The organism is Micrococcus sp. R8502A1 (assembly GCF_006704135.1).
Classification (GTDB): Bacteria; Actinomycetota; Actinomycetes; order Actinomycetales; family Micrococcaceae; genus Micrococcus; species Micrococcus luteus.
Genome location: NZ_VIGS01000010.1, coordinates 1 through 56523, shown reverse-complemented (window position 1 = coordinate 56523; position 56523 = coordinate 1). Strand labels below are relative to the sequence as shown.

55 protein-coding genes, 1 tRNA gene and 1 other RNA gene (1 of these 57 only partly in view) are annotated in these 56523 nt (G+C 72.4%); 15 read left to right on the top strand and 42 right to left on the bottom strand.

Annotation, left to right across the window (positions count from 1 at the left end; all coding sequences use genetic code 11):
* Positions 1-1007 carry the 5' portion of a glyceraldehyde-3-phosphate dehydrogenase gene (locus FLM69_RS03685; RefSeq protein ID WP_044659108.1) on the bottom strand. 439 nt of this gene lie to the left of the window's left edge, so the window shows 1007 of its 1446 coding nt (coding positions 1-1007); it begins with the start codon at positions 1005-1007; its stop codon lies beyond the left edge, outside the window.
* A gap of 144 nt (positions 1008-1151) precedes the next feature.
* Here FLM69_RS03685 and rnpB point away from each other — a divergent pair.
* Positions 1152-1530, top strand: an RNA gene (gene rnpB, locus FLM69_RS03680) — RNase P RNA component class A.
* Between the two features lie 21 nt (positions 1531-1551).
* On the opposite strand, the gene FLM69_RS03675 is transcribed toward rnpB, so the two are convergent.
* Entirely contained in the window at positions 1552-1866 is a 315-nt protein-coding gene (locus FLM69_RS03675; RefSeq protein WP_141843084.1) for a hypothetical protein, read from the bottom strand.
* A 119-nt stretch (positions 1867-1985) separates the two neighbouring features.
* Here FLM69_RS03675 and FLM69_RS03670 point away from each other — a divergent pair, with 119 nt between their 5' ends.
* On the top strand, positions 1986-2783 hold the full coding sequence (locus tag FLM69_RS03670; protein WP_049147969.1) for a YaaA family protein: 798 nt from the start codon (positions 1986-1988) through the stop codon (positions 2781-2783).
* A 34-nt stretch (positions 2784-2817) separates the two neighbouring features.
* Here FLM69_RS03670 and FLM69_RS03665 read toward each other — a convergent pair whose 3' ends face one another.
* The 3 genes from FLM69_RS03665 to FLM69_RS03655 form a co-directional block, all read right to left on the bottom strand.
* Complete coding sequence (locus tag FLM69_RS03665; RefSeq protein WP_141843082.1) at positions 2818-3828, bottom strand: reverse transcriptase-like protein; 1011 nt, start codon at positions 3826-3828, stop codon at positions 2818-2820.
* A gap of 81 nt (positions 3829-3909) precedes the next feature.
* Positions 3910-4644, bottom strand: a complete 735-nt coding sequence (locus FLM69_RS03660; protein ID WP_036381299.1) for a zinc ribbon domain-containing protein — start codon at positions 4642-4644, stop codon at positions 3910-3912.
* Entirely contained in the window at positions 4641-5570 is a 930-nt protein-coding gene (locus FLM69_RS03655) for a Nif3-like dinuclear metal center hexameric protein (protein WP_036381326.1), read from the bottom strand. Before FLM69_RS03655 ends, FLM69_RS03660 begins: the two co-directional genes overlap by 4 nt.
* Before the next feature lie 113 nt (positions 5571-5683).
* On the opposite strand from FLM69_RS03655, the gene msrA reads away from it, so the two are divergent.
* The 3 genes from msrA (at position 5684) to epsC (ending at position 7921) form a co-directional block, all read left to right on the top strand.
* Entirely contained in the window at positions 5684-6265 is a 582-nt protein-coding gene (msrA, locus tag FLM69_RS03650) for a peptide-methionine (S)-S-oxide reductase MsrA (protein WP_036312770.1), read from the top strand.
* An 89-nt stretch (positions 6266-6354) separates the two neighbouring features.
* Complete coding sequence (cysK, locus tag FLM69_RS03645) at positions 6355-7290, top strand: cysteine synthase A (RefSeq protein WP_010078892.1); 936 nt, start codon at positions 6355-6357, stop codon at positions 7288-7290.
* A gap of 43 nt (positions 7291-7333) precedes the next feature.
* Positions 7334-7921 carry a serine O-acetyltransferase EpsC gene (epsC, locus tag FLM69_RS03640; RefSeq protein WP_020624780.1) on the top strand — a complete coding sequence of 196 codons (588 nt, stop codon included), beginning with the start codon at positions 7334-7336 and terminating at the stop codon, positions 7919-7921.
* Positions 7922-7939: 18 nt separating this feature from the next.
* On the opposite strand, the gene gndA is transcribed toward epsC, so the two are convergent.
* From gndA to FLM69_RS03625, 3 genes are all read right to left on the bottom strand, one after another.
* A complete protein-coding gene (gene gndA, locus FLM69_RS03635) occupies positions 7940-9502 on the bottom strand; it encodes an NADP-dependent phosphogluconate dehydrogenase (RefSeq protein WP_036340176.1) in 1563 nt (520 codons plus the stop codon).
* Between the two features lie 79 nt (positions 9503-9581).
* A complete protein-coding gene (gene ppk2, locus FLM69_RS03630) occupies positions 9582-10496 on the bottom strand; it encodes a polyphosphate kinase 2 (RefSeq protein ID WP_010078895.1) in 915 nt (304 codons plus the stop codon).
* Positions 10497-10701: 205 nt separating this feature from the next.
* Positions 10702-11202, bottom strand: a complete 501-nt coding sequence (locus FLM69_RS03625) for a hypothetical protein (protein WP_041103632.1) — start codon at positions 11200-11202, stop codon at positions 10702-10704.
* Between the two features lie 138 nt (positions 11203-11340).
* On the opposite strand from FLM69_RS03625, the gene FLM69_RS03620 reads away from it, so the two are divergent.
* Positions 11341-11925 (top strand): hypothetical protein, encoded by a 585-nt coding sequence (locus FLM69_RS03620; protein ID WP_141843080.1) that lies wholly within the window; start codon positions 11341-11343, stop codon positions 11923-11925.
* On the opposite strand, the gene FLM69_RS03615 is transcribed toward FLM69_RS03620, so the two are convergent.
* From FLM69_RS03615 to FLM69_RS03595, 5 genes are all read right to left on the bottom strand, one after another.
* Complete coding sequence (locus FLM69_RS03615) at positions 11912-12256, bottom strand: AzlD domain-containing protein (protein ID WP_010078898.1); 345 nt, start codon at positions 12254-12256, stop codon at positions 11912-11914. The two genes, FLM69_RS03620 and FLM69_RS03615, sit on opposite strands and share 14 nt — an antisense overlap.
* Positions 12253-13092, bottom strand: coding sequence for an AzlC family ABC transporter permease (locus FLM69_RS03610; protein ID WP_141843079.1), 840 nt, complete (start codon positions 13090-13092; stop codon positions 12253-12255). Before FLM69_RS03610 ends, FLM69_RS03615 begins: the two co-directional genes overlap by 4 nt.
* 75 nt (positions 13093-13167) lie before the next feature.
* Positions 13168-13241, bottom strand: a tRNA-Val gene (locus FLM69_RS03605).
* A 15-nt stretch (positions 13242-13256) separates the two neighbouring features.
* Positions 13257-13763 carry a redoxin domain-containing protein gene (locus FLM69_RS03600; protein ID WP_036381277.1) on the bottom strand — a complete coding sequence of 169 codons (507 nt, stop codon included), beginning with the start codon at positions 13761-13763 and terminating at the stop codon, positions 13257-13259.
* Positions 13756-14187 carry a DUF3052 domain-containing protein gene (locus FLM69_RS03595; RefSeq protein WP_044659132.1) on the bottom strand — a complete coding sequence of 144 codons (432 nt, stop codon included), beginning with the start codon at positions 14185-14187 and terminating at the stop codon, positions 13756-13758. The genes FLM69_RS03600 and FLM69_RS03595 overlap by 8 nt, the downstream gene beginning before the upstream one ends.
* Positions 14188-14441: 254 nt before the next feature.
* Here FLM69_RS03595 and aceE point away from each other — a divergent pair, with 254 nt between their 5' ends.
* The 6 genes from aceE to fabF all read left to right on the top strand — a co-directional run bounded on the left by aceE (position 14442) and on the right by fabF (position 22363).
* On the top strand, positions 14442-17192 hold the full coding sequence (aceE, locus tag FLM69_RS03590; RefSeq protein WP_141843077.1) for a pyruvate dehydrogenase (acetyl-transferring), homodimeric type: 2751 nt from the start codon (positions 14442-14444) through the stop codon (positions 17190-17192).
* Between the two features lie 124 nt (positions 17193-17316).
* The gene (locus FLM69_RS03585; RefSeq protein ID WP_141843075.1) at positions 17317-18519 is read left to right on the top strand and encodes a CdaR family transcriptional regulator; all 1203 of its coding nucleotides are present in this window, start codon (positions 17317-17319) and stop codon (positions 18517-18519) included.
* 107 nt (positions 18520-18626) lie between these two features.
* A complete protein-coding gene (locus FLM69_RS03580) occupies positions 18627-19550 on the top strand; it encodes an ACP S-malonyltransferase (RefSeq protein WP_141843073.1) in 924 nt (307 codons plus the stop codon).
* Between the two features lie 32 nt (positions 19551-19582).
* On the top strand, positions 19583-20635 hold the full coding sequence (locus FLM69_RS03575; protein ID WP_036381269.1) for a beta-ketoacyl-ACP synthase III: 1053 nt from the start codon (positions 19583-19585) through the stop codon (positions 20633-20635).
* A gap of 61 nt (positions 20636-20696) precedes the next feature.
* On the top strand, positions 20697-20942 hold the full coding sequence (locus FLM69_RS03570; protein ID WP_010078906.1) for an acyl carrier protein: 246 nt from the start codon (positions 20697-20699) through the stop codon (positions 20940-20942).
* 176 nt (positions 20943-21118) lie between these two features.
* Positions 21119-22363, top strand: a complete 1245-nt coding sequence (gene fabF, locus FLM69_RS03565; protein ID WP_036340148.1) for a beta-ketoacyl-ACP synthase II — start codon at positions 21119-21121, stop codon at positions 22361-22363.
* A 34-nt stretch (positions 22364-22397) separates the two neighbouring features.
* Here the strand turns inward: fabF and FLM69_RS03560 are convergent, their stop codons facing one another.
* The 17 genes from FLM69_RS03560 to ftsY all read right to left on the bottom strand — a co-directional run bounded on the left by FLM69_RS03560 (position 22398) and on the right by ftsY (position 37488).
* On the bottom strand, positions 22398-22901 hold the full coding sequence (locus FLM69_RS03560; protein WP_020624513.1) for a DUF3145 domain-containing protein: 504 nt from the start codon (positions 22899-22901) through the stop codon (positions 22398-22400).
* A 170-nt stretch (positions 22902-23071) separates the two neighbouring features.
* Positions 23072-24112, bottom strand: a complete 1041-nt coding sequence (locus FLM69_RS03555) for a tyrosine-type recombinase/integrase (RefSeq protein WP_141843071.1) — start codon at positions 24110-24112, stop codon at positions 23072-23074.
* A gap of 66 nt (positions 24113-24178) precedes the next feature.
* Positions 24179-25447 (bottom strand): DNA-processing protein DprA, encoded by a 1269-nt coding sequence (locus tag FLM69_RS03550; RefSeq protein ID WP_255502690.1) that lies wholly within the window; start codon positions 25445-25447, stop codon positions 24179-24181.
* Complete coding sequence (locus tag FLM69_RS03545; protein WP_141843069.1) at positions 25444-27048, bottom strand: YifB family Mg chelatase-like AAA ATPase; 1605 nt, start codon at positions 27046-27048, stop codon at positions 25444-25446. The genes FLM69_RS03550 and FLM69_RS03545 overlap by 4 nt, the downstream gene beginning before the upstream one ends.
* Positions 27045-27464 carry a YraN family protein gene (locus FLM69_RS03540; RefSeq protein WP_036312824.1) on the bottom strand — a complete coding sequence of 140 codons (420 nt, stop codon included), beginning with the start codon at positions 27462-27464 and terminating at the stop codon, positions 27045-27047. The genes FLM69_RS03545 and FLM69_RS03540 overlap by 4 nt, the downstream gene beginning before the upstream one ends.
* Before the next feature lie 134 nt (positions 27465-27598).
* On the bottom strand, positions 27599-27922 hold the full coding sequence (locus FLM69_RS03535) for a DUF2469 domain-containing protein (RefSeq protein ID WP_002853817.1): 324 nt from the start codon (positions 27920-27922) through the stop codon (positions 27599-27601).
* Between the two features lie 116 nt (positions 27923-28038).
* On the bottom strand, positions 28039-28791 hold the full coding sequence (locus FLM69_RS03530) for a ribonuclease HII (RefSeq protein WP_141843067.1): 753 nt from the start codon (positions 28789-28791) through the stop codon (positions 28039-28041).
* Positions 28788-29387, bottom strand: coding sequence for a signal peptidase I (lepB, locus tag FLM69_RS03525; protein WP_141843064.1), 600 nt, complete (start codon positions 29385-29387; stop codon positions 28788-28790). The genes FLM69_RS03530 and lepB (FLM69_RS03525) overlap by 4 nt, the downstream gene beginning before the upstream one ends.
* On the bottom strand, positions 29384-30127 hold the full coding sequence (gene lepB, locus FLM69_RS03520; RefSeq protein WP_141843063.1) for a signal peptidase I: 744 nt from the start codon (positions 30125-30127) through the stop codon (positions 29384-29386). Before lepB (FLM69_RS03520) ends, lepB (FLM69_RS03525) begins: the two co-directional genes overlap by 4 nt.
* 36 nt (positions 30128-30163) lie before the next feature.
* Positions 30164-30517, bottom strand: coding sequence for a 50S ribosomal protein L19 (gene rplS / locus FLM69_RS03515; protein WP_002853821.1), 354 nt, complete (start codon positions 30515-30517; stop codon positions 30164-30166).
* Positions 30518-30765: 248 nt separating this feature from the next.
* A complete protein-coding gene (gene trmD / locus FLM69_RS03510; protein ID WP_141843061.1) occupies positions 30766-31512 on the bottom strand; it encodes a tRNA (guanosine(37)-N1)-methyltransferase TrmD in 747 nt (248 codons plus the stop codon).
* 3 nt (positions 31513-31515) lie between these two features.
* Positions 31516-32118: a ribosome maturation factor RimM gene (rimM, locus tag FLM69_RS03505; RefSeq protein WP_141843059.1), complete on the bottom strand. Its 603-nt coding sequence runs from the start codon at positions 32116-32118 to the stop codon at positions 31516-31518.
* A gap of 105 nt (positions 32119-32223) precedes the next feature.
* Entirely contained in the window at positions 32224-32463 is a 240-nt protein-coding gene (locus tag FLM69_RS03500) for an RNA-binding protein (RefSeq protein WP_029248213.1), read from the bottom strand.
* 2 nt (positions 32464-32465) lie between these two features.
* Positions 32466-32912, bottom strand: coding sequence for a 30S ribosomal protein S16 (rpsP, locus tag FLM69_RS03495; RefSeq protein WP_141843057.1), 447 nt, complete (start codon positions 32910-32912; stop codon positions 32466-32468).
* 199 nt (positions 32913-33111) lie between these two features.
* The gene (gene ffh / locus FLM69_RS03490) at positions 33112-34698 is read right to left on the bottom strand and encodes a signal recognition particle protein (RefSeq protein ID WP_036381237.1); all 1587 of its coding nucleotides are present in this window, start codon (positions 34696-34698) and stop codon (positions 33112-33114) included.
* 123 nt (positions 34699-34821) lie between these two features.
* Entirely contained in the window at positions 34822-36084 is a 1263-nt protein-coding gene (locus FLM69_RS03485) for an ammonium transporter (RefSeq protein ID WP_141843055.1), read from the bottom strand.
* Positions 36085-36279: 195 nt separating this feature from the next.
* Positions 36280-37488, bottom strand: coding sequence for a signal recognition particle-docking protein FtsY (ftsY, locus tag FLM69_RS03480; RefSeq protein ID WP_181743476.1), 1209 nt, complete (start codon positions 37486-37488; stop codon positions 36280-36282).
* A gap of 71 nt (positions 37489-37559) precedes the next feature.
* Here ftsY and FLM69_RS03475 point away from each other — a divergent pair, with 71 nt between their 5' ends.
* Positions 37560-38864: an MFS transporter gene (locus FLM69_RS03475; RefSeq protein ID WP_141843053.1), complete on the top strand. Its 1305-nt coding sequence runs from the start codon at positions 37560-37562 to the stop codon at positions 38862-38864.
* Between the two features lie 90 nt (positions 38865-38954).
* Here the strand turns inward: FLM69_RS03475 and wecB are convergent, their stop codons facing one another.
* The gene (gene wecB / locus FLM69_RS03470; RefSeq protein WP_044659146.1) at positions 38955-40100 is read right to left on the bottom strand and encodes a non-hydrolyzing UDP-N-acetylglucosamine 2-epimerase; all 1146 of its coding nucleotides are present in this window, start codon (positions 40098-40100) and stop codon (positions 38955-38957) included.
* Between the two features lie 269 nt (positions 40101-40369).
* On the opposite strand from wecB, the gene FLM69_RS03465 reads away from it, so the two are divergent.
* Together FLM69_RS03465 and FLM69_RS03460 are read left to right on the top strand one after the other, a co-directional pair.
* A complete protein-coding gene (locus FLM69_RS03465; RefSeq protein ID WP_044659147.1) occupies positions 40370-41290 on the top strand; it encodes an ABC transporter permease in 921 nt (306 codons plus the stop codon).
* Positions 41274-42167 carry an ABC transporter ATP-binding protein gene (locus tag FLM69_RS03460; RefSeq protein ID WP_255502684.1) on the top strand — a complete coding sequence of 298 codons (894 nt, stop codon included), beginning with the start codon at positions 41274-41276 and terminating at the stop codon, positions 42165-42167. Before FLM69_RS03465 ends, FLM69_RS03460 begins: the two co-directional genes overlap by 17 nt.
* A 54-nt stretch (positions 42168-42221) precedes the next feature.
* Here the strand turns inward: FLM69_RS03460 and FLM69_RS03455 are convergent, their stop codons facing one another.
* From FLM69_RS03455 to FLM69_RS03405, 11 genes are all read right to left on the bottom strand, one after another.
* On the bottom strand, positions 42222-46613 hold the full coding sequence (locus FLM69_RS03455) for a glycosyltransferase (RefSeq protein WP_181743475.1): 4392 nt from the start codon (positions 46611-46613) through the stop codon (positions 42222-42224).
* A gap of 61 nt (positions 46614-46674) precedes the next feature.
* Positions 46675-47655: a UDP-glucose 4-epimerase GalE gene (galE, locus tag FLM69_RS03450; RefSeq protein WP_141843045.1), complete on the bottom strand. Its 981-nt coding sequence runs from the start codon at positions 47653-47655 to the stop codon at positions 46675-46677.
* 91 nt (positions 47656-47746) lie between these two features.
* Positions 47747-48991 (bottom strand): UDP-N-acetyl-D-mannosamine dehydrogenase, encoded by a 1245-nt coding sequence (gene wecC / locus FLM69_RS03445; protein WP_141843043.1) that lies wholly within the window; start codon positions 48989-48991, stop codon positions 47747-47749.
* A gap of 91 nt (positions 48992-49082) precedes the next feature.
* On the bottom strand, positions 49083-50864 hold the full coding sequence (locus tag FLM69_RS03440; protein WP_141843041.1) for a glycosyltransferase: 1782 nt from the start codon (positions 50862-50864) through the stop codon (positions 49083-49085).
* Complete coding sequence (locus tag FLM69_RS03435; RefSeq protein WP_141843040.1) at positions 50861-52048, bottom strand: glycosyltransferase family 4 protein; 1188 nt, start codon at positions 52046-52048, stop codon at positions 50861-50863. Before FLM69_RS03435 ends, FLM69_RS03440 begins: the two co-directional genes overlap by 4 nt.
* Entirely contained in the window at positions 52038-53183 is a 1146-nt protein-coding gene (locus tag FLM69_RS03430) for an LCP family protein (protein ID WP_065573644.1), read from the bottom strand. Before FLM69_RS03430 ends, FLM69_RS03435 begins: the two co-directional genes overlap by 11 nt.
* Positions 53184-53233: 50 nt before the next feature.
* Positions 53234-54151: a bifunctional DNA-formamidopyrimidine glycosylase/DNA-(apurinic or apyrimidinic site) lyase gene (gene mutM, locus FLM69_RS03425; RefSeq protein ID WP_141843038.1), complete on the bottom strand. Its 918-nt coding sequence runs from the start codon at positions 54149-54151 to the stop codon at positions 53234-53236.
* Positions 54152-54155: 4 nt separating this feature from the next.
* The gene (gene rnc / locus FLM69_RS03420) at positions 54156-54818 is read right to left on the bottom strand and encodes a ribonuclease III (RefSeq protein WP_012750822.1); all 663 of its coding nucleotides are present in this window, start codon (positions 54816-54818) and stop codon (positions 54156-54158) included.
* Between the two features lie 73 nt (positions 54819-54891).
* Complete coding sequence (gene rpmF / locus FLM69_RS03415; RefSeq protein WP_002856390.1) at positions 54892-55095, bottom strand: 50S ribosomal protein L32; 204 nt, start codon at positions 55093-55095, stop codon at positions 54892-54894.
* A gap of 2 nt (positions 55096-55097) precedes the next feature.
* Positions 55098-55670, bottom strand: a complete 573-nt coding sequence (locus tag FLM69_RS03410) for a DUF177 domain-containing protein (RefSeq protein ID WP_087114060.1) — start codon at positions 55668-55670, stop codon at positions 55098-55100.
* 174 nt (positions 55671-55844) lie between these two features.
* The coding region (locus tag FLM69_RS03405) for a UTP--glucose-1-phosphate uridylyltransferase (RefSeq protein ID WP_141843036.1) at positions 55845-56523 on the bottom strand (679 nt) is incomplete at its 5' end.

Sequence of the window (56523 nt, the reverse complement as noted above, 5' to 3'; positions counted from 1 at the left end):
CGGCCACGACGGGCGCCCTTGTGGAAGTTGTCCACGAGGTTCTGGTCATTGGTGTAGGCGTGCACGGTCTCCACGTGGCCGTGGTCGATGCCGTAGTCGTCCTGGATGACCTTGAGCACCGGGGTGATGCCGTTGGTGGTGCAGGAGGCCGCCGAGACGATCGTGTCCTGGGGCGTGATGTCGTCCGAGTTCACGCCGAACACGATGTTCTTCATCTCGCCCTTGCCCGGGGCGGTCAGCAGGACCTTCGCGGCGCCCTTGGCCTGCAGGTGCTGGGACAGGCCCTCGTCGTCGCGCCAGCGACCGGTGTTGTCGACGACCAGCGCGTCCTTGATGCCGTAGGAGGTGTAGTCCACCGTGGTCGGATCGTTTGAGTAGATGACCTGGATCTCGGTGCCGTTGGCGGTGATCACGTCGCGGTCCTCGTCCACCACGATCGTCCCGTCGAACGGGCCGTGGATCGAGTCGCGGCGCAGCAGGGAGGCGCGCTTGATCAGGTCGTCCTCCGAGTTCTTGCGCACGACGACGGCACGCAGGCGCAGCTTGGAGCCACCGCCGGCGTGGTCGAGGAGGATGCGGGCCAGCAGGCGGCCGATGCGACCGAAGCCGTAGAGCACGACGTCCTGGGTCTCGCCCAGGCCCTCACCGGCCTTGCCCTTGACCTCGGCGAGCTCGGCGTCCAGGAAGGCCTGGACGTCCTGCCCCGAGGCCTTCTGCTTGGCGGCCAGCTCGGCCAGGTCGATGGTGGCGGCGCCCAGGTCCATCGCAGCCATGGCCTCGACCAGGGGGTAGGTGGACTCGACGCTCAGCGGGGCCTCCTGCACGCGGCGGGCGTAGCGGTGGGCCTTGATGATGTCGATCACGCCGCGGTTCACGAGGGAGCGCCCGTAGATCGAGGTGACCACGTTGTGCTCGCGGTACAGGGTGCCCAGCAGGGGGACCATCTTCTCCGCGAGCTTCTGCTGCGTGTTCCACTCAGGGGTCTGGGTCGAGGCGGTGTCTGCCACGGGAGTCCTTCCTTGAAACCTGGCGGGGCCGTCCTGGGCAGGCCCCATCCCCCGACCTCGTTGTCGGCGGGCGCCTCCATTCTAGGTGAGGACACGTCCGGAGCGGCCCCGCGGTCTCGGCGGGGCGTAGACTGGTCGGTCGGGACGGATCGGCGGACGGCCGCGTGCCCCTGCGGGGGTGCGAGGAAAGTCCGGGCACCGCAGAGCAGGATGGTGGACAACATCCACCCGGGGCGACCCGCGGGCCAGTGCCACAGAGAGAAGACCGCCTCCGCGCCGTGTGCGCGGCGGTAAGGGTGAAAGGGTGGTGTAAGAGACCACCAGCGGCCCCGGTGACGGGGCCGGCTCGGTAAACCCCATCCGGTGCAAGGCCGAACAGGACGCGTCACGAGGGCTGCTCGCCCCAGCGTCCGGGTTGGCCGCTCGAGCCCGTCAGCGATGGCGGGCCCAGATGGATGGCCGTCACCTCGCGCGGGGCAACGCGCGCGAGGCACAGAACCCGGCTTACAGCCGGTCCGTCCCACCTCACGGCCCCCGGCTGGGGTCAGAACCCCTCGTCGTCGAGGATCCGTTCGAACTCGAGCTCCACCACGTGCTCGCGCTCCCGCTTGTCCAGCAGGCGGTACCCGTACGACTCGCCGATCGAGACGACCTTCGCCAGGCTCGGGCGTCGCCGGTCTCGCGGCCATTCCAGCGTCACGCGGTCCTGCCCCGTGAAGGTGTGCTCCCGCAGGCGCTGCTCCAGAGCGGAGGCGTGCGTGCGCTCCCGCCCGCTGGAGCGGATCCCGAGCCACACGGCGGCCGCGATCACGAGCAGGACGAACGGAAACACCACGCCGAACACGTTCATGGCGGTCATCGGGCGACTCCTGGGATGCGGGGCGGCTGTGCGGACCCCACCACTGTGCCAGGTCCGGACGACGACGTCGGCCGAGTCCGTCCGCGCGTCGGCCCGGGGCGCCTGGCTAGGCTGGCCCGGTGCTGATCCTGCTGCCGCCCTCCGAGGGCAAGACCGCGCCCCGCTCCGGGGCCCCGCTCGACCTCGATGCCCTCGCGTTGGCCGATGACGCCGCGGTGACGGGCGCCCGCGCGGACCTGCTCACGCGGCTCGCCGCGGTCTCGGCCGCCCCGGATGCCCTGGCGGCTCTCGGCGTCGGGGCGTCGCTCACCGGCGAGGTCGAGGCGAACACGCGCCTGGCCTCGGCCCCTGCCGCGCCCGGTCACCGGGTGTTCACGGGCGTGCTCTTCGATGCGCTCGACCACGTCTCCCTGTCCGCGGCGGCGAAGCGCCGCGCCCGCGCGTCCGTGCTGGTCTTCTCCGCGCTGTTCGGCGCCACCGCGCTGGCGGACCGGATCCCCGCCTTCCGGCTGCCCGTCGGCGCGAAGCTGCCGGGGCTGCCCGGGCTGGCCGCGCACTGGCGCCCCGTCCTGACCCCCGCCCTCGACGCGCTCGCCGCACGGGACGGCGGGCCCGTCGTCGACTGCCGCTCCGGCGGCTACGCGGCCCAGTGGCGGGCACCGGCGGAGCGGACCCTCGCGGTCGACGTGTTCCAGCTGCGCGACGGCGAGCGGACCGTCGTCTCGCACTTCGCCAAGCACACCCGCGGCCTCGTGGCCCGCGCGCTGCTGGAGGCGGGGGCGCGGGAGACCTCGACGCTGGAGCGCGTCGCGGACGTGGTCGCGCGGGCCGGGGACGGCCACGGCTGGGAGGTCGAGCTGGCCCGGCCGTCCGGCGCGAAGCCCGGCGCGCTGCGGGTGATCCTGCCCGAGGGGTGACCCCGGGCGAGGCGCGGTCTGCCCGGACGCGGCCTCAGTCCTCGACGGCCACCAGCTCCACCTCGAAGCCGTCCGCGGTCTCGAGGTAGGCGGCGTAGTGGTCCGGTCCCCCGGCGTGCGGGTGGCGGTCCTCGAAGAGCAGGCGGAACCCCCGGTCGCGCGCGGCGGCGGTGAGCTCGTCCACGCGGGCGCGCGATCCGGCCCGGAAGGCCAGGTGGTTCAGGCCCGGGCGGGTGCGCTCGTGGGCGCCCGCGGCGACGTCGGGCCCGGCCTCGAGCACGAGGTACTCCCCCGCCCCCTGGTACGTCCGGCCCTCGGCCCACCCCTCGCCCGGCACGTAGCCGAGCTCGCCGAACAGCCAGCCGAGGCTCGCCTCGGCCGCCGCGAGGTCGGCGACCCAGATCTCCACGTGGTGCAGCCGGCCCGTGGGCGCGGGCGCCGGGGTCGCATCCTCCGGCGAGGCGACGGCGTCGGGCCCGTCCGCCTCCACGGCCCGGACGTCCGCGTCCGCGTCGAGGCCGGACCCGGCCACCGCCGGTGCGGAGGTCGTGGACGCCTCCGCGGCGGTCGACCCCGCGGCCGTGGGGGCCGCAACGGGCACCTCTGAGGCGCCGGCGTCCCACTGCCCGCCCCGCGCGCCGGCGTCCATGGCCTCGTTGGAGAGGCGGTCGGCGTCCTTGTTCCGGTTGCGTGGGATCCATTCGTAGCTGACGCGCTCGGGGGGCAGCACGGCACGGGCCTCGGCCGCGAGGCGCCGCATGTCGTCGTGCTTGATCTTCCACCGCCCGGACATCTGCTCCACCACGAGCTTGGAGTCCATCAGCACGTGCACCCGGGCCTCCGGGTCGAGGTCCCGGGCCATCCGCAGCCCGGCCACGAGCCCGGAGTACTCGGCCACGTTGTTGGACGCCTTCCCCAGCGGAGCGGCGTCGGTCCGGAGGATCTCGCCTGTGGCCGGGTCGCGCACCAGGGCGCCGTAGCCGGCGACGCCGGGGTTGCCCCGCGACCCGCCGTCGGCCTCCACCTGCAGGACTCGTCCGCTCACCGTGCGCCTCCTCGTGTCCGTGGTCGCGCCGTCCGACGCGGCCCCCCACTCTACTGACCGCGCCGGGGGCGGGGCCCGGGGTCAGTCCCGGATGAGGATGGCGCCGGACTCGGGGCAGCGGGCGACGGCGGCCGGCGGGAGGGCCCGGATGCGCGCGACCTCCGCCGGTGACAGCTCCGTGCCCGCGGCCGCGGACCGGTTCCCGACGAGCCGGGCCGCGCCGATGCCGCCGTTGCGCTCCCGCGCCTGCTCGTACAGGGCCAGCAACGACGCGGGGAACTCCGCGGCCAACGCCGCCCGGCGCTGGGTGAGGTCCCGGCCACGCTGGGTCACGGCCTGCCCCTCGCGGCGCACCTCCGCCGCGCGGGCCTCGACCTCGGCCCGTGCCTGCTCCAGAGCGGCGTGGCCCTTCGCGAGCCGGGACTCGGCGGCGTCGGCGGCCTCCATGGCCTCGAGCGCCGCGGCCTCGTGGTCATCGAGCAGTGCGGTGAGCGTGTCGTCCTCGTGCTGCATGGCCTGCAGCTCCTTGGACCCGCCCTGGCCCGCTTCGAGCCGCTCCCGGGTCCGGTCCCGACGGGCGCGGGTGGCGGCGGCCTTCTCGGTGGCCTCGGCCCCCGCCCGGTCGGCGGTGCGGGCGGCATCCTCGAGGCCGGGCAACGCCTCCTCGAGTTCCAGCGCGCGGGCGCGCAGCCGGGCGTGCTCCGGGTCTGCCTTGAGCCGACGGACGGCGGCGCGGGCCTGGTCCAGGGCCGTGTCGAGCTCCTGCAGCTCCAGCAGCCGGGCCTGGACGGCCGGCGGTGCGGTGACCTCACTCATGCGTGACTCCCCTCGTCGGCCCGCTCTCCCCCGACCAGGAAGTCCCAGGGGTCGCTGCGGTGATCTGAGAACAGGGTGGTGACGCCCAGTCCCCGCTCCGCCAGGGCGGCCTCCAGGGCGCGGGCGCCGTGCTCGAGCCATAGGGACTCGCTCGCCCAGTGCGAGACGTCCACGAGCGCGGGACGTCCCTCCCCCGGCGCGGCCGTCTCCCGGGCCTCCGAGGCCGGGTGGTGGCGCAGATCGGCGGTGACGTAGACGTCCGCGCCGGACGCGCGGACCGCGTCGAAGAGGCTGTCTCCGGCACCGCCGCACACGGCGACGCGGCGGATGCGCTGGGCGGGATCGCCCGCCACGCGCACGCCGCCGGCCGTGGCGGGCAACGCCGCGTGCACGGCCCGGGCGAAGGCGGCCAGGTCGGTCTCCTCGGGCAGGTCGCCCACCCGGCCGATGCCTTCGGCCCCGGTGCCGGCGGCAGAGGTCGTCAGGGGCGAGAGCGCCCCGGTGACGCCGACGGCACGGGCCAGCACGTCCGAGACGCCGTCCACGACGGCGTCGGCGTTGGTGTGCGCGGCGAGCAGGGCGATGCGGTGCTCGATCAGGGTGTGCAGCAGGCGGCCCTTCGCGGCGGCGGCGTGTCCGACGGCGGCGACGGACGAGGTCCCGCGCAGCAGGAGCGGGTGGTGGGTGACCACGAGGTCGGCCCCGCGGGCGACGGCCTCGTCGGCCACGGCCTGCACGGGATCCAGCGCCCACAGGACGGTCCGCACCGGCGACTCCGGGCGCCCGGCCACCGGCCCGACGGCGTCCCACGGCTCCGCCAGCTCCCGCGGCCACAGCCCCTGGACGACCTCGAGGACCTGCCCGAGCGTCGGCGGGGCCAGGGCATGCACCGGCGAGGCGGGGACGGCGGGGCGGGACACGGTCATACCGGCCATGATGGCCCACCCGGCCCGGGCGCGCACGCCCCGGCGGCCCTGGGTGAGGCCACGGGGCGGCGTCGTCGGGAATGAAAAGCGCGGGCCGCGTTGCTGTGCCTGCCATGACCGACTCCCCCCGTACCGAGCCCCTCGGCGCCTCCGACGCGCCCGCCGACGTCCGCGAGCTGACGCTCGCCGGCGGCTGCTTCTGGTGCCTCGACGCCGTCTACCGTCGCGTGCGGGGCGTGCTCGCCGTCGAGTCCGGCTACACCGGAGGCGACGACCCCGCCCCGAGCTACGAGTCCGTGTGCACCGGGACCACCGGCCATGCCGAAGCGGTCCGCGTGCGCTTCGACGCCGCCGTCGTGCCGCCCGAGGTGATCATGGACCTGTTCTTCACCGGCCACGACCCCACGTCGTTGAACCGCCAGGGGGCCGACGTCGGCACCCAGTACCGCTCGGCCGTCTTCGCCCACGACGAGGCCGAGGCCCGGTTCTTCGCGGACGAGATCGCCCGGGCGCAGGCGAACTATGACAGCCCCATCGTCACACGCGTCGAGCCGGCGTCCGCGTGGCACCCGGCCGAGGACATTCACCAGGACTTCTATGCGCGGCGCCGTTCCAATGGATACTGCCGTGTGGTCATCGATCCGAAGCTCGCGAAGGTGCGCCGGAACTACTCCGCGTGGCTCGTGGACGCCTGAGCGGCGCCGCGGCTCGATAGCCTGACGCAGGAACACCCACTAGATCGCCCGCGCCCCGAGGCGCACCACCACCCCCCGGAGGTACCACCATGGCCCGCATCCTTGACGACATCACCCAGGCGGTCGGCGGCACGCCCCTGGTCCGGCTGAACCGCCTCGCGAAGGACCTGCCCGGCGACGTCGCCGTGAAGGTCGAGTTCTACAACCCGGCCAACTCGGTGAAGGACCGCATCGGCACCGCCATCGTCGACGCCGCGGAGGCGGCCGGCGAGCTGACCCCCGGCGGCACCATCGTGGAGGGCACCTCGGGCAACACCGGCATCGCCCTGGCCATGGTCGGCGCGGCGCGCGGCTACCGCGTGATCCTGACCATGCCCGAGACCATGTCCACCGAACGCCGCGTGATGCTCAAGGCGTTCGGCGCCGAGATCGTGCTGACCCCCGGTGCAGACGGCATGCGCGGGGCCCTCGAGCGCGCCCAGGAGATCGTCCGCAGCACCCCGAACTCCATCTGGGCCCAGCAGTTCGCGAACCAGGCCAACATCCAGGCCCACTACACGGGCACCGGCCCGGAGATCTGGGACGCGTCCGAGGGTGCCGTGGACGTGTTCATCGCCGGCGTCGGCACCGGCGGCACCATCACGGGCGCGGGCCGGTACCTGCGCGAGCAGAAGCCGGACGTGAAGCTCATCGCCGTCGAGCCGGCCGACTCCCCCATCCTCTCCGGCGGCCAGGCCGGCCCGCACAAGATCCAGGGCATCGGCGCGAACTTCGTGCCGGAGATCCTGGACACCGACCTCTACGACGAGGTCTACCCGGCCACCTTCGAGGAGTCCATCGAGACCGCCCGTCGGCTCGGGACCGAGGAGGGCATCCTGGGCGGCATCTCCACCGGCGCGATCATCTCGGCCGCCCTCAAGGAGGCCGCCAAGCCCGAGTCCGAGGGCAAGCTGATCGTCGCCATCGTGTGTGACTTCGGCGAGCGCTACATCTCCACCGCCCTCTTCGAGGACATCCGCGGCTGACCGCCGCCCGCTCACCGACCGCACCGACCCGAAGGGGCCGCCCGTGGGACTGTTCTCCCGCATCAAGGAAGACATCGCGACCGTCCGCAGCCATGACCCGGCGGCACGCGGTGACCTCGAGGTGGCCCTCGTCTACTCGGGTCTGCACGCAGTGTGGGCGCACCGCGTCGCGCACCGGATGTGGCGGCATGACCGGCTGAAGATGCCCGCCCGCGTGCTCTCGCAGGTCACGCGGGCGGCCACGGGCATCGAGATCCACCCCGGCGCGTCGATCGGTCGTCGGTTCTTCATCGACCACGGCATGGGTGTCGTGATCGGCGAGACCGCGGAGATCGGCGACGACGTGATGCTGTACCACGGGGTCACCCTCGGCGGCCGCTCCCTGGCCAAGGTGAAGCGGCACCCCACGCTGCGCGACGGCGTCGTGGTGGGGGCCGGCGCCAAGATCCTCGGACCCGTCGAGATCGGGGAGGGAACGGCGGTGGGCGCCAACGCCGTCGTCGTGAAGGACACACCCGCCGACGCGATCGCCACCGGCGTGCCGGCCACCGTCCGCCCGCGCAAGGGCCCGGCCGAGGGCAAGCCGCTCGTGGACCCCGCGGAGTACGTGGACCCGGCCCTCTGGATCTGAGGGCCGGGTCCCGCCGGGTCAGTCCTGCGTGGGGTCGCCCTCGGTCGGCTGCGGCATGACCACGGGCACGCCCTCGCCGTCGACCTCGGTGCGGTCGCCGGACCACAGCGTGTGGAACGAGCCCTCGCGGTCCACGCGCAGGTAGGTGTGGGCGCCGAAGTAGTCGCGCTGGCCCTGCACGAGGGCGGCCGGCAAGCGGTCGGCCCGCAGGCCGTCGTAGTACGCCAGGGCCGAGGAGAACACCGGGACCGGCACGCCCGCGGCGACGGCGGTGCCGACGACGCGGCGCCAGGCCGGCAGGGCCTCGGCGATCGCCTGGGCGAACTCGGGGGCGAAGAGCAGGTTGAGCGGCTGGCCGGGGGCGCGGGTGCCCGGCGCCGGATGGCGGGAGGTGTCGCGGCCGCCGAAGGCCTGCATGATCACGTCGAGCAGGTCGGCGCGGATGATGCAGCCGTCCCGCCACAGCGAGGCGATGGTGCCCAGGTCCAGCGACCAGCCGTACTCCTCGGCGGCGGCCGCGAGCATGTCCATGCCCTGCGCGTAGGCCACGAGCTTGGAGGCGAACAGCGCCTGGCGCACGTCCTCCACGAACGCGTCCGTGTCCTGCGGGGCGCGCTGCGCCTCCTCGTCGACGCCGGCCGCGAGGGTCTCACGGGCGACCTCGCGCACCGCGCGCTGAGAGGACAGCGAGCGGGCGAAGACGGACTCGGCGATCGCGGCCACCGGGGAGCCGACGTCGAGACCCGAGATCGCGGTCCAGCGGCCGGTGCCCTTCTGCCCGGCCTCGTCCACGATCACGTCCACGAGCGGGCGGCCCGTGGCCGCGTCCACCTGCGCGAGCACCTCGGCCGTGATCTCGATGAGGTAGGAGGCCAGGTCGGTCTGGTTCCACGCCGTGAACACCTCGGCCTGCTCGGCGGGCTCGAGGCCGCCCACACGGCGCAGCAGGTCGTAGGCCTCGCCGATGACCTGCATGTCCGCGTACTCGATGCCGTTGTGGACCATCTTCACGTAGTGGCCGGCGCCGTCCGTGCCGACCCAGGCGCAGCACGGCTCCCCCTCAAACTGCGCGGCGATCTTCTCGAGCATCGGGCCGAGGGCCTCGTAGGACTTCTCCGGACCGCCGGGCATGATCGCCGGACCGTGCAGGGCACCCTCCTCGCCGCCGGAGACACCGACGCCCACGAAGTGCAGGCCCTTCTCGGCGAGGGCCGCCTCGCGGCGGCGGGTGTCCTCGAAATGGGAGTTGCCGGCGTCGATGACGATGTCGCCCTCGTCCAGCAGGGGGACGAGTTGGTCGATGACGGCGTCCACGGGGGCGCCCGCCTTGACCATGATGAGCACCCGGCGCGGCACGGCGAGGGACTGCACGAGCTCGGCGAGCGTCTCCGTCGCCACGAACGCGCCCTCGTCACCGTGCTCGGCCACGAGCTGGTCCGTGCGGGCCCGGCTGCGGTTGTGCAGGGCCACCGTGTAGCCGTGGCGGGCGAAGTTGCGCGCGAGGTTCGCGCCCATCACCGCCAGGCCCGTGACGCCGATGTCGGCGGCGCCGACGGGGACGGTGGTGGTCTGCTCGGTCATCGCGGGGGCCTCCTGTGGCTCGGACGGTGGGACGGGCCGTGCCGGACACGGACCCGCCCCCAGCCTACGTCGACCGCGGTCAGTCCCCCACGGCGTCGCGGCCGCGGCGCACGATCAGCGGGTCCGGGGTGCCGACGACCTCGTGGTCCTTGCCCTCGTACTCGAACTGGGACAGGAAGTAGCGCATCGCGTTGAGGCGGGCCCGCTTCTTGTCGTTGGAGCGGATGGAGATCCACGGGGCGTGGTCCGTGTCCGTGTGGAGGAACATGGCCTCCTTGGCCTCCGTGTACGCCTCCCAACGGTCCAGGGACTCGAGGTCCATGGGCGAGAGCTTCCACTGGCGGACCGGGTCGATCTGGCGGATCGCGAAGCGCGTGCGCTGCTCGGTCTGTGTCACGGAGAACCAGAACTTGGTGAGGTGGATGCCGTCGTCCACGAGCATCTTCTCGAACAGCGGCACCTGGTTCATGAAGCGGCGGTACTGCTCGTCCGTGGCGAAGCCCATCACGCGCTCGACGCCGGCGCGGTTGTACCACGATCGGTCGAACAGCACGATCTCGCCCGCCGTGGGGAAGTGCTGGATGTAGCGCTGGAAGTACCACTGGCCGAGCTCGCGGTCCGAGGGCTTGTTGAGGGCCACGACGCGGGCGGTGCGGGGGTTCAGGTGCTCGGTGAAGCGCTTGATGGTGCCGCCCTTGCCGGCGGCGTCGCGGCCCTCGAAGACGATGATGTGGCGCTGGCCGGTGTCCTCGCCCCAGTACTGCAGCTTGAGCAGTTCGATCTGCAGGCGGTACTTCTCCAGCTCGTACTCCTCGCGCGTCATGCGCGTCTCGTACGGGTAGTCCTCCCTCCACGTCTCCACGGCACGGCCCTGCGGATCGATCAGGTCGGGATCGTTGGTGTGGCCGTCCGAGACGGTGTAGCCGCCGTCGCGCAGCTTGTCGATGAACTCGCGGAGGTTCTCGCGGGGGGCGTCGGGCTGCAGCAGCTCCATGGACCGTCTCCTTCACTGGGTGCGTCACCGTGCCCGTCCGTCCCCCTCCTCGGTACGACGGCGGCGGGCCGCGGCCTGTGCTCTGTCCACCATTATGGGCGGGCGGCGGACGAGGAAGCCGGGCCCGGCAGCGCAGCCGCGTGAACAGCAGGTGAACCCTGGGAGGCGAACGGTCGCGGCCCCGGGCCGACGAGTGTCGGCCTGCTCAGCCGCGCGGGCCGACGCCCAGGAGCTCGTCGATCGCCGCGACGGCGGCACGCGCCGCGTCGACGTCGGCGAACTGGGCGACGGCGTCGTCGTACCGGCGGTGCCCGGGAAGCTTGAGGCCGACGGAGGCGCCGTCCGTGGCCGGGAGGATCCAGATCCGGCCGCGCGGCTCGACGTCGCGCTGCTCGGCCACGTCGGCCTCCTCGAACTCGCGGTCGTAGCCGGCCCACTCGACACCGGGCCTCGGGGTGTCGGCGCCGTCGAGGACGTCGCGGCCGCCCATGCGCAGACAGGTGACGGACTGCAGGAGCGCGTCCAGGGTGCGGGCGGCGGCCTTGCCGGCCAGCTCGTCCTGGAAGAGGGCGAGGATGGACCACTGCCCGTCCTGGAGGAAGAGCATGGTCTGCTGCGCCTCGCCCCCGGTGATGACGGCGAGGTGACGGGCGGCGCCGTCGGGACGGGCGGGCAGCTTCCAGAAGCCGAGGGGGGTCGCGGACATGCGCTCCACCCTAGTGCGCCCCGGACGCCGACGACGCGCCGCCGCCCGGCCCCTGCCCCGCATCCCGGGTTGAGTTGTCGCGGGTGCGTGGGCCCGTCACCCGCGACAACTCAACCCGCGTTGCGGGAGGGTGGACCGATGGGCCTGCTCCGCGACCTCCTCACCCGCCGCTCCGCCCGCGACCGCTCGTCCGACCCGACGGCGACGCTCGGCCGACACCTGGACAACGCCGCGGCGATCGTGGCCGCCGCACGCCGGGCGGACGTTCCCCTCGCGGTGGCGGCGGCCCTGGCCGAGCTCGAGTCCGGCGGCCGGAACGTCTTCGGGCACGACGCCGGCGGTGTGCACAGCGCCCCGCGCGGGACGGACGTCCCCGTGACCCGGGAACGCTACGAGGAGCTCGTGGCCCGGGTGGCGCAGGGTGAGAAGTCCAACGGCGTGGGGCCCGCGCAGATCACGTGGCCGCCGTACTTCGCGCAGGCGGCGGAGCACGGCCTCCACCTGTGGGAGCCGGAGGACAACCTGGCCTTCGGGCTGGAGATCCTGCGCGGTCACCTGCGCGGCGACCTCTCCGCGGAGGGGATCGCCCGGGCGGGGACGCTCTACAACGCCGGGACGCTCGCCCACGGCGTCACCGCCTACGGCCGGCGCCTCGCCGCGGCGACCCGCGCATGGGCCGAACGCCTGGGCGAACCCGCCCCGCCGCCGGTCAGGCCAGGTTGACCAACAGCACGTACGCCAGCGTGCCGGCGGCGATCGAGACCAGGGTCCGCCGCCCGGCCAGCAGATGCACGACGACTGTCACCGCCGCCGCGATCAGCGCGTGGGCCACCCGCGTCCCGTCCACGGGCTCTCCAGGGGCCAGCGCCGCGGCGTCGAGCAGCATCACGAGGGCCAGGATGGTCAGCACGCCGGCAGGCATCCACACCGCCAGCCGCGCGGCGAGCACGGACTCCCGCAGCGGCTGCAGCAGGGCGAACGGCAACGCACGCAGGCAGAAGGTCACGAGGCCCGCGACGACGGCCGCGGCCACCAGGTACGCGGCGCCGGTCATCGGGGGTCCTCCTCGGCGCCGGGCTTCGCATCCGTGACGGCCCGCTCCCCCGCCGCGGCGACGACGGGCACCGGTCCGGTGACGGGCACGGGCTCGGGCAGCGGCAGGGCGGTCCCGCGCGCGGCGAGCACGTGGAACGCGATCAGCGCCGCGGCGTAGAGGGCGAAGGCGACGACGAGCACCTGTGCCGGTGCCAGCAGCAGGGCCACCCCGACGGCGACCGCGGCCGCCAGCACGAGGGGCAGCTGGGCCCGCGTGCGGGCGGCGTCCATGGCGAGCACGATGAAGAGGGCGACGAGCGCGAACTCCAGGCCCTCCACCGGCCCGGGCAGCAGCCAGGCCATTGCCACCCCGGCGAGGCCCCCGAGCACCCAGTACGCCTGCAGCGCGATCTGCATGGCCACCAGTCGGGGGCCGGTCCAGCCGCGAGGCCGGGCGGCGGCGATGGCGTAGGCCTCGTCGATCAGGGCGCCCATCGAGTAGATCCGCGCGAGGCGCCCCCGGACCACGCGCAGCGGGAAGCTGAACGCATAGAACACGTGGCGGAAGTTCACGAGGAACACCGTCACGGCGATCGTGAGCAGCGGCGTGCCCGCCACCACCAGCGAGACGAGCAGCAGCTCGACGGACCCGGCGAACACGACCACGGAGAACAGGGGTGCGACCCACGCGGGCAGCCCGGCCTGGACCACGAGCATCCCGAAGGCCACGCCCAGCGGGAACAGGCCGAGGCCGGCGCCCAGCGTCACGGCGACGCCGGAGCGCACCTCGGCCCACCGCGAGGGCGGAGCGGAGGCGCGCGAGGACGCTGACGAGGAGCCCATGATGGTGAGCATGCTCTCATAGGCGCCTGACGGGCGGTCGGCATGACGGAGCCGCGGCGTCACGCCGTGTCATGGCCCCGCGATCGGTGCACCCGGAGGGACTCGAACCCCCGACCCTCTCGGTGTAAACGAGATGCTCTGACCAACTGAGCTACAGGTGCCGGTGTCCGTCCAGGCTACCGGTCCGCGAGCAGGTCGCGCGTCGCCGCCTCGTGCTCGCTCCGGGTGCGTGCCTGTCCCGGGGCGGCGACCACGCGCGCGGCCTCGACCCCGTCCGCGTCGAGCAGCACGGAGACGCGGCGGGGCCGCCCGGTCTCCGCGTCGAAGACGTCGAAGGCACGGCAGGCCGCGCCGTGGGGCCAGAAATCGGAGAGCAGGGTGAGCGGCTCCGGCAGTGCCAGCTCCTCGCGGACGCGGCGCAGCACGGGGGCGGCGTCACAGGAGACCACGCGAACAGTCACCTCGTGGACCGCCACGTCCTCGGCGAGCGCCCCGATCCAGCCGAGCTCGTCCGTGCACACCGGCGTGAACGCCCCGGGCAGGAAGACGAGCCACGTGCCCCGCGGCCCGGCGGCGTCCTCGGGCCCGCGCGTCGGCGGCCACGGCCACGTCTGGCCGTGGTCGTCGCGCAGCGCGGGGACGTCGTCGGCGCCCCGCGTCCCGCCGGACGGAGCCTCAGCCACCGCGCTTCTGGACGAGCTTCTGAGCGGCCCAGTCCTCGGAGGCGCCGGCCCCGGTGGTGGCGTGCAGGCCCGCGGTGGAGGCGGCCTCGGCGACGTCCGCCGGGCTGACGTGGCCGGCGCGACCCTTGCGGGGGGTCATGATCCAGACGGGGCCGGCATCGAGGGAGCGCTGGGCGTCCACGAGGGCGTCCGCGAGATCCATGACGTCGCCGTCGTCCGCGCGCCACCAGAAGAGGACGGCGTCCGCCGGCTCCTGATCCTCCTCGGTCAGCAGCTCCTCGCCGAGCGCGTCCTCGAGCGCGTCACGGAAGGTGACGTCGACGTCGTCGTCGTACCCCCACTCCTGCACCAGGTCGCCCCTCGAGAGGGCGAGCTCCGCCAGCAGGGCGCTGTCCGTCGAGGTCGGCGTCGACCCAGCCTGCATAGTGTCCGGTCCTCCTTGATGGTGGCGGGCACTGCGGCCCGCGCCGTCGAGCGGGTGATGATGACCACCATACGCCGTGGACGCCGCCGTTCCGGGGCCTCCGGCCGGGCGGACGCGGCGGCTCCGGTCTACTCTGGGGAGGAACAGACGCACTCTCCGGGCGACGCGCCCGGCTCGGCGTCGCGGGCCCGGACCGGATCGTCTGCCCGCAGCCCACCGCGGAGCACCCCTCCGCACGAGAACCAGGAGGCACCGTGAGCGCAGCCGAAGAGAGCTCGCAGATCCGCAGCGGTCTGACCGACCAGCTCCCGGACAAGGATCCCCAGGAGACGTCGGAGTGGATCGAGTCCCTCGACGGACTCATCGAGGAGCGCGGCACGGAGCGGGCGCAGTACATCATGCGCTCCCTCATGCAGCGCGCGAGCGCCCAGTCCGTCGCCCTGCCCTACGTGACCACCACGGACTACGTGAACACGATCCCGGCGGACCAGGAGCCGGAGTACCCGGGCGACGAGGAGCTCGAGCGCCGCTACCGCAACTACCTGCGGTGGAACGCCATGGCCCTCGTGCAGCGCGCCCAGCGCGACGGCGTCGGCGTCGGCGGTCACATCTCCTCCTACGCGGGCCAGGCGACCCTCTACGAGGTGGGCCTGAACCACTTCTTCCGCGGTCAGGACCACCCGGGCGGCGGCGACCACATCTTCTTCCAGGGACACTCCTCGCCCGGCAACTACGCCCGCGCGTTCCTCGAGGGCCGCCTGACCGAGGAGGACCTCGACGGCTTCCGCCAGGAGAAGTCCCGCCAGGGCCACGCCCTGCCCTCCTACCCGCACCCGCGGATGATGCCGCACTTCTGGCAGTACCCCACCGTGTCCATGGGTCTGGGGCCGATGAACGCCATCTTCCAGGCGCAGACCAACCGGTACCTGCACAACAACGGCATCAAGGACACCTCCGACCAGCACGTGTGGGCCTTCCTCGGCGACGGCGAGATGGACGAGCCCGAGTCGCGCGGCCAGCTGCACATCGCGGCCAACGACAAGCTCGACAACCTCACCTTCGTCATCAACTGCAACCTGCAGCGTCTCGACGGGCCGGTGCGCGGCAACGGCAAGATCGTCCAGGAGTTGGAGTCCTACTTCCGGGGCGCCGGCTGGAACGTCATCAAGGTCCTGTGGGGCCGCGAGTGGGATCCGCTGCTCGAGGCCGACGACGAGGGCGAGCTCGTGCGCATCATGAACGAGACGCTCGACGGCGACTACCAGACCTACAAGGCCGAGTCCGGCGGCTTCGTGCGCGACCACTTCTTCGGCCGGTCCTCCGTCACCAAGGAGATGGTGGCGGACATGACCGACGACGAGATCTGGGGCCTCAAGCGCGGCGGCCACGACTACAAGAAGGTCTACGCCGCCTACAAGGCCGCCATGGAGCACAAGGGCCAGCCCACCGTGATCCTGGCCCACACCATCAAGGGCTACGGCCTGGGCAAGTCCTTCGAGGGCCGCAACGCCACGCACCAGATGAAGAAGCTGACGGTGGACGACCTCAAGGTGTTCCGGGACCGCCACCGCATCCCGATCTCGGACGAGCAGATCGAGAAGGACCCGTACAACATCCCGTACTACCACCCGGGCGCCGACGCCCCGGAGATCACGTACATGATGGAGCGGCGCAAGGAGCTGGGCGGCTTCGTGCCGGAGCGGCGCAGCGACTACCACGCGATCCCGCTGCCCCCGGAGTCCGCGTACAAGCAGGCCCGCAAGGGATCGGGCAAGCAGCAGGCCGCCACGACCATGGCGTTCGTGCGCCTGCTCAAGGACCTGATGCGGGACAAGAACATGGGACCGCGCTTCGTGCCGATCATCCCGGACGAGGCCCGCACCTTCGGCATGGACTCGTTCTTCCCGACCGCGAAGATCTACAACCCCAAGGGCCAGAACTACCTGTCCGTGGACCGGGACCTGTTCCTGTCCTACAAGGAGTCCCCGCAGGGGAAGATCTACCACGTCGGCATCAACGAGGACGGCGCCACCGCGGCGTTCAACGCGATCGGCACGGCGTACTCCACGCACGGCGAGCCGATGATCCCGGTGTACATCTTCTACTCGATGTTCGGCTTCCAGCGGACCGCGGACAACATCTGGGCCGCAGGCGACCAGCTCGCGCGCGGCTTCATGATCGGCGCCACCGCCGGGCGCACCACCCTCGCCGGCGAGGGCACCCAGCACATGGACGGTCACTCCCCCGTCCTGGCGTCCACGAATCCGGCCGTGAAGCACTACGACCCGGCGTACTCGTACGAGATCGCCCACATCGTGCGCCAGGGCCTGGAGGACATGTACGGCGACCACGACCGCGGGGACGACGTCCGCAACGTCATCTACTACCTCACGGTGTACAACGAGCCGATCACCCACATCGAGGAGCCCGAGGGCCTCGACGTGGAGGGCCTACTCAAGGGCATCTACCGTCTCTCCGAGGGCCAGGGCGACGGCCCGAAGGTCCAGCTCCTGGGCTCCGGCATCTCCGTGCCGTGGGCGCTCGACGCCCAGCGGATCCTCTCCGAAGAGTGGGGCGTGAACGCCTCCGTGTGGTCGGTGACCTCGTACAACGAGCTGTACCGCGACGCCGTCGCGGCGGAGAAGGACGCCCTGAAGGACCCGTCCGCCACCCCGCGCGTGCCCTACGTGACGCAGGCGCTGCAGGGGGCCGAGGGCCCGATCGTGGCCACCTCGGACTACTCCACCTCGTGGACGAACCAGATCCGCCCGTTCGTGTCGAACCGCTTCTCGGCGCTCGGTGCCGACGAGTTCGGCTTCGCGGACACCCGCGCCGCCGCCCGTCGGTACTTCCTCATCGACACCCACTCGATGGTGGTCCGCGCGCTGCAGCTCCTCGAGGAGGAGGGCGAGGTCGAGCGGGGCACGGCCGCGAAGGCGCACGAGAAGTACCGCCTGGACGACGTCAACGCCGGCACCACCGGCATCGCGGGCGGCGACGCCTGACCCGCACGCCGCGGGGAGGCCGACGCCCTCCCGTCCCGACGCCGGCCGCCCGCCTCCGCCACGGAGGCGGGCGGCCGGCGTCGTCGCTGTAGGAATCCCACAACACGCGCCTAGGATGAAGCGCATGCCCGAGCCCCGCCCCGCCGCCCCTCGCCCCGTGAGCACCGACGGGCTGGCCCGACTCAGGAGCCACCTGGGCGCCCTGAACACGGCGGTGCTGCAGCGGTTGGACGCCACCCTGCCCTGGTACCGCCGACTCACCCCGGACGAGCGCAGCGCCCTCGGGCTCGTGGCCCAGCGCGCCCTGCAGGGCTTCCTCACGTGGTTCGAGCGGCCCACCTCCACGGGCCACGTCCTGCAGGACGTCTTCGGGCCCGCGCCCACCGATCTCACCCGGGCGATCTCGCTGCAGCGGGCCCTCCAGCTCATCCGGACGATGGTGGACGTCGTCGAGACGCGGGTGCCGGAGCTGCTGGCCGAGCGCGACCAGGCGCCCGTCCGCGAGCACATCCTCCACTACTCGCGCGAGGTCGCGTTCGCGCTCGCGGACGTGTACGCCCGGGCCGCGGAGATGCGCGGTGCGATGGACTCGCGGCTCGAGTCGGTCCTGCTGGACGCGGTGCTGCGCGGGCAGGACCCGGACGAGATCCGGCATCGGGCCACGGCGCTGGGCTGGCGTGGGGACCACGACGTGATGGTCATGGCCGGTCTCGCCCCGGGGCAGGACAAGCCCGCGTTCATCCCGGACCTGCGGCGGGCCGCGGCGCGGCTCGACTGCGACCTGCTCGTGGGCGTGCAGTCCGAACGGCTCGTCCTCGTGGTCGGCTCGGTGCGGGACGCGCGGGCGGTGGGCGAGGCGCTCGCGCGCTGGTTCGCGCCGGGACCGGTGATCGTGGGACCCGTCGTGGACTCGCTGATCTCGGCGCACGTCTCGGCCCGGCACACCCTCGCCGGGCTCAGCGCGGCGGCCGCCCATCCCCGGGCGTGCCGGCCCACCCCGGCGGAGGACCTGCTGCCCGAGCGGGCGCTGCTGGGCGACCCCACGGCCCGGGAGGCCCTCGTGGACGGGGTGTTCACGCCCCTGGCCGACGCCGGCACCTCCCTGCTGGAGACCGTGGACGCGTACGGCGCGCTGGGGCACTCGCTCGAGGGCACGGCCCGCGAGCTGTTCGTCCACGCGAACACCGTGCGGTACCGCCTCAAGCGGGTGGCCGAGGTGACCGGCTGGGACCCGCTGGTCCCTCGCGACGCGTACGTCCTGCAGACCGCGATCACCCTGGGCCGGCTCGCGGGGGCGCGACCGACGAACGGGGCCGGGTCGGACTGAGCCGGCGCGGCACACACCCCCCACTTGTAGAAACCCTCCAAACCCACTCGCCGTGCTTCGTGGCGCGATCTGCCCGGGATGGCGGCCGATCCTGACACGATGGAGGAATGCTTGCCATCGTGTGCCCCGGACAGGGGTCCCAGACGCCCGGCTTCCTCGCCCCCTGGCTCGAGCTGGACGGGACCCGCGACCTGCTCGCATCCCTCTCCGACGCCGCGGGCGTGGACCTGATCCGCCACGGCACCGAGTCGGACGAGGAGACCATCAAGGACACCGCCGTCGCCCAGCCGCTGATCGTGGCGGCCGGCCTGGTGGCCGCCGCGGCCCTCGAGGCGGACGCCGCCGCACCGGAGTCGACCGTCGTGGCGGGCCACTCCGTGGGCGAGATCACCGCGGCCGCCGTCACCGGCGTGCTGTCCCCCGCCGAGGCCCTCTCCCTGGTGCGCGTGCGCGCCACCGGCATGGCCCGGGCCGCCGCGGCCACGCCCACGGGCATGGCCGCCGTCGTGGGCGGGGACCAGGACGAGGTCCTCGCGGCCATCGAGGCGGCGGGCCTGACGCCCGCCAATGTCAACGGCGCCGGCCAGATCGTCGCCGCCGGCACCGCGGAGGCCCTCGGCGCGCTCGCCGAGTCCGCCCCCGCCCGCGCCCGCGTGATCCCACTCAAGGTGGCCGGCGCGTTCCACACGGAGCACATGCGCCCCGCCGTGGACGACCTCGCGGCCCACGTCGCCGGCCTCTCCCCCTCGGACCCGCGCCTGCCCCTGCTGTCCAACCGGGACGGCGAGGCCGTCGAGTCCGGCACGGACGTGCTCGCCCGGATCGTGGACCAGGTCACCCGCCCGGTCCGCTGGGACCTGTGCATGGCGACCATGGCCACGGGGCAGGTCACGGGCGTCCTGGAGCTGCTGCCCGGTGGCACACTGACCGGACTGGCCAAGCGCGGTCTCAAGGGCACCGCGCAGCTCGCCGTGAAGACCCCCGAGGACCTGGACGCCGCCCGGGCGTTCCTGGCCGAGCACTCGGCCTGAACCCCGCGCACCGCCCGGCAGAGAGAAGCACCATGACCGTCACCCTGAAGCAGCACGAGCGCCCCGCGGCCAGCCGCATCGTGGCCGTGGGCGCCTACCGCCCGGCGAACCTGGTCCCTAACGAGGACCTCGTCGGCCCCATCGACTCGTCGGACGAGTGGATCCGCCAGCGCACCGGCATCGTCACGCGCCAGCGCGCCACGGCGGAGGAGACCGTGCCCGTCATGGCCGTGGGCGCCGCCCGGGAGGCCCTCGAGCGGGCCGGCCTGCAGGGCTCGGACCTGGACGCCGTGATCGTCTCGACCGTCACCTTCCCGCACGCCACCCCCTCGGCCGCGGCCCTCGTGGCGCACGAGATCGGGGCCGCCCCGGCGCCCGCTTACGACGTCTCCGCCGCGTGCGCCGGCTACTGCTACGGCGTCGCCCAGGCCGACGCGCTCGTGCGCTCCGGCACCGCGCGGCACGTGCTCGTGGTCGGCGTCGAGCGCCTCTCCGACGTCGTGGATCCCACGGACCGTTCCATCTCCTTCCTGCTGGGCGACGGCGCGGGCGCCGTGATCGTCTCGGCCTCGGACGAGCCGGGCATCTCCCCCTCGGTGTGGGGTTCGGACGGGGAGCGCTGGTCCACGATCTCCATGACGCACTCGCAGCTGGAGCTGCGCGATGCCGTGGAGCACGCCCGCACCACGGGCGACGCCTCGGCGATCACCGGCGCGGAGGGGATGCTCTGGCCCACGCTGCGCCAGGACGGGCCCTCCGTCTTCCGCTGGGCCGTGTGGTCGATGGCGAAGGTGGCCCGCGAGGCCCTCGACGCCGCGGGCGTGGAGCCCGAGGACCTCGCCGCGTTCATCCCGCACCAGGCCAACATGCGGATCATCGACGAGTTCGCCAAGCAGCTGAAGCTGCCGGAGTCCGTCGTCGTGGCCCGGGACATCGCGGACGCCGGCAACACGTCGGCCGCGTCCATCCCGCTGGCCATGCACCGTCTGCTGGAGGAGAACCCCGAGCTCTCCGGCGGCCTGGCCCTGCAGATCGGCTTCGGCGCCGGGCTGGTCTACGGCGCCCAGGTGGTCCGCCTCCCCTGAGGCGGCGCCGTCTGATTCACTGTCCACGTACACCCCACACCCCTACCGAAGGAGACGCCCCATGGCTTCCAAGGAAGAGATCCTCGCCGGCCTCGCCGAGATCGTGAACGAGGAGACCGGCCTCGACACCGCCGAGGTGCAGCCGGAGAAGTCCTTCACGGACGATCTGGACATCGACTCGATCTCGATGATGACCATCGTGGTCAACGCCGAGGACAAGTTCGGCGTGAAGATCCCGGACGAGGAGGTCAAGAACCTCAAGACCGTCCAGGACGCCGTCGACTTCATCGACGGCGCCCAGGCCTGATCGGCCCACGACGGCGGCGGGCCCGGCCCGCCCCGTCCCCTCGGTGAGCGCCGGGGGCGCGTGAGCGCCCCCGGCCCCCGACACCCTCGACTTCCGGCACCCCGGCGAGCGCCGCGCGTCGTGCCGACGACACCCCTCCGCCCGATCCCCACTCGAGACCCAGAGGCAGCAGACCCATGACCCGCACCGCAGTGATCACCGGCCTCGGCGCCACCACGCCCATCGGCGGCGACGTGCCCACCTTCTGGTCCCACGCCCTGCAGGGCGTCTCCGGTGCGCGCACCATGGAGCACGACTGGGTGGAGAAGTACGAGCTGCCGGTCACCTTCGCGGCCGAGCTGGCCGTGCCCACCTCCGAGGTCCTGTCCAAGGTGGAGCAGAAGCGCCAGGACCCGGCCACCCAGATGGCGACCGTCGCCGCGCGCGAGGCCTGGAAGGACGCCGGCCTCGAGGGCGCGGAGGTCGACGGCGACCGGCTCGCCGTGGCCTTCGGCACCGGCATCGGCGGCGTGTGGACCCTCCTGGACGGCTGGGACACCCTGCGCGAGCGCGGCCCGCGCCGCGTGCTGCCCATGACCGTCCCGATGCTCATGCCCAACGGCGCCGCCGGCGCGCTCTCCCTCGAGTTCGGCGCCCGCGCCGGCGCCCGCACCGTGGTGTCCGCGTGCGCCGCCGGCACCGAGGCGCTCGAGACCGCGCTGCTGCTCATCCGCTCCGGCCAGGCCGACGTCGTGATCTGCGGCGCCGCCGAGGCCGCCGTGCACCCGCTGCCGATGGCCGCGTTCGCCGCGATGCAGGCGCTGTCCAAGCGCAACGACGACCCACAGGCCGCGTCCCGCCCCTACGACGTGGACCGCGACGGCTTCGTCCTCGGTGAGGGCGCCGGCGTCATGGTGATCGAGTCGGAGGAGCACGCGAAGGCCCGCGGCGCGCGCGTGTACGCCGAGCTGGCCGGCGCGGGCGTCAGCTCCGACTCCCACCACATCACCGCGCCCGAGCCCGAGGGCCTGGGCGCGACCCGTGCGATGCGCGCCGCCCTGAGGTCGGCCGACATCACCCCCGAGGACGTGTGCCACGTGAACGCCCACGCGACCTCCACGCCCAAGGGCGACGCCCCGGAGTACCTGGCCATGCGGGCCGTGTTCGGCGACCACCTGGACCAGGTGCAGGTCTCGGCCACGAAGTCCCAGACCGGTCACCTGCTGGGCGCCTCGGGCGCGATCGAGTCGATCCTGTCCGTGCTCGCCGTCCACCACGGCCAGGCGCCCGTGACCATCAACCTGGACCACCAGGACCCGGAGATCCCGCTGAACGTGGTCACCGGCTCCCCCGCCCGCCTGCCCGAGGGGCCGCGCGTGGCCGTGAAGAACTCGTTCGGGTTCGGCGGCCACAACGCGGTGGCCGTGTTCCGCAGCGTCTGAGCCGGAGCGCCGCCCGCGCCAGCCGAGCGAGGGGTCAGACGGCGCGGTGCAGCCAGCGCACGTTGGCGTGGGCGGCGGCCAGCCGGAACGGCTCGAGCTCATCGTCCCAGGCCTCGCCGAGCGCGAGGGAAAGTTCGTGCATCAGCACGCTGGGGTCGCCCGCGCCGGCCTCGTAGGCGTACCGGATGCGGTCCTCGGAGACCATGATGTTGCCGGAGACGTCCGTGGTGGCGTGGAAGATGCCGAGGTCCGGAGTGTGGGACCAGCGCGAGCCGTCGACCCCGGCGGACGGCTCCTCCGTGATCTCGAAGCGCAGGTGCGGCCAGCCACGCAGGGCGGAGGCCAGACGCGCGCCGGTGCCGGCGGGCGCCGTCCAGTGCACCTCGGCGCGGTGCTGGCCGGGCGCGACCGGCTGACCCTCCCACTCCACCGAGGTCGCGGGGCCGAGCACGGAGCTCAGCGCCCACTCCACGTGGGGGCAGAGGGCGGTGGGGGCGGAGAGGATGTGGACCACGCCGCGGGTCTGGGTGCTGGTCATGGATGCCTCCGAGGGTGCGATGCGGTGCGTCTTCCCCTACGACCACGTCGCGGCTCCGGTGGATCCTGGGGCCATTGTGCACCAGGGATGCTGGGCCGGCAACGAGGCGGCGCGGCGCCCTGCGTGTCGTGGCGGCGCAGGGGACGGGCCGGGGGTGCTCCGGGGAGGCGTCAGGCGCGTGGGTGGGCCTGCCGGTAGCCCTCGCGGAGGCGATCGATCGAGACGTGTGTGTAGACCTGCGTGGTGCGCAGGGACGCATGCCCCAGCAGCTCCTGCACGCTGCGCAGGTCGGCGCCGCCGTCGAGGAGGTGGGTCGCGGCCGTGTGGCGCAGCGCGTGCGGCCCGCGCGCCGCAGTGTCCCCCAGGCCCTCGAGTGCCCGGTCGACGACGGTGCGCGCCTGGCGCACCCCCAGCCGGCCGCCGCGCGCGCCGAAGAAGAGGGCGGGACCGGAGTCCGGACGGGCCAGGCGGGGACGACCGAGCCGCTGCCACGCTTGGAGGGCGCGGCCCGCGGGTGTGCCGTAGGGGACGGTGCGCTGCCGGTCGCCCTTGCCGGTCAGCCGGACGACGCCGCGGCCGGCCTCGAGGTCATCCACGTCCAGGGCGCAGAGTTCGGCCACCCGGGCGCCGGTGGCGTAGAGCAGCTCGAGCAGGGCGGCGTCCCGCAGGGCCAGCGCGTGGACGGCGGGGTCGTCGCCCGCGGCGGCGGCGTCCACCCTCTCCTGGGCGGCCACGAGGAGCCGGGTCGCCTGCTGCTCCTGGAGCACGTGGGGCAGCGTCCCCTCGGGTCGGGGCGAGCGCAGCCGCAGGGCGGGGTCGTCCGAGCGCAGGCCCTCGCGGCGCAGCCAGGCCGTGAAGGTGCGGACGGCGGCCACCCGGCGGGCCAGGGTCGCGCGGGCGAGGCCGGCCCCGCTCATGGCTGCCAGCCAGCCGCGCAGGTCCTCGATGTCCAGCTCGGCCAGGACGTCCGGTGCGCTGCGCGTGCGGCGGGCGGGGGCGTCGTCGTCCAGGGCGGGCGTCCCCGCGGTGTCGGTTGTGCCGGCGACGTGGTCGATGAGGGCGCGCAGATCGGCGAGGTACGCGCGCGCGGTCTGGGGACTGCGGTTCCGCTCGTGACGCAGGTGCTCCTCGAACGCCTCGAGCCAGGCCGTGTCCCGGGGTGAGGGGGCGCGGGGGGCCGGGACCGGACTGGCGGAGGACGACGGGGACATCCCCCCACTCTGCCATCCGCGCCCACGGACATCGCGGCGCGCGGTCCGAGAGCACGGGGCCGGAGGTCATCCCCGCCGCCACCGGTCCTCGACCCGTTCGGCCAGGCCCGCCCGCTGCAGCCGGGACAGGCAGGCCAGGACGGTGGGCAGCGCGAGCCCGGCGCTGACGGTGATCCGGTCGACGGGCACCGCCTGGCGCAGGGGCAGCGCCTCGTGGACGAGGGCCTCCTCCATCGTGAGCCCGTCCGTGGGCCGCACGGCGGACTCGGGAGCCTCCCGGGCGGAGGTCCTCCCGCCCGTGCCGCCGCTCCGGGCGGGCCCCTGACCGAGCAGGGCAAGGGCCTCCTGCTCGGTGGTCACGAGACGGGCGGGGCTCTCCTGCAGCAGACGGTGGCAGCCGGCCGAGCTGGGCGAGGTCACGGGGCCGGGGACGACGCCCACCTCGCGGCCGAGGCCGAACGCGTGGCCCGCCGTGTTCTGCGCACCCGAACGCCAGCGCGCCTCGACCACCAGCACGGCCCCCGCGAGCGCGGCGATGACCCGGTTGCGCTGCAGGAACCGGTAGCGCGTGGGGCTCGCACCGGGCGGCATCTCGGACACGAGCAGCCCGGCGGCCATCACCTCGCGGAGCAGGTCCTCGTGGCCGGCCGGGTAGAACCGGTCGAGGCCGCCGGCCAGCACCGCCACCGTGGGCGGGACGCCGCCACGATCCGCCGCGTCTTCCGGTGCGGCGGGCGCCTGCAGAGCGGCCCGGTGGGCGGCGCCGTCGATGCCATAGGCGCCGCCGGAGATCACACACGCGCCCTGCTGGACGGCGTGGGCGGCACAGCGGGCGGTCACGGTCCGCCCGTACGCGGTCGCCTCCCGGCTGCCGACGACGGCGAGCATCCGGTCCGCGGGAGGCAGCGTTCCGGCGCCGCGGAACCACAGGCCCAGGGGCGCCTCCTCGCCCAGGTCCGCCAGGGCGGCAGGCCAGGCGTCGTCCTCGGGGATCAGCAGGCCACCTCCGAGCCGGTGCAGAGTCACGAGGTCACGCTCCGGCTCCAGCCGGGCGGCCCGGGGCGCCCAGCGGGCCAGCCCCGCGGCCCAGCGCCGGGGCAGCGTGTCGGGCGCGCCGGCGTGATCGGCGAGCAGATCGCGCTCGGCGGGCTGGATCGTCTCCCGGCCCGTGAGCAGGGCGAGCGCCCGCTCCGGCCCCAGCGCCGTGACGGTCTGCACCGCGAGCGCGTCCCCGGGCTCGACCAGCCGGGTCAGGGCGGCGCGGGCGAGCCGGGCGGCGTCCGGCCGGCGCGGCCCGGCGACGTGGTCTGCCGCCGGGGTGACGTGGGTGGTCATGCGTCCTCCTCGTTCTGGTGGCGCAGCGTGAGTGCCACGTCGGTGTCCTCGGGTGCGGGCCGTTCGGCGCCGCGCAGGTCTGCCAGGGTCCAGGCGAGGCGCAGGACACGGGCGTGGCCGCGCGCGCTCAGCAGGCCCTGGTCGACGGCGTCGTCCGCGGGCCGGCGGGCCGCCCGGGGCACGGCGTACGGGCCGTGCCGCAGCACCCCGGCGGGGACGTGCGCGTTGCGGCGCAGCCCGGACGGGACGAGCCCGCGCTCGGCGGCGGTGGCCCAGCGCCGGGCCTGGCGGTCGGCGGCCGCGGCGACCCGGGCGGCGACCTGCGACGTGGTCTCGGAGGCGGGCGCCCCCGTGAGCTGCCGCGCGTCGACGGGCCGCACGGTGACCTGCAGGTCGACGCGGTCCAACAGCGGCCCGGAGAGCCGCTGGGCGTAGCGGCGGCGTTCGGGCACGCTGCATCGGCACTCGACGCCCGTGCCGCCGCCCTTGCCGCACGGGCAGGGGTTGGCGGCCAGCACGAGCTGGAACCGGGCCGGGTAGACGACGGCGCCGAGGGCCCGGTGCAGCAGCACCTCCCCGGACTCGAGGGGCTGGCGCAGCGCCTCGAGGGTGCGCCGTTCGAACTCGGGGGCCTCGTCCAGGAACAGCACGCCGCCGTGGGCGAGGGAGGCCGCTCCCGGCCGGGCGAGGCCGCTGCCGCCGCCCACGAGGGCCGAGCGGGACGCCGAGTGATGGGGTGCCTCGAACGGCGGGGTCCGGTCGATCTCGCCGTCGAACCCCTGGGACGTCCCGCCCATGCGCCGGACACGGGCGTCGCCACCGCGAAGGGAGCGCAGGGCGGCGCACTCGAGCGCGGTGCGCCGGTCCAGGGGCGGGAGGATCCCGGGCAGGCGCTCGGCGAGCATGGTCTTGCCCGCCCCCGGGGCGCCCATGAGCAGCAGGTGGTGGGCGCCGGCCGCGGCGACCTCGAGCGCGAACCGGGCCTCGGCCTGTCCGGCGACCTCGGCCAGGTCGGGCACCGCACGGGTCGGCTCCGGTTCCGGGGCTGGCACCTGCCGCCGGGTCGGGCGGCGGGGCGCCTCTCCGTCCGGTTCCCCGCCGAAGGCGCGGATGACGTCGTGCAGATGGGCGAAGCCGCGGACTTCAGCGCCGGGGACCAGTCGGGCCTCGGCCTCCGCGTCCTCGGCGACGACCACCTCGGAGCACCCCGCGTCGACGGCGGCCATCACCATCGCCACGGTCTCCGGCGAGCGGTGCAGGGCGCCGTCGAGACCGAGCTCGGCCAGGAACACGGGCCCCTCGACGTTCCGCACCCGCCCGTCCGCGGCGTAGGCCGCCAGGACGATCGCCAGGTCGTGGCAGGCGCCCCGCTTGTGCACCCCCGCTGGCAGCAGGTTCACGGTCAGGTGCCGCCGGGTCAGGGGCAGTCCGGCGTTGCGCGCGGCGGAGCGGATGCGGTCCCGGCTCTCCTGCAGCGCCTGGTCCGGCAGGCCGAGGAGGGTGAACCCGGGCAGGGACTGGGCGATGTCCGCCTCGACGTGCACGACCTCCCCGCGCAGACCCGCCAGCGTGATGGAGCGGGTGCGTCCGATGCCGCTCACGGCCGCACGTCCTGCAGCAGGTCGAAGCGGATCCCTCCCGTGCGCGGCACCAGCACGGCGACGGCGTCGACGCGCCAGGGCGTGCCCCGGCGGTCCGCGGCGTGGGCCCGCACCCACGCCGCGGTGAGGCGGTGCAGCCGGGTGAGCTTGCGCCGGTCGATCGACTCGAACGGGTCGCCGAAGGCCAGGCCCGAGCGGGTCTTCACCTCGACGCCCACCCACCAGCCGGCGTGGTGGGCCACGATGTCCAGCTCTCCGGCCTCGCCCCGCCAGTTGCGGTCGGCGATCACGTAGCCGCGCTCGGCGAGCCAGCGCGCGGCGGCGTCCTCACCGAACCGGCCCAGCGCCGTGTGCGCGCGGCTGGCGCGCCTCTCTCCGGGCGGCTGCGCCCCGATCTGTTCCGCGGTCCCCGTCATCCCGACCACCTCCTGGGCACCAGGGTGGTCCCGGGCGAGGCCGCGGGGTGGGCGGCGGCGGGGATTGTGCGGGGCCGGACGCCTGTGCAGGAGTGGACGTCTGCGTCCCGTCCTCTGGACCGCTCAGGGGTGGGTCAGCTCGGCAGCTGGCCGTCCGGCGGGACCGTCAGGTCCTCGGTGGGCAGCTCCTCGATGTTCACGTCCTTGAAGGTCAGCACCTTCACGCGCTTGATGAACCGCTGCGTGCGGTACACGTCCCACACCCAGGCGTCCTCGAGCAGGATCTCGAAGAACACGTCCCCGTCCGCCTGGCGGGGCGTCAGCCGCACGTCGTTGGCGAGGTAGAAGCGCCGCTCGGTCTCCACGACGTAGCGGAACAGGCCCACCACGTCCCGGTATTCGCGGTAGAGCAGCAGCTCGGCCTCGGCCTCGAAGTCCTCGACGTCGTCTGCGCTCATGACATGCCTCCTCAGTGTTCGCCGCGCACCCGCGACAGTCCGGGCACGCACGGCCTCCATCCTCCCCCGTCCGGGGGTCGCACGTCGAACGGGCGGCCTCGCCCGGCCCCGGGGGCTCAGTCGAACAGCGTGGGCGGCGCCTGCGCGGGCGCGCCCGGCAGCCCGAGGTTCCAGCTGCGCCGGTGCTGCTCGCTCGCCCCGCGCTCGGCCAGGGCGGCCCGGTGCGCGGCTGAGCCGTACCCCTTGTTCCCGGCCCATCCGTACCCCGGGTGCGCCGCGTCGAGGGCGATCATGACGTCGTCGCGGGCCACCTTCGCGGCGATCGACGCGGCCGCCACCGTCGCGCACCGGTCCTCGGCCCGCACCAGCATCGTGGGCTCGGGCGGCAGCGGGCGCGGCGCGGGCGCGGGGCCGGCGTCGGGATCGGAGCGGCTCAGCCAGTCGTCCCGGCCGTCGAGCACGAGGGCGACCGGCTCCTGCCCCACCGCGGCGCACAGCGCCGCCCACGCCCGTCGCCCGGCGAGGCCGAGGGCCGCCGAGATCCCCAGCGCGTCGATCTCCGCGGGGCCGGCCTCGCCCAGCGCCACCCCGGCCGCCCAGTCCTCGATCTGCGGGACCAGGGCGCGCCGGCGTCGGTCCGTGAGCGCCTTGGAGTCGCGCACCGGAGGGATCTGCCCGGCGGCGGGCAGCCACGCGGCGCACACCCCGACGACGACGGGCCCGGCCAGTGCGCCCCGGCCCACCTCGTCCATGCCCGCCACGAGCACCCGGTCCACTCCCCGCGCGGCGAGGACCGGCGCGGCCAGCCCCGCCTCGACGTCCAGGCCGGCGCGCACCGTCGGCCGGCCACCGCTCCCGCGGGGGGTCACGTGCGAGCCTCCGGCGCGGGCGCGTCCGGTACGGCGGCGAACGCGTCGGGGTCGGCGCCGGCGCCGCCGATCCGGTCCAGCGGCCAGACCACGAACCGGGCGCGGCCCACCACGTCGTCGAGGGCCACGAACCCGCCCCCGGGCCCGGCGCGGTGCGCGCGGGAGTCGGCCGACGCCGAGCGATGGTCGCCGAGCACCCACAGCCGCCCCGCGGGGACGGTCACCTCGAACGCCTCCTGCGCGGGCGCCTCCCCCGGCGCGAGGTACGGCTCGTCGACGGGCACCCCGTTCACGCACAGCGTCTCCTCGCCGGGCGTCCAGGAGACGGTGTCCCCCGGCAGTCCGACGGCCCGCTTGATCACGTGGCCGCCCCCGGGCAGCCAGCCCTTCGTGTCCTCGAACACCACCACGTCACCGCGGCGCACCGGGAACGGGTCCGGGGTGAGCAGCGTGGCGACCACGCGGTCGCCGGCCTGCAGCCCGGGCTCCATGGACGAGGACGGGATGGCGTACATGCGCGCCAGGAAGGCCCACGCCAGCACGCAGGCGAGCACGGTCACGGCGGCGGCGATCAGCGCGGTGCGGCGCCCCGTCACGGCGTGTCCCCGGAGGGGACGTCCACGGTCCCGCGGCGGGACAGGGGCCACACGATCTCCGCGGCCCGGCCCTCGACCCGCTCGAGCGGGATCAGCCCGCCGCCGGGGGCGCCCAGCAGTGCGCGGGAGTCCCGGGAGGCGGCGCGGTGGTCGCCCAGGACGACCATGCGCCCGTCGGGCACCTCGAAGGACCAGGTCCCCGCCGCGGCCGGCTCGTCTGCGGTCACGGGCCTGCCGAGATACGGCTCGTCCAGCGGCTCGCCGTTGCGCAGCAGCCGGCCGTCCGGGGCACAGCACTCGAGGCGGTCCCCCGGCAGGGCCAGCACGCGCTTGACGAACACGTCCTCGGCCGCCCCGACACCCCACCACCGGGCGACGTCCTCGAGGCCGCGCTCGAGCGATCCGGCCGAACGGTACGGCGCCAGGCTGCCGGCGCCGTCGAACACCACCACGTCGCCGTGGCGCAGGCCCTGCCCACCGGCCGCGGCGGCGTCCACCCGCACGCGGTCGCCGGGCTGCAGGGTCGGCTCCATCGACCCGGAGGGGATGAGGTAGACGGGGCCGGTGAGGGCCCGCAGCACGGCGGCCACCACGACGGCGGCCACCACGGTCAGGCCGAGCCGCGCCCACCAGCGGCTCGTGCCGGAGGCGGGGGCCGCCGTCGGGCCCGAGGAGGAGCCGGCCCCGGACGCGACGGAGCCCCGTGACCGGCGGGGGTCACGGGGCTCCGAGGTGCGCATGGGTCGATCACCGGTCGGCGGGGCCGACCGGGATGATCACTTGGCGTCGGCGCGCTTCTCGCGGATGCGGGCGGCCTTGCCGTGGCGGTCGCGCATGTAGTACAGCTTCGCGCGGCGCACGTCGCCCTTGGTGACGACCTCGATCTTGTCGATGACCGGGGAGTGCACCGGGAACACGCGCTCCACGCCGATGCCGAAGGACACCTTGCGGACGCGGAAGGTCTCGCGCACGCCGTAGCCCTGACGGCCCATGACGTAGCCCTGGAACACCTGGACGCGGGCGGTCTTGCCCTCGATGATGTTCACGTGCACCTTGACGGTGTCGCCGGGGGCGAACTCCGGGATGTCGTCGCGCAGCGTCTTCTTGTCGAACGAGTCGAGAATGTGCATGTCGTCTCTCCTGGCGGATGCCACAGGTCAACCGCGTGGTATGCGGGCGCTCGGCCCGTCCACGTCCGCATGACGAGGGGGCCGGGTCCCGAGCCGAGGGCCGGGCTCCGCACGTGGGGTGCGGTCCCGGGGTCCGATCCGTTGACGCGCGCCCCCTGTGGCAGGTCGGGCGTCCGGCGGACACGAGGATCCATTATGCCACAGCCAACGACGTCGCGACGCCCCTCCAGCCCGTCGGGCGCGGCGGATCAGGCCTCGGAGCCGTACGCCGCCCACAGGTCCGGTCGCCGCTCGCGCGTGCGCTCCTCCTGCTGGGCCCGACGCCAGGCCGCGACCTTGCCGTGGTCGCCCGAGAGCAGCACGGGCGGCACCGCACGGCCCCGCCAGTCCGCGGGCTTGGTGTAGACCGGGTACTCCAGCAGGCCGTCCTCGTGGGACTCCTCGACGAGCGAGGCCGGGTTGCCCACGACGCCCGGCACGAGGCGGCCGACGGCCTCGATCATCGCCAGCGCGGCGACCTCGCCGCCGTTGAGCACGTAGTCGCCCAGTGAGACCAGCCGCACCTCGAAGAGCTCCTCGGCCCAGCCGAAGACGCGCTCGTCGATGCCCTCGTAGCGGCCACACGCGATCGCCACGTGATCCCGGCCCGCCAGCTCGCGGGCGAACCGCTGGGTGAAGCGCTCCCCCGAGGGCGTCGGCACGAGCAGCACGGGGCGGTCTCCCGGCTCCGCCGACGACGACTCGGCGGGGGCCGGTGACACGGGCCCCTGGGCCGCCACGTGCTCGAGCGCGAGCGCCCACGGCTCGGGTTTCATCACCATGCCGGCGCCGCCGCCGTAGGGCGTGTCGTCCACGGTGCGGTGCCGGTCGAAGGTGAAGTCGCGCAGGTCGTGGACGTGCACGTCCACGAGGCCCTCGCGGCGGGCACGGCCCAACAGCGAGACGTCGAGGACCGCGAGGTACTCGGGGAAGATCGTGACGACGTCGAAGCGCACCGCTCAGTCCTCCGGATCCGCATCGGTGGGGCGCGCGGCGGCGGGTCCGTCTGCGGCGTCCTCGTCCTCGCCGGTGGCGAGCTCGAGCAGCCCCGGCGGCGGGGTCAGCACGAGCACGCCGGCCTCGGGGTCGATCTCCGGGACGATCTCCTCGACGAAGGGCACCAGGGCCTCCTCCTCGACGCCGTCCAACGCGACGTGCAGCAGATCCTGGACCGCCCCGGTGGTCAGGGCCGTGACGACGCCGACGCGCTCGCCCTCGACCCGCACCTCGAGGTCCACGAGGTCCTCCTCGTACCACTCGTCGGACTCCTCGGGCACGGCCGGAACGGCGAACAGCTGGGCGCCACGCAGGGTCTCGGCGACGTTGCGGTCCGGCGACTCGGCGAAGCCGACCACGAGGATCTGCTTGTTCCACCGGGCCCGGGTGACGGTGAGCTCCGCCGGCAGGCCCGGGGCGCCGTCGCGCACCACGAGGCGCTCGCCGGGGGCGAAGCGGGCGTCCGGGTCGTCGGTGAAGACCTGCACGGTCACCTCACCGCGGATGCCGTGCGGCTTGCCGATGCGGGCGACGCGGACGAGATCGTCCTGGGCTGCGGGACTCATGGGCTCTCCTGGGTGGGACGGTCGGTGACGGGAGGGGGCCGGGCCGGAGGACGACGACGGCCCGCCGGCCCGGTGAGGGGCGGGCGGGCCGTGCGTCACGGGCCGTCAGGAGCGGCGGTCGGTCTCCACCACGTCCACGCGGACGGGGTGGCCGGCCAGGCCGTCCAGCACGGTGCGCAGCGCGGTGGCGGTGCGACCCTGGCGGCCGATCACGCGGCCCAGGTCCTCGGGGGCCACGCGGACCTCCAGCATGTCGCCGCGCCGCTGGGAGCGGGCGTCCACGCGGACCGCCTCGGGCGTGTCCACGATGCCGCGCACCAGGTGCTCGAGGGCCTCGGTCAGCATGGTCACTCGGACTTCTCGGCGTCCTCGGCCGACGCCTCAGCGGCCTCCTCGGCCGGGGCCTCGGCGGCCTGCTCGGACTCGGCCGGGGCCTCCTCCTGCTTCGGCTCCTCCGGCAGGATGACCGAGCCCTTCTCGGGGGCCACGAAGGCCTCCTTCTCGGACTTGGACTTCAGGGTGCCCTCGGCGCCCGACTCACCCTTGAACTTCTGCCAGTCACCGGTGACCTTCAGCAGCGCGGCGACCTGCTCGGTCGGCTGGGCGCCGACGGAGAGCCAGTACTGGGCGCGCTCCGAGTCGATCTCGATGAACGAGGGCTCCTCGGTGGGGTGGTACTTGCCGATCTCCTCGATGGCACGGCCATCGCGGCGGGTGCGCGAGTCCATGACGACGACGCGGTAGAACGGGGCGCGGATCTTGCCGAACCGCTTCAGACGAATCTTGACAGCCACGAGTGTGGTTCTCCTTCAGTGGATCTGGGGGCCGGGGCACGACGCCGCGTGGGGGCAGCGGGCGTCGAGGACCTGGCACACGGAACGGAGCGCAGCGGAGGATAGAGGGTCGTCCGGGCTCACGCTCAGTACCGTGCCATTCTGCCAGATCGGGCGGGCCGGTGCACACCCGGCGCGCCGAGACCGGGCAGCGGGCGACTCAGCGGTCCTTGAGGTACTTCTCGAAGCCCGCCGGCAGGTTGAGGGTGGACGGGTCGAAGCCGTCCATCCCCGCGCCGTCGCGGCCGAACACGGCTCCGGCCTGCGCCTGGGCGGCGCGGGCGCGCCGCTCCTCGATCGCCTTGCGCTCGGCCGCGGCCTTGGCCGGGTTGCCGGACTTCACGCGATCGCGCTTGGCGTTCTTGCCCTTGCCCTTCGCCTTGCGGGAGGCGCCGCCCGGCATCCCGGGCATGCCCGGGATGCCGCCGCCGGCGGCCATGCGCTTCATCATCTTTTGCGCCTCCGCGAAGCGCTCGAGCAGGCCGTTGACCTCGGACACGCTCACGCCCGAGCCGCGGGCGATGCGGGCACGGCGCGAACCGTTGATGATCTTGGGGGCCACGCGCTCGTGCGGGGTCATCGAGTGGATGATCGCCTCGACGCGGCCGATCGACGACTCGTCGAACTGCTCGAGCTGCTGCCGCATGCCCTGGGCGCCCGGCATCATCATGAGCATCTTCTTCAGCGAGCCCATCTTCTTGAGCTGCTGCATCTGGGCGAGGAAGTCGTCGAGGGTGAAGTCCTCCTGGTCCGCGAACTTGCGGGCCATCTTCTCGGCCTCGGTGCGGTCCCAGTTCTGCTCGGCCTGCTCGATCAGGGAGAGCACGTCGCCCATGTCGAGGATACGCGAGGCCATGCGGTCCGGGTGGAAGACCTCGAAGTCCTTCAGGCCCTCGCCCGTGGAGGCGAACATGATCGGCTTGCCGGTCACGTGGCGGACGGACAGCGCGGCGCCGCCGCGCGCGTCGCCGTCGAGCTTGGTGAGCACGACGCCGGTGAAGCCGACGCCCTCGTTGAACGCCTGGGCCGTGGCGACGGCGTCCTGGCCGATCATCGCGTCGATGACGAAGAGCACCTCGTCCGGGTCCACGGCGGCGCGGATGTCCGCGGCCTGCTGCATGAGCTCGGCGTCCACGCCGAGGCGGCCGGCGGTGTCGATGATGACCACGTCGTGGTACTTGGTGTTGGCCTCGGCGACGCCGTCGCGGGCCACCTGCACCGGGTCGCCCGTGGCGGCCTCGAACTCGGAGGAGACGCCGGGGTGCGGCGCGTAGACCGGGACCCCGGCGCGCTCGCCGCCGACCTGCAGCTGCTTCACGGCGTTCGGACGCTGGAGGTCGCAGGCCACGAGCAGCGGGGTGTGGCCCTGGGACTTGAGCAGGTGGGCGAGCTTGCCGGCGAGGGTCGTCTTGCCGGCGCCCTGCAGGCCCACGAGCATGATGACGGTGGTGCCCGTCTTGGCGTGCTGGATGCGCCGGGTCTCGCCGCCGAGGATGCCCACGAGCTCCTCGTTGACGATCTTCACGACCTGCTGGCCCGGGTTCAGGGCCTGGGCCACCTCGGCGCCGAGGGCGCGCTCCTTGATCTGCGCGATGAACTGGCGGACCACGGGCACGGCGACGTCGGCGTCCAGGAGGGCGCGGCGGATCTCGCGTGCGGTGGCGTCGATGTCCGCCTCGCTCAGCCGCCCCTTGCCCTTGAGGCTGCGGAAGGTGGCTGTGAGGCGGTCGGACAGGGAGTTGAACACGGCGGGGGTGATCCTTCGAAGCGGGGGCGACTGATCCGGACGCGGTCGGTCGCGGGCGCCGCGGCATCCACCGCGGCGCCCGCCAAGCCTAGCAACCGACCGGCCTCACCCGTCCGCGGCGGCTCACCGCGCCTCCGCGGGGACGGGCACCCCGCCGAAGCCGACGTCGTAGGCCGACTCGTCGTGCAGGGTCAGATCGACGCCCCGCTCCTCGTCCTCCTTGCTCACTCGCAGGCCCATGGTCCCGCGCAGGACCAGGGCGATGACCGTGGTCACCACGGCGGTGAAGACCACGGCGACGAGCACGGCCACCGTCTGGGCCACCAGGAGACCGGCGTCTCCGCCGTAGAACAGGCCCGCCCGGCCCTCGTCCGGCAGGGCGAAGAAGCCGATCAGCACGGTGCCCAGGATGCCGGCGGTGAGGTGCACGCCGACGACGTCGAGCGAATCGTCGAAGCCGAGGCGGTACTTGAGGTTGACCGCGAGCGCGCTGGCCGCACCGGAGACCAGGCCGATCACCACGGCCCCCAGGGGGCTCACATAGGCGCACGCGGGCGTGATGGCGACCAGGCCCGAGACGATCCCGGAGGCGGTGCCGATCGAGGTCGGCCGACCGCGGCGCAGCCACTCCACGAACACCCAGCCGAGCATGCCGGCGGCGCCGGCGGCGAGGGTGTCCACCCAGATCAGTCCGAGCTCGTCGACGCCGCCCGCCGCGCCCCCGTTGAACCCGAACCAGCCGAACCAGAGCAGGGCCGCGCCGAGCATGGTGAACGGGACGTTGTGCGGCCGGTGGCCGGGGTCCACGCCGAAGCCGTGGCGCTTGCCCAGCAGCAGCGCGAGCACGAGGGCGGCCACGCCGGCGCTGATGTGCACCACGAGGCCGCCGGCGAAGTCGAGGGCCTCCCCCAGGCGGGCGCCGATGGCGCCGTCCGCGGAGAGGAGCCCGCCGCCCCACACCATGTAGGCCAGCGGGGCGTAGACGACGGTGGTCCAGACGGGCACGAAGACGCACCACGTGACGAACTTGAAGCGGTCGGCCACCGCGCCGGAGATGAGGGCGACCGCGATGATCGCGAAGGTGGCGCCGTAGGCCGCGGCGACGAGCCCGCCCTCGGCCATCGTGCCGGTCAGCCCGAGGTCACCGGCGGGGTTCCCCACCACCCCGGCCCACCCGTCGCCGCCGGTCATCCCGTGGACCCACAGGACCCAGACGACGCCGACGAGGCCCATCGAGACGAAGGACATCATGATCATGTTGAGCGAGGACTTCGCGCGGGTCATGCCGCCGTAGAAGATGGCCAGTCCGGGTGTCATGAGCAGGACCATCGCCGCGCTCGTCACCATCCACACTGTCCCTGCGTCCAGGACGTTCGACTCCTCCATGGGGGTCTCCTTCGGTCCGGGCCGCGAGCCGGGGGCGAACGCCCGTCCCGCGGCGTCGCTGCCCGGCCCCGATCGGGGCCGATGGAGGGACGATACCGGAGAAGTGGGCCACGCCACACGTCGATGACGTCTCCGTGACAGAACAGGGCCCCTCCCGACGTCGTCGGGAGGGGCCCTGGACCGGGGTGCGGGACGTCAGTCGGCCAGCAGCGCGTCCACGAAGCCCTCGGCGGTGAACGGTGCGAGGTCGTCGGGGCCCTCGCCGAGGCCGATCAGCTTGACGGGCACGCCGAGCTGGCGCTGGATGGCGATCACGATGCCGCCCTTGGCGGTGCCGTCCAGCTTGGTCAGCACGATGCCGGTGACGTCCACGACCTCGGCGAACACCTTCGCCTGGGTCAGGCCGTTCTGGCCCGTGGTGGCGTCGAGGACGAGCAGGACCTCGTCCACCTCGGCCTGCTTCTCGATGACGCGCTTGATCTTGCCGAGCTCGTCCATGAGGTTGGCCTTGTTCTGCAGGCGGCCCGCGGTGTCCACGAGCACGACGTCGACGCCCTCGGCGATGCCGCGCTCCACGGCCTCGAAGGCGACGGACGCCGGGTCGGCGCCCTCCTTCTCGGAGCGGACGGTCTCGACGCCCACGCGGGCACCCCACGTGGCGAGCTGCTCGGCGGCGGCGGCGCGGAAGGTGTCCGCGGCGCCGAGCACGACGTTGCGGTCCTCCGCCACGAGCACGCGGGCGAGCTTGCCCACGGTGGTGGTCTTGCCGACGCCGTTGACGCCCACGACCATGGTCACGGCGGGGCGGTCGCCCTTGCGGGTCGCGGCGAGACGGCGGTCCATCGAGGGGTCCACCATCGCCACGAGCTCCTCGCGCAGCAGGGTGCGCACCTGCTCGGGGTCACGCGTGCCCTCGACCGTGACGCGGGCCTTGAGGCGGTCGACGAGCTCCAGGGTGGGCTCGGTGCCGAGGTCCGCCATCAGCAGCGTCTCCTCGATCTCGTCCCACACGTCGTCGTCGATGCGGTCCTGGGACAGCAGCGCCAGCAGGCCCTTGCCGAAGACGTTGTTGGACTTGAGCAGGCGGGCCCGCAGGCGGGCCAGGCGCGAGCCGGCGGCCTCGGGCCGCTCGTACTCGGGCTTCGCCGGGGCGGTCTCCACCTCCTCGACGACGGCGGGCTCCGGCTCGGCGACGACGGGCGGCGCCTCGTCGACCTCGGGGCGTTCCAGGACGGCGGTGGAGCCCGACGGGGACGCGTGCCGCGGGCTCGGGCGCGGGTCGTCCGCGTCCCGCACTCCCTGGTACGACCCCTTCGGCGGGGCGGGGCGCCGGTCCAGCAGGCCGACGAGCACGCCGCCCAGCAGCAGGGCGGCCACGACTGAGACTATGAGCACGATTTCCACGGGCCCAGTCTGTCACACGGGCCGTCACCCGCCCCGGGCCGCACACCCGGTGCCGTGCGAGGATGGCGGTCATGCCGTCGTCGTCCGCCCGCTCCTCGCGGGTCCCCCTGCCCCGTGAGATCAAGGTCCTCGTCGCCGCCGCGTTCATCATCGCGATCGGCTTCGGCATCATCGCCCCGCTGCTGCCGCAGTACGCGGCGACGTTCGACGCGTCCGCCGTCGGGGTGGCCGCCGTCGTGTCCGCGTTCGGGCTGACCCGTCTCCTGTTCGCCCCGGTCTCCGGCAAGCTGACGAACCGGCTCGGCGAGACGCCCGTGTACATGACGGGCGTGCTGATCGTGGCCGCGTCCATGTTCCTGATCGCCTTCGCGCAGACCTTCCCGCAGCTGATCCTCTTCCGCGCGATCGGCGGCATCGGCTCCACCCTGTTCACCGTGTCCGCGATGGCGTTCCTGGCCCGGAAGTCCCCGCCCACGATGCGCGGCAGGATCTCGGGCGCCTACGCGTCCGCCTTTCTGATCGGCAACATCGTGGGGCCGATCGTGGGCTCCGCCCTGGCCGTATTCGGGTACCGGGCCCCGTTCCTCATCTACGGCAGCTCCCTGGTGGTGGCGGCGGCCCTCGTGTTCTTCCTGCTCAAGGACACCCGGCTCGCGGACCGCGCCGTCCGCGACGTCCGCCCCGCCATGCCGATCCGGGAGGCCCTGGCCAACCCGTCCTACCGGGCCGCGCTGGTCTCCTTCTTCGCCAACGGCTGGGCGACGTTCGGGGTGCGCAACTCGGTGATGCCCCTGTTCGCGGCCACCGCGTTCGCCGGCACGGGGCTGCTCGGCTGGCAGGTGGACGGGGCGATGATGGCGGGTCTGGCCCTGTCCGTGTTCGCGCTCGGCAACGTCACCGCTGTGACGTTCAGCTCGCGGCTGTCCGACCGGCATGGACGCCGTCCGCTGATCCTGGCGGGCCTGCTCGTCATGGCGGCCACCACCGGGGTGATCGGCTGGATGACCTCACCGCTGTCCTTCTTGCTCGCGTGCCTGCTGGCCGGCGCCGGCACGGGCACCCTCAACGCCCCGCAGCAGGCGGCCATCGCCGACGTCGTGGGCCAGGGGCGGCGCTCCGGCGCTGTGATGTCCACCGCCCAGATGTCCGCGGACCTGGGCGCCATCTCCGGCCCGCTGCTGGCCGGCCTCGTGGTGGACACGGCCGGCTATGGGTGGGCGTTCGCGCTCACCGGCGGCGTCATCCTGCTCGGCGCGCTCGCGTGGTGGCGTGCCCCGGAGACCAATGTGCCGATCGTGCCCGGCGGTCCCCGCACCGGGTCCCTGCCGCTGGTCCGCCCGGAGGACGCCCGGGTGACCCCGCGCGAGGACGGGTGAGGCCGGGGCACGCCACGAGGCCGCCGTCCCCGCGGGGACGGCGGCCTCGTGCGTGGACGGGGGTGTCCCCGTCCGGGAGTGCGATGCTGCTCAGGCGCCGTCGAAGGCCGGCAGCCGCTCGCCCACGCCGAGCAGCTCGGCGATCGCCGAGACCGTGCGCTCGGCCGCGCGGCCGTCGCCGTAGGGGTTCACCGCCTGGGACATCGCAGTGTACGCGGCCTCGTCCGTCAGCAGGCGGGTGACCTCGGTGACCACGACCTCCTCGTCCGTGCCGATCAGGCGCACGGTGCCGGCGGTCACGGCCTCGGGACGCTCGGTGTTCTCGCGCATCACGAGGACGGGCTTGCCCAGCGACGGAGCCTCCTCCTGGACGCCACCGGAATCCGTCAGCACGACGGTGGCCACGGACAGCAGGTGGGTGAACTCGCCGTAGGCCAGGGGCTCGGTCACGAGCACGTTCTCGCGGCCCTCGATCTCGGGAAGGATCGCTTCGCGAACCACCGGGTTGCGATGCGCCGGCAGCACGAAGGTGACCTCCGGGTGGTCCGCGGCCAGGCGGGCCAGGGCGCGCCCGACGCCGCGCATCGCGTCGCCCTGGTTCTCGCGCCGGTGGGTCGTCACCAGGACGACGCGACGGCCGGACGCCTCCAGCTCGGCCAGACGCTCGTCCTCGAACGGCACCTGGTGGCTGACGGCCTCCAGCAGCGCGTCGATCACGGTGTTGCCCGTGACGTAGATATCCTCCGCGGCCACGGCCTCACGCAGCAGGTTGTCCCGGCTCACGGTGGTCGGGGGCAGGTGCAGCGCCGAGATCTGGCTGGTGATCTTGCGGTTGGCCTCCTCCGGGAACGGGGAGAGGATGTCGAAGCTGCGCAGGCCCGCCTCGGCGTGGACCACGGGGATGCCGCGGTTGAAGGCGGCGACGGCGCCCGCCGTCGAGGTCGTGGTGTCGCCCTGGACCACGACGGCGTCCGGCCGCTCCTGCTCCAGGACGGCGTCGAGCCCGTCCAGGGTGCGGGCAAACACGCCGTTGAGGGTCTGCCGGGGCTGGATGATGTTGAGGTCGTGGTCCGGGACGATGCCGAACAGCTCGTTGACCTGGTCCAGCATCTCGCGGTGTTGCCCCGTGACGGTCACCACGCACTCGAACCGCTCGTCGGCCTGCAGCGCCTTGACGATGGGGGCCACCTTGATCGCCTCCGGGCGGGTTCCGTAGATGGGCATGATTTTCTTCACGGTGTTCCTCGCTGCATCGACGACGGCTCAAAGGGGAGGAGATCAAGTCCAAGCGGCGGGACCTCCAGACGGCTTCACCATAGTCGAAGCCAACAATCCGACCCCCTCAGCAGCCGCGTTCCCGCGCCGCCGTCTCCTACACTAAGGAGGCGGTCGACGCGCCTCCCGCGCGCGGCATCGCCGTCGTGGGGCACCGTCAAGAGAAGTCCCGCATCGACGGCCGGTCCCCCACTCGGGTGGCCCACGCTCAGAAAGGCAGGCGCGAACCGATGACCACACGGCGACCAAGACGACCCTCCGAACCCGTCGCCAGCGCGTTCCGCGCCGCGGCCGTCCAGGCTTATGGTGACGCTTCGCACCTCTCACCTGTCACAGGTCGCCCTGCCCCTCGCCGCTATCTGGTGGAGCTCTGGCAACGCCGACACTTCATCTGGTGGCAGTCCCGAGGACGGCTCGTCACAGGAAACGACGACAGTCGTCTCGGGTCGGTATGGCTCATCCTTCGCCCAATGCTCGACGCGATCTTCTACTGGCTGATCTTCGGTTTGCTTTTGCGTTTCGACCACGGAATGGACAATTTCGTCGCCTTCGTCATCGTGGGTGTGTTCATGTTCCAGATGACCAGCGCCGCATTGACATCTGGCACGCGGACCATCGCGTCGAACCTGTCCTTGACCCGCGCCTTCCGGTTCCCACGCATGGCGCTGCCCTTGGCCGATCTCGTGTACGACGTGCTCCAGCGACTACCGGCGATCGCAGTGATGTTCATCCTCGTCATAGCGATCCCCCCGCATGAGACACCTGAGTGGTCCTGGCTGGTCTTCCCGGGTGTCCTGGGGCTGCACGTGATCCTAAACTTCGGCATCATGCTCCTGCTGGCGCGGCTCAGCACCCTCCTTCCGGATGTGAGCCGCATGGTGCCGTTCGTGTCCCGTCTCCTGATGTACGGCTCCGGAGTCATCTTCCCGATAACGCGTTTCACGGACAACCACCCCGCCCTCCATGCGATCATCCAACTCAACCCGTTGTATGTACTGATCACGATGTACCGTCAGGTCATCATCGAGGGGGTGACGCCGCCGGCGTCGAGCTGGGCGATGCTCGCCGCGTATGCAGTGTGCCTGACGATTGTCGGCGGCATTGTCTTCTGGCTCGGAGAGGAGTCGTACGGCCGTGACCAGTACCGCTAACCAGGACCATGCGCAGCCGCCGGAAGCGTTCGAGGGGGGGCACCTAGCTTCGTCTGGCGGCCTCAACCTGCTCGCTACGGACATCATCCTCGATTACCCCGTGAGGATCGCTCGGGACGAGAAATCTCGCGGGCTCTTTTCTCGGGGCGGTGAACTGGACGTCGTCCATGCTGTGAGGGGGGTGTCCTTGGCCGCACGGAAGGGCGAATTCATTGGACTCGTCGGACGCAATGGGTCCGGCAAGAGTGCCCTGCTCCGCGTCCTGGCAGGCGTTGAGGCGCCAACATCTGGGGAGGTCTTTGCCGCTTCTGCGCCCCAATTGATGGGTGTGGGGGCAGCGCTCATGCCCAACCTCACCGGTCTAGACAACATTCGTATCGGTCTACTCGCGATGGGCTTGACCCCAGCCGAGGTCCACGACCGAATCCCACAAGTCGCTGAGTTGGCCGACATCGGAAAATCCATTCGCATGCCCATGCGTACATACTCCTCCGGCATGCGGGCCCGCCTGCGCTTCGCGATCTCAGTAGCGTCGCAACCCGACATCATCATGATTGACGAAGCACTTGCGACCGGCGACGACGCTTTCCGGGAGCGGTCCAATCAAGCAATGCGAGACCTGATCGCCCGGTCTGGCACAGGCTTCCTCGTCAACCATTCCGCCGGAGTGATCCGAGAGATGTGCACCCGCGTCGTCTGGATGGATGAGGGCGCAATCATCGAAGACGGAGACACCCTCGATGTCATGCATCATTACAGCTATTTCATGAGCGCCCTACGCAAGCACGGGGAAGAGAAAGCGCTCGAAGTCCGGGCACGGTACGAGACGACCGAGGCAGAACGCATCGTTGCTCTCAAGGGCACCACGGGTCATTAAAAGAAGGGGACCGTCTCACACGAGAGACGGTCCCCTTCTTTCTCCGGCGCTACGTCACCGCCGACCCTCTACCACGGCCAGGATCTGGGCACCGATCTCCTCGGGCGAGAAACGCTCCCGCATGAATGCTTGGGCCCGCTCAGACTCCTCGAGGAAGAGGGCCGGGTCTGAAGAGTACCTGCGGATCCGGTCGGCCGCGTCGCGGACGCCCTCGACGACCCATCGATCGTCGTAAACGGCCTCAGCCCCCGCCCACGGGAAGATCACCGGCACACAGCCCGCTGCACCACCTTCCGCGATCGCCTGATGCGTTCCTTCGTGGTCGCTCGTGGACAAGATGATGCCTGGCTTGGCGCGGTACCACTCCGCGATGTCATAGGAGTGTCCGCCGAACCGGACGGCTTCGCGGAGCACCGCAGACGATTCAATCCGCAAATACTGCGCCTCAAAATAACTCCGCTCAGCAGTTCGCTTCATGAGCCACGCGTACTCGTGGTACTCCTTACCCATGACGTCGAGACGGTAAGTCGGGTCGTGCGACGCCAGCAGTTCGGTCACGTCGAGCGCGAGGTCCAGACGCTTCGAATGTGGCACGGAGCCAACAAGACCGAGGGCATGCGGATCCGGTGCGTTCCGAGGCGCCGCAAATCGCTCGAAGTCGAAGGTGTTGCCGATGACCACGGACCGATCCACCGGCACTCCGAAGAGCAACTGCGCCCGCCGCATGCCGACGGGTGACACGAACACGAAGGTGTCCACGGCGGACAGGTCGGCGTCCTTGAGGTAGCGAGTGCGAAGTTCCTGGGCGTGGAGGCGCACCACAAGCCGCTGGTCGTCCTGCTTGTGGTGGCTGTACCACTTCACGTTCCCGAGCGCCCACTCACAGAAGATGACATCCGCTTCGGCGAGGAGTCGGAGGCTGCGTTCCTCGTCGTGGATATCGTGCCCGTCCCACTGGTCGACGATGACACGGTGACCCGCGGCTTCGAGCTGCGCCATGATCTGCGGCAGGAACTTCAGGTCATGGCCAGCGACGAGGACGTTGAGAGGCACCGTCTGAGTCTCCCCTACGGGTGGCCCCGCCTCTCCAGACGCAACGGGCGGAAGGGGGTCTGCCTCCTCGTGGACGACCGCGGTGTCGATCGGGACAGCCGTCGAGTCCGTGTAGGTCACCTTGCCGACGTGTTCGACGACGTGCTGCCAGGCAAAGACCTCGTCATCGGCTAGGGCAGGTCGCTCCCCGAGAACAGAGCCGGCGTAGACGTCGGCGTCCACCAGTACAGTGCCCTCATCGATGTCCGCCGTCAGGGCAGCGATTCGCACGTGTGCGTCGCCCGGCGACCATTCGACGGTGCGAGTGCCCACGGCCTTCCAAGGCCCGAAATGCAGAGCGAGCGAGAAGTCCTCCACGAGGTGCTCGTCCAGAGCAGGGGCGCCCTCACGGTGGATGACGACGTTCCGGATGCCGGCCTCTTGCAGCTTTGCCGCCCTCTCCGGAGGAGCGGCGAGGACGACGGGACTGGCGGCATCAACGCCCTCGGTTGTGTCGGTCACCAGGTACAAGGCAGGACGCATGGTCTGGGCCTCGAACAACGGTACGTCTGCGGCGGCGCACTCGACTGCGATCGGCGCGGCCTGCGGACTGCGGACTCGGAACCCAGCGACGCGCATCATGTACACCAAACGGTGAGCACACGTGTGCGTCTCGTAGACGTGGCGGAACGCCTCCCAAAGGCCGGCGTGCCGACGCTGCTCAGACGACTTCCAGCCCTCCAGATAGGCCGCAGCCTCATCGGGGGTGGTCACGGTCGGGACGGTGCCCGCCAACGTCTCGTCTACGCCACGGCCCGCAGAGCTGAGTACCGTCGACCCAGACGCGGTGATCTCCACGACCCGGCGAGAGAACATGCTCGGCGAGTCCACCACCGAATTGCCGTTCAGGTGGATCGGGTGGGCCTTATAGGCCTGGCACATCTCGGGATAGCTCAGGCTTCCTCGGGCGTACCGGCGGAAACGGTCCGGCAGGCGGTACGGCGAGTTGGGATCGTTGTGCACCCGCTCGTAGATCGCCAAGCCGTGTGGGGCAGACTCATAGAACAGGAAATCCAGCCCCTGTTTACGGGTCGCATACTTGTCCCCGTAGTAGGTCCCGCCATACGCGATAGCTTCGTCTTGTGCCCGGGTGCTGGGTAGCGGGTTGTGCAACAGAGGCTGCGCCGCGAACGGGGCCGAGGCGACGGTCGTGATCTGGTTGTCCGGAAGCGCGTTGTAATCAACAATGGTGCGCGCGTCCGTCGTGAACACGTAGTCGCACAGGGCTGCGGTGCGTTTGAACCGATTGAAATGGACCGGATCCTCCTTGTTCCAGAACATCACGGGGATTTCGTGAAGCCTGCAATGCGCGATCAGCTCGACCACCGGCGCGTGAGTCTCGTCATCGTAATACCCAATGATCCCGGTCCAGGCGCTGTCGTTGCCTCGCCAAGCGGACTCAATGAACAGCGCATCCACGCGGTGGTCTTCGAAGGTCTCGCGCCAGTCCTCAGGCCGCACACGCAAGGCGGTCAACTCGGGGACGAAGGTGTCCGTCGTGAATTCGTCGCCGATGAAGGCGACTGTGTAATCGGTGAGCGGGCGTTCTGCGTCGTCCAGTGAGGCCCGGAACTCCTCGGCCAAGGCCATTAGTGAAGCGGCGATGCGCTCGCCCGTGACTGGCCAGCGCCGATTCTCCTTGACCCAGCGTCGAGCACGAACCCCCATGGCGCGAGCAGCATCTGGGGCGGCGAGAGTTTCGCGCAGACGCTCGACGAGGCTCGCCAGGTCGTCCTTCTGGAAACTGACCGCAGTGTCTCCATCAGGCCCGCAGAACACCTTGTGCGGCGAGACATCGGAGAGGACCACCGCCCCGCCGACCGCCATCGCCTCCAGCGGCTTCAATGGCGAAACGAGCTCGGTCACCGGCAAGGACTTCCGGGCCAGGGGGAACACATCGATGCTCGAGAGGTACGCTGGCATGTCTGCGTTCGGAACGTTCGTGACGAACCGCGTCTCAGGATCAAGACCGCGTGTTGCGATCCTCGCCTTCAACGTATCGAGATATGCGCCCCCGCCGATGATGAGGAAGTTGAACCGGACTCCCTCTGCCTTGAGTGTCGCGAGCGCGTCGGTGACGAGATCGAGGCCTTCGTAATCGGTGACGCTGCCCGCGAAACCCACGACCGGAGCCTCCGTATCGGTGAATCCCAGGCCGCGCAAGAGCGCGTGATCCTTGCCAAGAGGGGCGAACACCTCTGGGTCAACGCAGTTGGGCGCGACGGTGACCTTGTCCGCATCGATGCCGCGGGCAGCAAGGTCTTCACGCATCTCATCCGTGATGACGACCACTCGGTCGGCTTCGCGGGCGACGAGGTCTTCATAGCGGCGGTCAAGCCGATACTGGTCCGACTGCTCCCAGCCCGGCCGGACGGATGCCGCAGACACTTCCCAGAATCCGCGCATCTCATACACGAACGGCACCCCGAGCCGACGGGCTGCGATCAGGGCGGGCAGAGCGGACAGATAGTTCGAGGCGGCCAGGATGAACTCGGGCTTCTCGATCATGGCTTCGCGGACGTACGCATCGGCAGCCACCTGGAAGAAGACGTCGAGATCGCCCTCCCATGCAGGGAGACCAGGGTTGTGCACGTGGCGTACGCCGTCGATCTCCGACACATCACGACGCTGCTCGACAGGCACTCGCCGCCCGGGGACGACCGACTTCTTGTCCCAAGGCTTGCCTGGCAGGGGTGCTACGACCACGTCCAGCCCTTGGGCCACGAGCCCTGCGGCGACGCCCTTGGTCCGGGACGTGTAGCCATTGGTCACAGACACGGGTGACATGCCCACGGCGTAGAGCACCCGGCCTCGCACGGGGAGGTAATTGCAGGTGCGGTGACGTGCGGGAAGCGGGTAATCCGCTTCAAGAAGGCGGTTGAGAGAGTCGACGCGACGAACGAAGTTCTCTTCAGAGTGGGTCAGGCCCGACTTTCCACGAAGCTGATCCAGCACCTCCCGCGCGCCACTGAGGTCCCCGCGTTCCTGGATGAGTTTGCGCGCCAGCGGCAAGCCCGCGGCGACGGTCCTCCGGCGGGCGAAAGCGGACTGGAGCGAGTCGAGCGACTCTTGCGTCGATATTCGACGCCCCGTGACGGGCCGCGTACCCCCGCGGCCGGCCACAGCGGAAGACCCCATGCGTGCAGCACGGGCGGTGCGGGTGATCTTTGCGTTGAGACGGCGGTGATACATGAGCATTACGAACACCGCAGCGCACAACATCCAGAACAGCGCGACGATGAGGATCGCGTGGTCCACCAGGAAGGCGAGTACCGAACCCACGACAGCGAGCAGAATAAAAAGCCCCATGACGAGTTGCTGGCGTCGTGAGAAGCGAAGGAAGAGTTGGATCATGGGTGCGATTCCTCGGGTGCTGTAATCGGCGAGGCAGGTCTGGCGTCTCTGCGACGAGCAGTCAGGTGACGAGCCGGGGCGGGAAGTCGATGACGGACGTGACGATGTCATCGCGCGTATAACGTGCTACCCATCCGAGTTCCTTCTCGATGAGCGAGACGTTGGCTGTCAAGGCCCCCGGGTCACCCGGGCGGCGGGGCTGGATGTCGTAATCAAGATCCACGCCGGGGCGGCGGCGGAAGGCATCTACGACTTCTAGAACGCTGCTTCCGCTTCCGGTGCCCACGTTGTAGATCCGGGTCGCTGGGTCGGTGCTGCCCAGGACCGCCGGCAGGGCCGCCAGGTGCGCCTCGGCCAGGTCGACGACGTGGACGTAATCGCGTACACATGTGCCGTCGACGGTGGGGTAATCGTCGCCGAAGACCGAGAGACGCTGGCCGCGAGTGATGACATCACGGATCGCCGGCATGAGGTTCGTCGTCGTGGTATCGGCCAGAATGGCGTCTTCCGCGCCGGCGACATTGAAGTAGCGCAATGCCACCGCCCGGAGACCCCAGGCGCGGGAAGCGTTCGCGAGAGCTAGCTCACTCACGAGCTTGGACTGGCCATACGGATTGATCGGCACCGTCGGGGTGTCCTCGAACACGATCGACGAGTCCGGCTCACCATAGACCGCTGCCGACGAGGAGAAGATCATCGATGCGGCTCCCGCAGCTCTCATGGCAGCCAGCACGTTTACAGTTGCACCGACGTTCGACCGAAAATAATCCTCCGGCTGCACTACGGAGTCCGCGACGACCTTCTTCGCGGCGAAGTGAACGACGACGTCAATCGACTCTTCTTTAAGGAGAGTGGTCAGCGCAGCTACGGCCGCGTCGCTCGCAAGGTCGATCGTGTACACGGGGACATCGGCCGGAACGCGCTGTCTGAGGCCTGTCGAGAAATCGTCAACGACGACGATGTCGGCCCGGCCCTGTTGCCGTGCTACGGAGACGAAGTGAGACCCGATGTATCCGGCGCCGCCGGTCACGAGCAGGCGCATGTTGTCCTCCTTGGTCGTGGTACTGCCCGTCTGGGACATACGGGGCGGGGCAGCCGTCACCGACCGCCCCGCCACAGGTGCCGAGTTCGTGTCAGCGCCACTGGCCGCGCGTGTCGATGACCTTCTTGCCCTCGGTGGTGGCACCGAGGCTGGCGAACGCGTCGTGGTCCACCAGTAGCAGGACGACGTCCGCCTCCCGAATGCCGTCCTCGGCCGGGACCAGCTCCACGTTGTCATGGCCGGCCAGCGCAGCGGGCAGCTCCTCCACGTGCGGCTCCACGACGAGGATGCGCGAACCGGTGAACTGCTGCGCCACCTCGGTCGCGATGTTCAGGGCTGGCGATTCACGCAGATCGTCGATGTTCGGCTTGAATGCCAGACCGAGGACGGCCACCACGGGAGCACGGCCGGTGGCCTGCTGCACGTCGAACGCGGCGGCCTTGGCCTGGTCCACGACCCACTTCGGCTTACCGTCGTTGATCTCGCGGGCCGCACGGATGATGCGGGCCGTCTGCGGTGCGGCGTCGACGATGAACCACGGGTCCACAGCGATGCAGTGGCCGCCCACGCCGGGGCCCGGCTGGAGGATGTTGACACGGGGGTGGTGGTTGGCAAGCTCGATGAGCTCCCACACGTCGATCCCCAGGTCGGAGCAGATCAAGGACAGCTCGTTCGCGAAGGCGATGTTCACGTCACGGAACGAGTTCTCGACCAGCTTGGCCATCTCCGCGGTGACGCAGTCCGTCACGAGGATCTCCCCCTGACAGAACGCCTCATACAGCTGCTTGGCGCGCTGCGCGGCCTCCGGCGTGGACCCGCCCACGATGCGGTCGTTCGTGACGAGCTCGATCATGACCCGGCCGGGCAGCACCCGCTCCGGGCAGTGGGCGAAGTCCAGGGTGACGCCGTCCAGGTCCGGCCGTGCCTCGCGGATGACGGCGGCCATGTGCTCGGTGGCGCCGGGGGGCGAGGTGGACTCCAGGATCACGAGCTCGCCGCCGCGCAGCTGCGGGGCGAGACCGCGGGCCGCAGCCTCGATGTAGCCGAGGTCCGGCGAATGGCCGTCCTTGAAGGGCGTCGGGACCGCGACGATGTACGCGTCGGCCTGCGGCGTCTTCAGGGACGCGGACAGTCGACCGGCCTTGACGTTGCGCTCCACGAAGTCCGCCAGGTCCGGCTCCACGAAGGGCACGGTGCCCGCGTTGACCGCGTCCACGGTGCGCTGGCTGACGTCCACGCCGTGCACACGCACGCCGTTCTCGGCCAGGATGGCAGCTGTCGGCAGCCCGATGTAGCCCAGGCCGATCACGGCCACGTCCTTGATCTGCGTCGTCATCTAGAGGTCCTCGTTCGTCTAAGCGGTGGCAAGGGCAGAATCCGGCGCGGGCCAGACTCCCCGTGATGCTCTGTCGAGTATAGGGATCAGTTCAGGCAGACGGCGCCGTCACGCCCAGGCGCCGGTAGAGGGCGTCATAGCGCCGGGCGTTCGCCGCCCAGGTCCGATGCCCGAGCACCCACTCCCGCGCCCTGGCTCCGAGGCCGCGGGCCGCGGCGGGGTCGTCGAGTAGCGCCGCCAGGGCGGCGGCCCACGCCTCCGGTTCCTCCGCCGGCAGCACCCGTCCGGTCACGCCGTCCTCGACGATCTCGCTCAGCGCGGGCAGGTCCGAGACGAGGACGGGCCGGGACGTGGCCATGGCCTCCAGCGGCTTCATGGGCGTCACCGCCCGGGTCACACCCGTGTCCTTGCGAGGCACGCAGAAGACGTCGAGGGCCTGGTGCCACACGGGAGCCAGGGAACGGTCCACCCGTCCCGGCGCGAGCAGCCGATCCTCGATCCCCAGGTCGGCCGCAAGCCGGCGCAGGGCCGGCAGGGCAACGCCGTCCCCCACCACGGCCAGCCGCAGGCGCGGCCTCTCGTCGACAAGCGCGGCGACGGCACGCACAAGGTCGTCGAGTCCCTCGTACGGCACCACGGAGGAGACGGTGCCGACGATCTCGTCGTCCATGGACAGCCCGAGACGGCGGCGAGCATCCTCGCGTGGGGCGGGCTCCTCCAGGAAGGCGCCCCCCACCCCGTTAGGGCTGAGCACGACGGCGTCCCGGTCCATGCCGGCCGCGGCGATGCGGCGGGCCATCTGCTCACCGAGCGTCACGACGCCGTCGGCAGAACGCACGGCGTCGTCCTCGCGGGCCGTGAACAGGGCGTAGCGCTCGGAGCGCAGCGCCTCGGGTCCGCGCGTCGAGGCCCAGGTGTCCGCCAGCTGCCCGCGCACCTCGTACACCCACGGGACGCCCACGGCCTCCGCGACCGCGCGGGTCACCACGGCGTTGACCCAGTGGGTGGTGGTGTGCAGGACCGCCGGGCGGCGCTCGAGGACCAGATCGAGGAGCATCCGCGCGTGCTGAGCCAGCCGTCCGTCGAATCCCCGGGCCAGGCTCGAGGGCAGGAGGCGGTGGTACACGATGCCGTCCACCATGTCGCGTCGGGCGGCGGTGAGCACGCCGGTCTGGACCGGCCAACCGAGCCGGGTGACGGCCTCTACGTGCCAGCCCTCGTCCCGCAGCGCGCACGCGAGGCTGTGGCTGCGTTGCGCGTATCCGGAACCGGTGTGCGGCAGGGAGTTGGTCAGGACGAACAGTGCCGAGCCCGGGCGGGGCCGATATCCAACGGCCCGGTCCCGGTCTGTCCGCGGCAACGGCAGGGCGCCCCCGCGCAGAGCACGCACCTCGGAGGCGAACCGGGCTCGCACGACACCGTCCCGGCCGGTGCCGCCGAGCAGGGAGATGGCCGCCTCGACGTCACCGCGGTGCCAGGCCACGCGGGCCCTTGCGGCGGCCAAGCCCGGCGTGTCGACGGGCACGGCGTCGAGGACGGCTTGGGCCCGGTCAGGCTCCTGCGCGGCCGTGAGCACGTCCGCCAGTCGCACCCGATCTGGCGCGCCGGCGGACGGCAGGACCGCCTCGACGTGCTCGAGGAGGTCCACGTGCCGGCCGGCGGCCGCGAGACCCACGGCGCCTAAGACCACGCCGGGGCGTGCGGGCAGGGACTCTGCCAGGCGCCCCAGGCCCACGCGTGCCGCGAGCGGCAGGCGACGGCTGATCTGCAGGCCCAGGACCGCCGGGTCGTCCCGCAGGTGGTCGACCACCGTCCGCAGGACGAGTGGCGCGTGGCCGAGTGCGCGGACGGAATCGAGGAGGATGGAGGTCATGCGTGTCTCCTGTAGTCGGGGACGAGCTGCCCCAGCAGCCGGACGTAACGACGGGCGACGCTCGGCAGGTCCGCGTGCCGTCGGACCCACGGGCGGCCGCCCTCCCCCACGTCAGTGCGAGCCGGATCGTCGGCGAGCGCGGTCAGATGCGCGACGAGGTCAGCTACCCGTGGGCCGATGACGTCGGCTCCCCCGGCGTCCTCGAGGGTGCGGGCCGCCTCGCCGGTGACCATCCCGGTGACGTGCCGGCCGACGGCGAGCACCTCGTAGGTCTTCGACGGCACCGTGTGGCGGAAGCTGGGCCAGTCGGGCCGCAGCGCCACGACGAGTGTGTCCGCCCAGGCGTACTGGGCCGCCGCATCCTCGCCGTAGCAGGCAGGAAGGATCTCGGCCGGGGAGCCGAGCTCCGCGTTACGCGCCTCGAGCTCGCCGCGCCGAGTGCCGGCGCCGACGAGTCGGACCCGCACCCCTGGCCGGCTCTGGCGGAGTTCGGCCGCCGCCTCCACGAGCCGTTCGAGCCCCTGGCTCTCACCCATGTTGCCGAGGTAGAGGACGTGCAGGTCCCCGGGCTCGCGCCTCCGAGCAGGTGCCCACGCCAGGCCTGCGAGTTCGACGCCGTTGCACAAGGTCTCGGCACGCTCGACCCCCCGCCCGCGCAGCGTCTCCGCGAAGCCGTCCGTGACGGTCACCACGAGTCGGGCCGCGCGCTGGCCGCCGGTCACGACACGCTCCATCGCGGCGCCCAGCAGGCCCTGGTGGACCCCGGCCTCGTGGGCGAGATCCGGCCAGGCGTCGCGCATCTCCAGCACCAGGGGACGACGCCAGAGGCGGGAGAGCACGACGCCGGGCACCACCACGGGCAGCGCGGGCACGGTGGCCACCACCACGTCCGGGCGTCGGGTGGCCATCCCGCGGGGGACGGCGAGCAGGGAGTGCACCACCGCCTCGGCGAAGCGGCCGTTGCGCCCGGCCTCCCCCAGAGGCAGGCGAGGCGTGGGCAGGACACGTTCGCCGTCGGGGCCGGCGAAGGGGCGCACACCCCCGGGCGCGACGACGTCGACGTCCCAGCCCGCCGACCGCAGCGCCGCCACGACCGCGCCCCAGCGACGCGCGGGCGGGGTGCGCTCGGGCCGGTAGGAGTGAGAGACCAGCAGGAGGCGGGGGCGGCGCGGCTCAGTCGTCACAGGGGTCCTCCCCGAGGGCGGGTGCGGGCGTGGTGCCGGTCAGCAGGGTCAGCACGGGGGCGGGCCCGCCGGCGGCCTGGGCCTTCTTCTCCTTCTTGGGCTCGTGCTCGTCGACATAGCGCTGGACGTCGTCATCGGCGAGGGCGGAGCGCAGGTCCGCCAGCTTGTCCTCGTCGAGCTCGACGATGGCGTCGCCGTTCGGCCCCTCGGCGAAGCCCTTGCGGGGCACCGTGAACATCTCGACGTCCTCGCCGCGCACGTCGCGCAGCTGCCACGCGAGCGAGGCGATCACTCCGGACGTGAGCCCCTCGTCCACACCGAGGTGGTCGGAGAACGTGGCGACGACCTCGGTGGTGCGGGCGGGATTGCCCAGGATCTGCGGGCTGAGGAAGCGGTCCATCGCCCCGGCCAGGTAGCGCTGCTGGTTCTTCACGCGGGTGACGTCGCCGTCGTCGAAGGCGTGCCGTTCGCGCACGTAGCGCAGGGCGGCGGTGTCCTGCAGCAGGATGTGCCCGCGCGGGTAGTACGAGGGGTTGGCCTGACCGGAGGAGAAGGCCTGCGGGTTGCAGACCTCGACGCCGCCCAGCGCGTTCGTCACGCCCCGGAAGCCCTGGAAGTCGACCTCCAGGACGTGGTGGATCGGCACTCCCAGCAGCAGCTCCACCGTGTCCACGGCGAGGGCGTAGCCGCCCGTGTCGAAGGCCGAGTTGATCTTCGCCTCGCCGTGGCCGGGCACGGTGACCCACGAGTCCCGCAGCACGGACATGACGTAGACCTGGCGTCGGTCCGCGGGGATGTGCACGAGCATCATGGTGTCCGAGCGCTGGCCCATGTCCTGCTCGCCCTCGCCCTCGCGGGAGTCGGAGCCCAGGACGAGCACGTTCAGCGGGCCGTCCCCGGCCGCCTGCTCGAGCGCCCCCACGTCCACCGTCTGCCGGTGGTCGTCGAAGGTGCGCCCGAGCGAGCCCGCGTACCAGGCGCCCAGGCCGAGCAGCGCCGCGAGCAGGACCGCGAGCACGCCGACGACCCACGGCCAGCGCCGGCGGCGCCGCGCGACCGGCGGGGCGTCGTCGCGCGGGGACTCGGGACGCGGCAGGGGCTCGGGCGTCCAGGACGCGGCCGGGGGGTGGCTCACTCGGGTCTCCTGCTCGAGGTCGGGGGTCAGGCCAGTCTACGGACGCCTCGTCAGGCGTCGGCCGCCGCGGCCCGGCGACGGCGCGGCGTGGGCTGGCAGCGTGGGCACAGGTGGCTCGCACGGTTCATGAACGGCTCGCGGACGATGCGGGAGTCGATCCCCTCGGCGGCGCAGCGGCGACACGGCTGCCCGGTGCGGCCGTAGGCCGCCAGGGAGCGGGCGAAGTAGCCCGATCGCCCGTCCACGTTGACGTAGAGCGCGTCGAAGCTCGTGCCCCCCACCTCCAGGGCCCGGCGCATCACGTCCTGGACGGCCGCCAGGAGGCGCAGCGTGTCCGCCCGGCGCATGCGCTCGGTCGGGCGCTCGGGGTGCAGCCCGGCGCCCCACAGGGCCTCGTCCGCGTAGATGTTGCCGATCCCGGAGACCAGCGACTGGTCCAGCAGCGCGCGCTTGAGGGTGGAGCGGCGCCGCGCCAGGCGCGCGTGCACGGCCGCGGGGTCGAACAGGGGGTGCAGCGGGTCCAGGGCGATGTGGGCGGCGGTGGTCGGGATCCGCTCGCCGCCGGCGGCGTCGTCGGGCCGCAGCGCGTCGAGCCACCAGCCGCCGAAGATCCGCTGGTCCACGAACCGCAGCTCGCGGGCGGAGCCGTCCGCCGCGGTGACGGGCAGGCGCAGGCGCAGGTGTCGCTGGTCGGCAGCCCCCGGCTCGTCCACGAGGATCTGCCCGCTCATCCCCAGGTGCACGACGACGGCGTCGTCGCCCTCGGCCAGGGGCAGCCAGAGGAACTTGCCGCGGCGAGCCGGCTCGGCCAGCCGGGCGCCGCGCAGCCGCTCCCGGAGGGCGTCCGCACCGCCGGGGCTGCGACGCAGCGAGCGGGGGTCGAGGACCTCGAGCTCCGCGGCGACGGCGTCCGTGGCCCACCGGGCCAGGCCGCGCCGGACGACCTCGGCCTCGGGCAGCTCCGGCACGGGCTCAGCGCCCCGCGGCCGGCAGATCCGCCTCGAGGGCGGGCCACGAGGCGGCCGCGGCGTCCCGCTCGGCCTGCTTCTTGGAGCTGGCGACGGCGGAGCCGTACTCGCGCTCGCCGACGACGAGGGTGGCCCGGTAGCGGGGGTCGTGCGCGGGGCCCTGACCCTCGATCGCGTAGCGGACGGCGCCGAGACCGTGGCGGCTGGCGGCCTCGGCCACGACCGTCTTCCAGTCGGTGCTCTCGCGCAGCAGGTCCGGCTCGTCCAGCAGCGGCACCACGTGGCGGTGCACGAGTGCGGCCGCGGCCACGGCCCCGTGGTCCACGTAGACGGCGCCGATGAGCGCCTCGAGGGTGTCGGCGAGGATCGAGTCCTTGTCCGCCCCGCCGGTGCGGCGCTCCCCCGTGCCCAGGCGCACGAACGGGCCGATGCCGATCCGGCGCGCCACCTTCGCCAGGGCACGCGTGGACACGACGGCGGCCCGGCGGCGGGCGAGGTCGCCCTCGGCCAGGTCCGGGTACACCGTGAAGATGTGGTCGGTGACCACGTAGCCCAGCACCGAGTCCCCGAGGAACTCGAGGCGCTCGTTGGTGGGCAGCCCGCCCTGCTCATAGGCGAACGAGCGGTGCGTCAGAGCACGTTCGAGCGTCCCGGCGGTGATGTGCACGCCGAGACGCTCGAACAGCTCTTCTGGCTCGGGCGCGGGCTCAGGCCCGCGGCGAGCCGTTGGGGACGCCATCTCAGGCGTCGGCGACCTTGCGGCCCTTGTACTCGAAGAACAGGGGGGTGCCGGCGGCGTCGGTCTTCAGCTCGGCCTGGTGGGGCAGGCGGTACGAGACGCGACCGTTCTCGACGGACTTCACCAGGGCGGGCGCGGTGGCCTTCCACTGCGACCGGCGGGCACGGGTGTTGGCACGGGACATCTTCCGCTTCGGGACTGCCACGACTATCTCTCTTCTGTCTCGGTGATGGAGGTCTCTGAGGTGCCCGCGAGGTGGGCCAGGGCGGCCCAGCGCGGGTCCACGCGCTCGTGGGCGTGCCCCTCGGGCGCGTCCTCGAGGCGGATGCCGCAGTCGGCGCACAGGCCCTCGCAGTCCGGCCGGCACAGCGGCTGGAACGGAAGGGCGATGACCACGGCGTCCCGGAACACGGGTTCCAGGTCCACGGTCTCGCGCACCACGAGCGGCTGCTCGCCGGCGTCGTCCTCGGACGTGCCGGTGAGGTACAGCTCCTGCAGGTCCACGGTGATCCCCTCGTGCAGCGGGCGCAGGCAACGGCCGCACTCGCCCTTCAGGGTCGCGTCCGCGGTGCCGGTGACGAGGACTCCCTCGTGCACCGACTCCAGACGCAGGTCCAGTTCGACGGGGTCCCCCTCGGGGATCCCCAACAGCGGCGTGGAGACGCCCGCGGGGGCGGGCCACTCGGCCGTCAGCTCGCGCTGGACTCCGGCCCCGCGCGTCAGATCGCGCACGGGGATCACCCACGGCGAGTCGGCGCCGTGGCGCTGGATGCTGTCCATGGTCGCTCCTCTCGGCGGGTGGGACGGCGGGGGTACACGGCCCGTCCGCACGCCCTCTGCGGGGGTGCGATGCGGCCTGGACACGGGTCCAGCCACGACGGACCGACAGCCCATCCTACCGGGTGGGTCCGCCTCGGCCAAAGCCGGCCGCGGCCCGCGCGTCGCCGGCCCGGCTCAGAGCCCGGCGGTGAACTCCCGGAGCCAGGCCCGCAGGTCGGCCCCGAGGTCCTCGTGTCGCGTCCCGAACTCGATGACCGCCTGCAGGTAGCCGAGCTTGTCCCCCGTGTCGTAGCGGCGGCCGTCGAAGATGACGGCGTGCACGCCGCGGCCCTCGCCCTCCTCCGTGGCCAGCCTCTGCAGCGCATCGGTGAGCTGGATCTCCCCGCCGCGGCCGGGCGGGGTCTCGTCCAGCACGTCGAACACCTGCGGGGCCAGCACATAGCGGCCGATGATCGCGAGGGTGGAGGGGGCGTCCTCGCGGGCCGGCTTCTCCACGAGGTCGGTGACGCGGACGACGTCGTCGCCCTCCCCCGGCACGGCCTGCACCGCGGCCACGCCGTAGGCCGAGACGGCCTCCTCCGGGACCTCCATGAGGGCGATCACGGAGCCGCCGAGGCGCTGCTGCACGTCGATCATGCGCTCGAGCAGCGCCTCGCCGTCGCCGATGATGTCATCGCCCAGCAGGACCGCGAACGGCTCCTCGCCGACGTGGCGGCGAGCGCAGTTCACCGCGTGGCCGAGCCCGAGGGCCTCGCCCTGGCGGACGTAGTGGATGTCCCCCACCAGGTCCGACTCGTGGATCTGCGCGAGCCGCGTGGCGTCACCCTTGCGCTCCAACGCGGCCTCCAGCGCG

Bases quoted from the DNA above. Each gene is read 5' to 3' on its own strand.
- gndA (WP_036340176.1), bottom strand. From the start codon at position 9,502: ATGACCGAGCAGACCACCACCGTCCCCGTCGGCGCCGCCGACATCGGC.
- FLM69_RS03675 (WP_141843084.1), bottom strand. From the start codon at position 1,866: ATGACCGCCATGAACGTGTTCGGCGTGGTGTTTCCGTTCGTCCTGCTC.
- FLM69_RS03485 (WP_141843055.1), bottom strand. From the start codon at position 36,084: ATGGAGGAGTCGAACGTCCTGGACGCAGGGACAGTGTGGATGGTGACG.
- FLM69_RS03580 (WP_141843073.1), top strand. From the start codon at position 18,627: ATGCTTGCCATCGTGTGCCCCGGACAGGGGTCCCAGACGCCCGGCTTC.
- FLM69_RS03440 (WP_141843041.1), bottom strand. From the start codon at position 50,864: ATGACCTCCATCCTCCTCGATTCCGTCCGCGCACTCGGCCACGCGCCA.
- FLM69_RS03595 (WP_044659132.1), bottom strand. From the start codon at position 14,187: ATGCAGGCTGGGTCGACGCCGACCTCGACGGACAGCGCCCTGCTGGCG.
- FLM69_RS03465 (WP_044659147.1), top strand. From the start codon at position 40,370: ATGACCACACGGCGACCAAGACGACCCTCCGAACCCGTCGCCAGCGCG.
- fabF (WP_036340148.1), top strand. From the start codon at position 21,119: ATGACCCGCACCGCAGTGATCACCGGCCTCGGCGCCACCACGCCCATC.
- FLM69_RS03575 (WP_036381269.1), top strand. From the start codon at position 19,583: ATGACCGTCACCCTGAAGCAGCACGAGCGCCCCGCGGCCAGCCGCATC.
- wecC (WP_141843043.1), bottom strand. From the start codon at position 48,991: ATGACGACGCAGATCAAGGACGTGGCCGTGATCGGCCTGGGCTACATC.
- FLM69_RS03500 (WP_029248213.1), bottom strand. From the start codon at position 32,463: ATGCTGACCGAGGCCCTCGAGCACCTGGTGCGCGGCATCGTGGACACG.
- FLM69_RS03455 (WP_181743475.1), bottom strand. From the start codon at position 46,613: ATGATCCAACTCTTCCTTCGCTTCTCACGACGCCAGCAACTCGTCATG.
- FLM69_RS03625 (WP_041103632.1), bottom strand. From the start codon at position 11,202: ATGTCCGCGACCCCCCTCGGCTTCTGGAAGCTGCCCGCCCGTCCCGAC.
- FLM69_RS03475 (WP_141843053.1), top strand. From the start codon at position 37,560: ATGCCGTCGTCGTCCGCCCGCTCCTCGCGGGTCCCCCTGCCCCGTGAG.
- FLM69_RS03655 (WP_036381326.1), bottom strand. From the start codon at position 5,570: ATGACCGTGTCCCGCCCCGCCGTCCCCGCCTCGCCGGTGCATGCCCTG.
- cysK (WP_010078892.1), top strand. From the start codon at position 6,355: ATGGCCCGCATCCTTGACGACATCACCCAGGCGGTCGGCGGCACGCCC.
- FLM69_RS03570 (WP_010078906.1), top strand. From the start codon at position 20,697: ATGGCTTCCAAGGAAGAGATCCTCGCCGGCCTCGCCGAGATCGTGAAC.
- FLM69_RS03410 (WP_087114060.1), bottom strand. From the start codon at position 55,670: ATGGACAGCATCCAGCGCCACGGCGCCGACTCGCCGTGGGTGATCCCC.
- FLM69_RS03585 (WP_141843075.1), top strand. From the start codon at position 17,317: ATGCCCGAGCCCCGCCCCGCCGCCCCTCGCCCCGTGAGCACCGACGGG.
- FLM69_RS03555 (WP_141843071.1), bottom strand. From the start codon at position 24,112: ATGTCCCCGTCGTCCTCCGCCAGTCCGGTCCCGGCCCCCCGCGCCCCC.
- msrA (WP_036312770.1), top strand. From the start codon at position 5,684: ATGACCGACTCCCCCCGTACCGAGCCCCTCGGCGCCTCCGACGCGCCC.
- FLM69_RS03620 (WP_141843080.1), top strand. From the start codon at position 11,341: ATGGGCCTGCTCCGCGACCTCCTCACCCGCCGCTCCGCCCGCGACCGC.
- FLM69_RS03550 (WP_255502690.1), bottom strand. From the start codon at position 25,447: ATGACCACCCACGTCACCCCGGCGGCAGACCACGTCGCCGGGCCGCGC.
- rplS (WP_002853821.1), bottom strand. From the start codon at position 30,517: ATGCACATTCTCGACTCGTTCGACAAGAAGACGCTGCGCGACGACATC.
- FLM69_RS03615 (WP_010078898.1), bottom strand. From the start codon at position 12,256: ATGACCGGCGCCGCGTACCTGGTGGCCGCGGCCGTCGTCGCGGGCCTC.
- FLM69_RS03610 (WP_141843079.1), bottom strand. From the start codon at position 13,092: ATGCTCACCATCATGGGCTCCTCGTCAGCGTCCTCGCGCGCCTCCGCT.
- FLM69_RS03535 (WP_002853817.1), bottom strand. From the start codon at position 27,922: ATGAGCGCAGACGACGTCGAGGACTTCGAGGCCGAGGCCGAGCTGCTG.
- lepB (WP_141843063.1), bottom strand. From the start codon at position 30,127: ATGCGCACCTCGGAGCCCCGTGACCCCCGCCGGTCACGGGGCTCCGTC.
- rimM (WP_141843059.1), bottom strand. From the start codon at position 32,118: ATGAGTCCCGCAGCCCAGGACGATCTCGTCCGCGTCGCCCGCATCGGC.
- FLM69_RS03560 (WP_020624513.1), bottom strand. From the start codon at position 22,901: ATGACCAGCACCCAGACCCGCGGCGTGGTCCACATCCTCTCCGCCCCC.
- FLM69_RS03540 (WP_036312824.1), bottom strand. From the start codon at position 27,464: ATGACGGGGACCGCGGAACAGATCGGGGCGCAGCCGCCCGGAGAGAGG.
- FLM69_RS03660 (WP_036381299.1), bottom strand. From the start codon at position 4,644: ATGAGTGAGGTCACCGCACCGCCGGCCGTCCAGGCCCGGCTGCTGGAG.
- ppk2 (WP_010078895.1), bottom strand. From the start codon at position 10,496: ATGGAGCTGCTGCAGCCCGACGCCCCCCGCGAGAACCTCCGCGAGTTC.
- galE (WP_141843045.1), bottom strand. From the start codon at position 47,655: ATGCGCCTGCTCGTGACCGGCGGCGCCGGATACATCGGGTCTCACTTC.